Origin of the sequence: Parasphingorhabdus cellanae, assembly GCF_017498565.1 — a bacterium.
In the GTDB taxonomy this organism is placed as follows: Bacteria; Pseudomonadota; Alphaproteobacteria; order Sphingomonadales; family Sphingomonadaceae; genus Parasphingorhabdus; species Parasphingorhabdus cellanae.
The window spans coordinates 1,670,975-1,728,645 of the sequence record NZ_CP071794.1 but is presented as its reverse complement, the minus strand read 5'-3'; the positions used below and the strand labels follow the sequence as shown (position 1 = coordinate 1,728,645).

At 52.3% G+C, this 57,671-nt stretch carries 35 protein-coding genes, 1 tRNA gene and 3 pseudogenes (2 of these 39 running past the window's edge); 22 read left to right on the top strand and 17 right to left on the bottom strand.

Annotated elements, in window-relative coordinates; genetic code table 11:
- Positions 1–183, top strand: the final stretch of a protein-coding gene (locus J4G78_RS08275; protein ID WP_375140356.1) for an outer membrane protein assembly factor BamE. The gene continues 300 nt to the left of window position 1, outside the view; only the last 183 of its 483 coding nucleotides appear in the window; its start codon lies off the left edge, out of view; it ends in the stop codon at positions 181–183.
- A 34-nt stretch (positions 184–217) separates the two neighbouring features.
- Here J4G78_RS08275 and J4G78_RS08270 read toward each other — a convergent pair whose 3' ends face one another.
- Entirely contained in the window at positions 218–2,488 is a 2,271-nt protein-coding gene (locus J4G78_RS08270) for an NADP-dependent malic enzyme (RefSeq protein WP_243457276.1), read from the bottom strand.
- Between the two features lie 310 nt (positions 2,489–2,798).
- On the opposite strand from J4G78_RS08270, the gene mutS reads away from it, so the two are divergent.
- From mutS to J4G78_RS08235, 7 genes and pseudogenes are all read left to right on the top strand, one after another.
- Entirely contained in the window at positions 2,799–5,381 is a 2,583-nt protein-coding gene (mutS, locus tag J4G78_RS08265; RefSeq protein WP_207990546.1) for a DNA mismatch repair protein MutS, read from the top strand.
- Positions 5,382–5,960: a peroxiredoxin gene (locus J4G78_RS08260; protein ID WP_207990011.1), complete on the top strand. Its 579-nt coding sequence runs from the start codon at positions 5,382–5,384 to the stop codon at positions 5,958–5,960.
- A 42-nt stretch (positions 5,961–6,002) separates the two neighbouring features.
- A complete protein-coding gene (gene argB, locus J4G78_RS08255; RefSeq protein ID WP_207990009.1) occupies positions 6,003–6,932 on the top strand; it encodes an acetylglutamate kinase in 930 nt (309 codons plus the stop codon).
- A 108-nt stretch (positions 6,933–7,040) separates the two neighbouring features.
- The gene (locus J4G78_RS08250; protein WP_207990007.1) at positions 7,041–7,343 is read left to right on the top strand and encodes a YggT family protein; all 303 of its coding nucleotides are present in this window, start codon (positions 7,041–7,043) and stop codon (positions 7,341–7,343) included.
- 10 nt (positions 7,344–7,353) lie between these two features.
- Positions 7,354–8,255, top strand: a pseudogene (gene folD, locus J4G78_RS08245) (bifunctional methylenetetrahydrofolate dehydrogenase/methenyltetrahydrofolate cyclohydrolase FolD).
- A 3-nt stretch (positions 8,256–8,258) separates the two neighbouring features.
- Positions 8,259–8,978, top strand: a complete 720-nt coding sequence (locus tag J4G78_RS08240; RefSeq protein WP_207990005.1) for a hypothetical protein — start codon at positions 8,259–8,261, stop codon at positions 8,976–8,978.
- Positions 8,975–9,592 carry a MarC family protein gene (locus tag J4G78_RS08235; protein ID WP_207990003.1) on the top strand — a complete coding sequence of 206 codons (618 nt, stop codon included), beginning with the start codon at positions 8,975–8,977 and terminating at the stop codon, positions 9,590–9,592. Before J4G78_RS08240 ends, J4G78_RS08235 begins: the two co-directional genes overlap by 4 nt.
- Here the strand turns inward: J4G78_RS08235 and J4G78_RS08230 are convergent.
- The 3 genes from J4G78_RS08230 to J4G78_RS08220 are packed head-to-tail and all read right to left on the bottom strand — an operon-like array spanning position 9,589 to position 11,317.
- Complete coding sequence (locus tag J4G78_RS08230; protein WP_207990002.1) at positions 9,589–9,786, bottom strand: Trm112 family protein; 198 nt, start codon at positions 9,784–9,786, stop codon at positions 9,589–9,591. The two genes, J4G78_RS08235 and J4G78_RS08230, sit on opposite strands and share 4 nt — an antisense overlap.
- Entirely contained in the window at positions 9,783–10,403 is a 621-nt protein-coding gene (locus J4G78_RS08225; RefSeq protein WP_207990000.1) for an LON peptidase substrate-binding domain-containing protein, read from the bottom strand. Before J4G78_RS08225 ends, J4G78_RS08230 begins: the two co-directional genes overlap by 4 nt.
- Before the next feature lie 2 nt (positions 10,404–10,405).
- Positions 10,406–11,317, bottom strand: coding sequence for a tetratricopeptide repeat protein (locus J4G78_RS08220; RefSeq protein WP_207989998.1), 912 nt, complete (start codon positions 11,315–11,317; stop codon positions 10,406–10,408).
- Between the two features lie 245 nt (positions 11,318–11,562).
- Between J4G78_RS08220 and J4G78_RS08215 the strand changes: the two genes are divergently transcribed.
- The 7 genes and pseudogenes from J4G78_RS08215 to J4G78_RS08185 all read left to right on the top strand — a co-directional run bounded on the left by J4G78_RS08215 (position 11,563) and on the right by J4G78_RS08185 (position 34,554).
- Positions 11,563–11,637: transfer RNA gene (locus J4G78_RS08215), tRNA-Gly, on the top strand.
- A gap of 661 nt (positions 11,638–12,298) precedes the next feature.
- A pseudogene (locus tag J4G78_RS08210) lies at positions 12,299–14,479 on the top strand (type I secretion system permease/ATPase).
- Positions 14,476–15,933: an HlyD family type I secretion periplasmic adaptor subunit gene (locus J4G78_RS08205; protein WP_207989997.1), complete on the top strand. Its 1,458-nt coding sequence runs from the start codon at positions 14,476–14,478 to the stop codon at positions 15,931–15,933. The pseudogene J4G78_RS08210 and the gene J4G78_RS08205 overlap by 4 nt, the downstream one beginning before the upstream one ends.
- Before the next feature lie 188 nt (positions 15,934–16,121).
- Positions 16,122–16,565, top strand: coding sequence for an SEL1-like repeat protein (locus J4G78_RS08200; protein ID WP_207989995.1), 444 nt, complete (start codon positions 16,122–16,124; stop codon positions 16,563–16,565).
- Positions 16,562–17,203, top strand: coding sequence for a hypothetical protein (locus J4G78_RS08195; protein ID WP_207989994.1), 642 nt, complete (start codon positions 16,562–16,564; stop codon positions 17,201–17,203). The genes J4G78_RS08200 and J4G78_RS08195 overlap by 4 nt, the downstream gene beginning before the upstream one ends.
- A gap of 1,325 nt (positions 17,204–18,528) precedes the next feature.
- Positions 18,529–34,026, top strand: a complete 15,498-nt coding sequence (locus tag J4G78_RS18340; RefSeq protein WP_207989993.1) for a cadherin domain-containing protein — start codon at positions 18,529–18,531, stop codon at positions 34,024–34,026.
- A 15-nt stretch (positions 34,027–34,041) separates the two neighbouring features.
- A complete protein-coding gene (locus tag J4G78_RS08185) occupies positions 34,042–34,554 on the top strand; it encodes a toxin-activating lysine-acyltransferase (protein WP_207989991.1) in 513 nt (170 codons plus the stop codon).
- Positions 34,555–34,723: 169 nt separating this feature from the next.
- Here J4G78_RS08185 and J4G78_RS08180 read toward each other — a convergent pair whose 3' ends face one another.
- The 4 genes from J4G78_RS08180 to J4G78_RS18270 all read right to left on the bottom strand — a co-directional run bounded on the left by J4G78_RS08180 (position 34,724) and on the right by J4G78_RS18270 (position 38,397).
- Positions 34,724–35,953: a tyrosine-type recombinase/integrase gene (locus J4G78_RS08180; RefSeq protein ID WP_243457275.1), complete on the bottom strand. Its 1,230-nt coding sequence runs from the start codon at positions 35,951–35,953 to the stop codon at positions 34,724–34,726.
- Positions 35,954–37,124: 1,171 nt separating this feature from the next.
- Positions 37,125–37,550 carry a DUF2147 domain-containing protein gene (locus J4G78_RS08175; RefSeq protein ID WP_207989989.1) on the bottom strand — a complete coding sequence of 142 codons (426 nt, stop codon included), beginning with the start codon at positions 37,548–37,550 and terminating at the stop codon, positions 37,125–37,127.
- Positions 37,547–37,801 (bottom strand): metal-dependent hydrolase, encoded by a 255-nt coding sequence (locus tag J4G78_RS18275; protein WP_259371356.1) that lies wholly within the window; start codon positions 37,799–37,801, stop codon positions 37,547–37,549. The genes J4G78_RS08175 and J4G78_RS18275 overlap by 4 nt, the downstream gene beginning before the upstream one ends.
- Complete coding sequence (locus tag J4G78_RS18270) at positions 37,798–38,397, bottom strand: metal-dependent hydrolase (protein ID WP_259371355.1); 600 nt, start codon at positions 38,395–38,397, stop codon at positions 37,798–37,800. The genes J4G78_RS18275 and J4G78_RS18270 overlap by 4 nt, the downstream gene beginning before the upstream one ends.
- Positions 38,398–38,525: 128 nt before the next feature.
- Between J4G78_RS18270 and J4G78_RS08165 the strand changes: the two genes are divergently transcribed.
- Positions 38,526–39,125, top strand: coding sequence for a TetR family transcriptional regulator (locus tag J4G78_RS08165; RefSeq protein ID WP_207989987.1), 600 nt, complete (start codon positions 38,526–38,528; stop codon positions 39,123–39,125).
- A gap of 31 nt (positions 39,126–39,156) precedes the next feature.
- On the opposite strand, the gene J4G78_RS08160 is transcribed toward J4G78_RS08165, so the two are convergent.
- From J4G78_RS08160 to J4G78_RS08120, 9 genes and pseudogenes are all read right to left on the bottom strand, one after another.
- On the bottom strand, positions 39,157–41,772 hold the full coding sequence (locus tag J4G78_RS08160) for a TonB-dependent receptor (protein WP_207989986.1): 2,616 nt from the start codon (positions 41,770–41,772) through the stop codon (positions 39,157–39,159).
- A gap of 107 nt (positions 41,773–41,879) precedes the next feature.
- Positions 41,880–42,350: a PraA/PraB family alkane oxidation protein activator gene (locus J4G78_RS08155; protein ID WP_207989985.1), complete on the bottom strand. Its 471-nt coding sequence runs from the start codon at positions 42,348–42,350 to the stop codon at positions 41,880–41,882.
- Positions 42,351–42,690: 340 nt separating this feature from the next.
- The gene (locus J4G78_RS08150; protein ID WP_243457274.1) at positions 42,691–45,924 is read right to left on the bottom strand and encodes a TonB-dependent receptor; all 3,234 of its coding nucleotides are present in this window, start codon (positions 45,922–45,924) and stop codon (positions 42,691–42,693) included.
- A gap of 123 nt (positions 45,925–46,047) precedes the next feature.
- A complete protein-coding gene (locus J4G78_RS08145; protein WP_207989984.1) occupies positions 46,048–47,112 on the bottom strand; it encodes a FecR family protein in 1,065 nt (354 codons plus the stop codon).
- Positions 47,109–47,654 carry an RNA polymerase sigma factor gene (locus J4G78_RS08140; protein WP_207989983.1) on the bottom strand — a complete coding sequence of 182 codons (546 nt, stop codon included), beginning with the start codon at positions 47,652–47,654 and terminating at the stop codon, positions 47,109–47,111. The genes J4G78_RS08145 and J4G78_RS08140 overlap by 4 nt, the downstream gene beginning before the upstream one ends.
- Before the next feature lie 154 nt (positions 47,655–47,808).
- Positions 47,809–47,949 (bottom strand): annotated as a pseudogene (locus J4G78_RS18395) (hypothetical protein); the annotation flags it as partial.
- A 34-nt stretch (positions 47,950–47,983) separates the two neighbouring features.
- Positions 47,984–50,197: a TonB-dependent receptor domain-containing protein gene (locus tag J4G78_RS08130; RefSeq protein WP_207989980.1), complete on the bottom strand. Its 2,214-nt coding sequence runs from the start codon at positions 50,195–50,197 to the stop codon at positions 47,984–47,986.
- A gap of 108 nt (positions 50,198–50,305) precedes the next feature.
- On the bottom strand, positions 50,306–50,917 hold the full coding sequence (locus tag J4G78_RS08125) for a COG3904 family protein (RefSeq protein ID WP_207989978.1): 612 nt from the start codon (positions 50,915–50,917) through the stop codon (positions 50,306–50,308).
- Positions 50,918–51,171: 254 nt separating this feature from the next.
- Positions 51,172–51,462 (bottom strand): hypothetical protein, encoded by a 291-nt coding sequence (locus J4G78_RS08120; RefSeq protein ID WP_207989976.1) that lies wholly within the window; start codon positions 51,460–51,462, stop codon positions 51,172–51,174.
- A 196-nt stretch (positions 51,463–51,658) separates the two neighbouring features.
- Between J4G78_RS08120 and J4G78_RS08115 the strand changes: the two genes are divergently transcribed.
- The 6 genes from J4G78_RS08115 to J4G78_RS08090 all read left to right on the top strand — a co-directional run.
- Complete coding sequence (locus J4G78_RS08115) at positions 51,659–52,204, top strand: RNA polymerase sigma factor (RefSeq protein ID WP_207989974.1); 546 nt, start codon at positions 51,659–51,661, stop codon at positions 52,202–52,204.
- Positions 52,205–52,221: 17 nt separating this feature from the next.
- Positions 52,222–53,181 (top strand): FecR family protein, encoded by a 960-nt coding sequence (locus J4G78_RS08110; protein WP_207989972.1) that lies wholly within the window; start codon positions 52,222–52,224, stop codon positions 53,179–53,181.
- Positions 53,182–53,191: 10 nt separating this feature from the next.
- Positions 53,192–55,651 carry a TonB-dependent receptor gene (locus tag J4G78_RS08105; protein WP_207989970.1) on the top strand — a complete coding sequence of 820 codons (2,460 nt, stop codon included), beginning with the start codon at positions 53,192–53,194 and terminating at the stop codon, positions 55,649–55,651.
- 52 nt (positions 55,652–55,703) lie between these two features.
- Complete coding sequence (locus tag J4G78_RS08100) at positions 55,704–56,258, top strand: hypothetical protein (RefSeq protein ID WP_207989968.1); 555 nt, start codon at positions 55,704–55,706, stop codon at positions 56,256–56,258.
- Between the two features lie 165 nt (positions 56,259–56,423).
- A complete protein-coding gene (locus J4G78_RS08095) occupies positions 56,424–57,110 on the top strand; it encodes a response regulator (protein WP_207989966.1) in 687 nt (228 codons plus the stop codon).
- Positions 57,107–57,671, top strand: partial view of an ATP-binding protein gene (locus J4G78_RS08090; protein WP_207989964.1) — the start only. 629 nt of this gene lie beyond the right edge of the window; 565 of the gene's 1,194 nt are visible here — the first part of the coding sequence; the start codon lies at positions 57,107–57,109; its stop codon lies off the right edge, out of view. The genes J4G78_RS08095 and J4G78_RS08090 overlap by 4 nt, the downstream gene beginning before the upstream one ends.

Sequence of the window (57,671 nt, the reverse complement as noted above, 5' to 3'; positions counted from 1 at the left end):
GCAGGCAACGTAACAGCAGTTGAACGGACAGGTCTGGAGCTGGTTGCCAGTATCAGCCCGGAAGGCGATACAACCCCGACATTGGGCCGCGAACGGTCATTCTTTCAAGAGCTATTCGGCAATATCGGCGCAGTGGGCGCACCAGGCGCGCAAGGCCGCAGTAACGACCCCACGCGCCCATAACATTTATCAAAGCTGATGAGCATCAGCGGCGTCGCTATTTTGCGATCCCGCTTGCTGCCAAGACTGCCAGCGTCACTAACTCTGATGCCGTTGATGCCATAGTCGCAATCTGCACTGATTTCTCAAGACCGACCAACATCGGGCCGATCACAGCATCGCCGCCCAGTTCGCGCAGCAGTTTGGCCGACAGATTGGCTGATTGCAGGCCTGGCATTACCAATACATTGGCTGAACTGGAGAGCCGGTTAAACGGATAGTTCGCCATCAGTTTGGGATTGAGCGCGACATCGGGAGCCATTTCGCCTTCATATTCGAAATTAACCCGCCGGCTGTCCAATATCGCAACAGCTTCACGGATGCTTTCCAGCCAGCGGCCTGCCGGATTGCCAAAGGTCGAATAGCTGAGGAAGGCGACGCGCGGTTCATGGCCCATTTTGCGTGCCACTGCTGCGGTCTGTTCTGCTATATCGGCCAGTTCCTCTGCAGAAGGCCGCTCATTGACCGTCGTATCAGCCATGAACACTGTGTGGCTCTGCCCGACCATGACATGGATGCCCAACGGCGTCCGGCCTTTTTCAATGTCGATAACCTTGGCAATATCCCTGAACGTCTGCGCATAGGGGCGCGTAACGCCAGTAATCATGGCCTCGCCCTGATCCATCGCCAATAAAGCGGAGCCAAAGATATTACGGTCCTGATTGACCATGCGCTTGATATCGCGCTCCATATGGCCTTTCCGGTGCAGGCGATCGTAGAGCATGTTGACCATATCAGGCACTAGCGGGCTGTTGCGCGAATTGTGGATTTCAAAGCGATCAGGGTCGCTCACGCCAAGCTCTTTCAATTTGTCGCGCACACGATCATCGCGGCCGACGAGTACCGGCGTGCCATAGCCGCCATCTTGAAATTGGATTGCTGCACGCAGCACGACATCTTCTTCTGCCTCCGCAAAAATCACACGCTTGGGAGCGCTGCGAGAGGCCTCATAGGCCTGCGTCAATACAGATGTTGTCGGGTTGAGCCGCGCTTTCAGGCTTTGCCGGTAGGCATCCAGATCTTCGATAGGCTTTTGTGCGACGCCGCTGTCCATTGCCGCTTTGGCGACCGCAGCAGAGACTACATCCATCAAGCGCGGATCAAATGGCGCAGGGATGATATAATCTACGCCAAATGTCGGCGCTTGTCCGCCATAGGCAGCGGCCACTTCCTCTGGCACCTGTTCACGGGCCAATTCAGCAATCGCGTTGGCGGCCGCGACCTTCATTTCGTCATTGATGCGGGTTGCGCGGACATCCAGCGCGCCGCGGAAAATAAACGGAAAGCCGAGGACATTATTGACCTGATTGGGGTAATCAGAGCGTCCGGTGGCAACAATCGCATCCGGACGCGCTGCCTTGGCATCGGGCGGCGTAATTTCGGGATCAGGATTGGCCATCGCAAATATAATCGGCTGATCGGCCATATCCTTGACCATTTCCGGTTTCAGCGCGCCAGCGGCGGAAAGACCCAGAAATACATCGGCGCCTTTGAGCGCTTCGGTCAGGTCGCGCGCGTCTGTATCAATCGCATGCGCCGATTTCCATTGGTCAACATTATCGCGCCCGCGATAGATGACGCCGCTGCGGTCACACATGGTGAGATTGTCATGCGGCACGCCCATAGCCTTGATCAGCGCGGCACAGGCAATGGCCGCTGCGCCGGCACCATTGACTACAACCTTGATATCTTTGACTTCCCGCTTGGTGAGCAGGCAGGCGTTGATGATACCGGCGGCGGCAATAATTGCCGTGCCGTGCTGGTCATCATGGAAAACCGGAATATTCATCCGGTCGCGCAGGGTCTGCTCAATAATGAAGCAGGCAGGCGCACCAATATCTTCCAAATTGATGCCGCCAAAACTGGGTTCCATCAGTTCCACCGCATTGATGAACGCGTCTGTATCTTCCGTGTCGAGTTCCAGATCGATCGAATCGACATCGGCGAAACGTTTAAATAATACCGCTTTGCCTTCCATCACTGGCTTGGAAGCGAGAGCGCCCAAATTGCCGAGCCCTAAAATGGCCGTTCCGTTGGAGATGACGGCAACCAGGTTGCCCTTGGCCGTGTAATCATAAGCTGTTGACGGGTCTTCAGCGATGGCACGAACCGGCACCGCTACGCCGGGCGAATAAGCGAGGCTTAAATCGCGCTGGGTGGCCATGGGCTTGGATGCCACAATTTCGATTTTGCCAGGACGTCCGTGGGAGTGAAATAATAATGCTTCGCGCTCAGAAAACTCTACATTGCTATCATTCTTGTCGGCCAAATTGTCTCTCCGTAGTTCGGGTTTGGCGCTATCTGCCAAAACTCCCGCGTCCCGGACCCTGCCTACTCTGATTGTCATGGCTTGGGCAAGTGTTGCTTCATCTGCGGTTCATCTATTTGCAACAGGCAAGTTTCTGATACATGGCCTTTTCTGAGCGACTGGACTGGGCTATCGGATGGCCATGGCAGCCCAGACTCAACAAAAAGCAACTAAGCGAAAATCAGACAAGGCCAAGGCCAAGGCCAGCGCAAGTGCGTCCAAGTCATCGCCGAAACCCAAGTCTGCGCCGACTGATGTCAAACGTACGCCGATGATGGAGCAATATTTTGCGCTGAAAGAAAAGGCGCAGGATTGCCTGCTTTTCTATCGTATGGGTGACTTTTTCGAGCTGTTTTTCGAAGATGCCAAGCTGGCATCTGCTGCCCTTGATATTGCTTTGACCTCGCGCGGGAAAAATGCTGGCGAGCAAATCCCCATGTGCGGTGTGCCGGTCCATGCTGCCGAAAGCTATCTCGCGAAACTGATCCGCGCCGGTTTCAAAGTTGCGATTGCCGAACAGACCGAGACACCGGCGGAGGCTAAGGCACGCGGAGGCTATAAGGCTTTGGTTGCGCGCGATATCATTCGCTATGTTACTGCGGGAACGCTGACTGAAGATACGCTGCTCGACGCACGCTCAGACAATATGCTGGTTGCGGTATCAGAGGTACAGGGGCAGATCGGCATAGCCGCGAGCGATATTTCAACCGGTGATTTTGAACTGCTGCAGATTTCCGAAGATGCGCTTACCGCCGAATTGTCCCGAATCGCGCCCTCTGAAATAATTTGCAGCCCCTTGCTGGCGGCGCGTTTAGAGGCCGCTACCGAATGGCCGAAAGAAGATTTCGACAGCCAGAAAGCCGAGCGTAAGCTCAAAGGGTTATTCGGCGTTGCCACACTGGATGGTTTTGGAGATTTTTCCCGCGGCGAATTGGCGGCGGCAGGCGGTCTGATCGCCTATATTGAACATGCCGCGCAGGGGGACACACCTTTTCTCAAGCCTCCGGTGCAGCGCCATGCCGGGGAATATCTGCTGATCGACGGAGCCACACGGGCGAGCCTTGAGATTGAGAGGACCATGGCGGGTGAGCGCAAAGGGAGCTTGCTCGACAATATCGATCGAACCGTAACACCCGGCGGTGCCCGGCTTTTGGGCCGCGATCTAGCCGCACCGCTATTCGAAGAAGCCAAGATCAACCTGCGCCTTGGCGGCGTTCAATGGTTTCATGATGCGCCAGCCATTCGTGACGCTGTTCGTGACGCGTTGAAAGCGATGCCGGATATTAGCCGTGCTTTGGGCCGGATTTCGGCGGGACGTGGCAGTCCGCGTGACGTCGGCCAGATTCGCGATGGTCTTAGCGGGGCGCGATTGCTGCGCGAACAACTGGCGCTGGATATTGCGCTGCCCGATTTGATGAACACACTGCTCCCGGCGCTGGACGGTCACGCGGCGATGGTGGATTTGCTGGAACGCGCTCTGGTGGAAACACCGCCAACGGACATGACAAATGGCGGGTATATTGCTGCTGGCTACGACCCCGCACTAGATGAACTGCGCAGCGCCGGCTCCGATGGGCGCAAGGCGATTGCGACGTTGGAAGGGCGCTATCGCGAAGCAACCGGCATCAACACATTAAAAATCAAGCATAATGCTGTGCTGGGCTATTTTGTCGAAGTGCCTGCGCGCCATGGCGACAATTTGATGGCCGAGGATTCCGGTTTCACGCATCGTCAGACTCTGGCGGGTGTGGTACGGTTCAATTCGACCGAACTCCATGAAGAAGCTGTTCGCGTGACACAGGCTGGGGCGCATGCCCTGGCAGCAGAAGCGGCGCATTTCGAGGAGCTTGTCGACAAGCTATTGGATCGCCAGGACGCGATAGCGATTAGCGCCGATGCGCTGGCACGGATTGATGTCGCATCTGCTTTGGCTGAACGTGCTGTAGAGGGGCAATGGTGCCGCCCCGAATTTGCTGGCGGTAACATACTGGAGATCAACGCGGGCCGCCATCCGGTGGTTGAGGCAGCGCTGAGCGCTTCAGGCGATCCGTTTGTCGCCAATGATTGCGCATTGTCCGATCACGAACGGCTCTGGCTGGTATCCGGGCCGAATATGGGCGGTAAATCAACCTTCTTGCGGCAAAATGCATTGATTGTGATCCTTGCGCAGGCAGGGGGGTTCGTTCCTGCCGCTTCGGCAAAATTGAGTCTGGTGGATCGTCTGTTCAGCCGGGTGGGCGCTTCCGACAATCTCGCGCAGGGCCGCTCGACCTTCATGGTTGAAATGGTCGAAACCGCGACGATCTTGAGTCAGGCGACGGAGAAAAGCTTTGTCATTCTTGATGAAGTCGGGCGAGGCACGTCCACCTATGATGGTCTTGCACTGGCTTGGGCGGTGGTTGAAGCGGTGCATGAGACTAACCAATGCCGCTGTTTGTTCGCGACCCATTATCATGAGCTGACACGGCTGGCGGACCAGCTCGATGCGATGTCCCTCCATCACGTCAGGGCGCGTGAATGGAAAGGGGATCTCGTTCTCCTGCACGAACTGGCCAAAGGTCCGGCGGATCGCAGCTATGGTCTGGCCGTTGCTAAGCTGGCTGGCATTCCCAAACCGGTGTTGAAACGCGCCAAATCGGTGCTCGACAAGCTGGAAGCGGGCAAGGCGGAAACAGGCGGTTTGGCTGCCGGGCTCGGCGATCTGCCTTTATTCGCCGCAAGCCTTGCCGAAGAGGATGAGAAAACCGATATGCTGAGAGAGGCGCTGAGGGATTTGGATATTGATGCATTGAGTCCGCGTGACGCGCTTGACCAACTTTATGCACTCAAGTCCGTGCTGGAACAGGAAGAGTAGATGAATCGCTGGATTATAATTGTCATGTCTGCGCTGCTGCTTGCCGGCGGGGCCTATGTCTATAGCTCGCGTAGTGCCAATGCCGAACCTTTGGAAGTAGGCGCTGCCGCGCCTGATTTTGAAACTATGGGCGCGCTGGCTGGCAAGCCGTTTAAAGTCAGCCTTTCGGACAAGTTGAAAACAGGTCCGGTAGTGCTTTATTTCTTCCCTAAAGCCTTTACCGAAGGCTGCACTATCGAAGCCAATATGTTTGCTGAAGCGACCGCCGATTTCGAAGCCGCTGGTGCTACTGTAATCGGTATGTCAGGAGACAGCATGGACGAGTTGACCAAATTCTCTGTCGAGGAATGCCGAGATAAATTTGCCGTTGCTCGCGCTGATGATGATGTGATGGATGGTTATCAGGTGCGCATGGAGCCCACGCTCGCACTGACCAATCGGACCAGCTATGTGATTGATCAAGATAGCAAAATTGCTTTGGCACACAGTGCGCAGGACCCCAGGGGCCATGTCAAAATGACGCTGGAGAAGGTGAAACAATTGGCGCGCGCCAAAATCGCGGCTCCGCCTGAAAATTGATAAAGATGTTGCATTTGCCGTGAAGCTGGATTGAAAGACAGCATGACTGACCAACCAAATAATCACGCGCCCGATCCAGCGATGCTTGCCAAGGCGGAAACGCTTACCGAAGCCTTGCCTTATTTGCAGCGCTATGCGGGCAAGACCTTCGTCATCAAATATGGCGGCCATGCCATGGGTGATCCTGCACTGGCGCGCAATTTTGCCGAGGATGTGGTGCTGCTAAAAGCTGTCGGTATTAACCCCGTCGTCGTCCATGGCGGCGGTCCGCAAATTGGCGCGATGCTGGAGCGGGTCGGGGTTGAAAGCGAATTTGTCGATGGTCTGCGGGTCACGACCAAGGAAACCGCCGAGATTGCGGAAATGGTTCTGTCTGGCGCGATCAACAAGGAACTCGTTAGCTGGATAGAGCGAGCCGGGGGCAGTGCGATCGGGATTTCCGGCAAAGACGGGGGTTTTGTGAAAGCCTCCAAACTCAGGCGCACGGCACGCGATCCGGACAGCAATATCGAACGCATTATTGATCTGGGTTTTGTTGGCGAACCGAAACGGGTCGACCGCAGCGTGGTTGATACAATCTCTACGGCAGGGATGATTCCCGTCATTGCGCCCATTGGTGTGGGCGAAGATGGCCATACCTATAATATCAACGCAGATACAATGGCCGGCGCAGTTGCAGCAGCGCTGAGAGCATCACGTCTGTTTTTATTGACCGATGTGGCGGGGGTGCTGGACAAACAAGGTGCGCTGCTCACCGATTTGTTTCCAGGGGAAATCAAGCGACTCAGGGAAAATGGTACAATATCGGGCGGGATGATCCCGAAGCTGGAAACTTGTGTCAGCGCAGTGTTGAAAGGGGTCGATGCAGCCGTAGTGATGGATGGCCGCGTGCCACATGCGATGCTGCTGGAAATCTTTACCAGCAAGGGCGCGGGTACGTTGATCCGTGATGATTTCGAAGCGGTTGATTAATTGCCGAACTGTATTATATTGTTGATACACTAATTTTTGGCATAGATTGCTTGGCATTGCGTGCCACTATCGTTTAATGGCCATCACGAGAGAAAAAGGTTTCGGTCCATGTTTTTTGCCCTGTTTCAGATTATCGGCATATTGTTGAATGTCGCGATCACTGTCATCATCGTGCAAGCGATTATGAGTTGGCTGCTTGCGTTTAACGTTATCAATTTGCAAAACGATATAGCCCGGGCCATCTGGACGACGTTGGACGCCCTGACCGCGCCAATTTACCGGCCGATCCGGCGGATCATGCCAGACTTTGGCTCGATTGATCTGACGCCGATGGTGGTCATTATAGGTATCATTATATTGCAGGATGCAATCTTGCCTCCGCTCGGCGCTGCGCTGATCCCTGTTTTGTGAGCAATTGAATATGAGCAATGGCGGCGCGGCGATAATCGACGGGAAAGCTTTCGCTGCAGGACTGCGAGAACGGATAAAAGCTGCTGTCCCGAAATTTCATGAAAAAACAGGGCGCGCACCTGGTCTAGCCGTTGTTTTGGTCGGTGACGACCCTGCCAGCCAAGTCTATGTTGCGTCCAAGCACAAGGCCACAATAGCTGCTGGTATGGAAAGTTTTGAGCACCGACTGCCTGCTGATACCCGGCAAGAAAATTTGATTGCGCTGGTCGAAAAACTAAATGCAGACCAGGCTGTCGATGGAATACTGGTGCAGCTGCCCTTGCCGGATCATCTCGATGAAAAAGCCGTCGTTATGGCGATTGACCCGGACAAGGATGTTGATGGCTTGCACGTGATCAATGCCGGACGGCTGGCCAATGGCGAAGAGGCTCTAACGCCGTGCACGCCGCTTGGTAGCTTGATGCTGCTCAAGGATCAACTCGGTGATCTTTCGGGATTAAATGCTGTGGTCGTCGGGCGTTCGATCTTGGTCGGAAAGCCGATGGCGCAGTTGCTGCTGGCCGAAAACTGTACCGTTACCATGGCACATAGCCGGACTCGCGATCTGCCGGATGTGATACGCCGCGCGGACATTGTCGTCGCTGCCGTTGGCCGAGCGGAAATGGTCAAAGGGATTGGTTGAAAGAAGGCGCGGTTGTGATTGACGTCGGTATCAACCGGCTGGCTCCCGAAGCCGGCAAGGAAAAAGGCCGGTTGGTCGGCGATGTCGCGACAGCAGAAGCAATGAACCACGTCCGTGCAATTACTCCCGTGCCCGGGGGAGTTGGGCCGATGACTATTGCTGTGTTACTACGCAACACATTGGTCGCCGCATCTGCGCGTGCTGGCCTCGCTAAGCCTGAAGGACTCTAATCCATGAAAAAGTTATTTGCGGCATTGGGAATAGCTATATTGCTCACCAGCTGTGCCAGCAATGGCCGACCAAGCGATCGCGAACGTGTTCTTCGTGCCGTGGGTAAGCCGACGGCCAACCCCAGCGATATTGTCAAAGCCGAGCTTTCATTCGCGCGGCTGGCACGGGAAAAAGGGCAATGGACAGCCTTTCGTGAGACCGCTGCGCCCGATGCGATCATGTTTACGCCGGAACTGGTAAGCGCTCCAATATGGTTGAAAGGCAAGGTTGATCCAGCGCGGGCGACCGAATGGCAAGCCCACAAAATTTTCATGTCCTGCGACGGAAGCATGGGCGTCGCGACCGGCGCATGGCAAGGCGCTTCCGGCGGCACAGGTTATTTTACGACCATCTGGCAAAAACAGGATGCACAAAACCGGCGTCTGCGCGGCAAAGATGTTGAATGGAAATGGATATTTGATCACGGTGTGCCTTTGGACAAACCGCTGGCAGAACCTGATTTTGTTACTACCCGTGTGGCAACCTGTTCAAAGGGCGCATTGCCGATCGTACCCTTTGCGCCAAGTGGTGAGAAAAATAAGAGCGGATTTTCGACTGATCGCACGATGTTCTGGAGCGCTGAAAGTTCCGCCGATCAGTCGCGCTCGCTGTTGGTCCGGATGTGGAATGGCGTCGAATGGGAAGAAATCATTTTTGACAATGTTGCAGCGCCGACCCAATGACTGAACTGTTTGTTTCCGCCTTCATTACCTTTTTCGTAGTAATTGATCCCCCCGGCTGTTCTCCGATTTACGCCAGTCTAACGGGTGATGCATCCCCAAAACAGCGTCGAAATATGGCCATTCGCGCCGTTTGCGTTGCTGCTATCATATTGGCAGTTTTCGCCGCTTTTGGTGAGCAACTTCTTGGTGCTCTGGGCATCAGCCTGGACAGCTTTCGCATTGCTGGCGGCATCATGCTTTTTATCATCGCACTGGAAATGGTGTTTGAAAAGCGCACGCAACGACGGACAGATCGGGCGCAGGATATTATCGACAAACCAGAGATAGAAGACGTCTCTATTTTCCCTATGGCAATGCCGATGATTGCTGGTCCGGGTTCGATTGCTGCCGTCATGTTGCTGATGGCGCGTCATGAAGGCTTGGATAGCACATTGGTGATTCTCGGGGCGCTGGCGGCGGTATTGATGCTCACTTTGATTGGCTTGCTACTCGCAGGGCCAATGATGCGCATTCTGGGTCACAAGGTCGAACAGGTAATCACCCGGGTGCTAGGCGTTTTGCTGGGTGCGTTGGCGGTACAATTTGTCGTCGACGGGCTGCGAGCCAGCTTCTAAAGCTTTCGCGCTTCCTCTATCAGCATCACCGGTACGCCCTGCCTTATGGGATAAGCGACACCAGCGGCTTCGCTGATCAACTCTTGTGCATCTGCGTCATAGAGCAGCGGTTTCCGTGTCATCGGGCAAACCAAAATATCGAGTAATTTGGTATCAAATAACCCGATCGGCTCATCGCCTGTCTGTTTTTTCATTGCAATGTGACGCGACCTTCATCGCCATCCTGACGCCCGAAAAATTCGAGCAGCTGGATAATCAGCTCTGCACGGTTGGACAGACCATCGATTTCGAGCAGCGCCTGCTTTGAGGCTGCATCGAAAGGAGCAATCTGGGCAATGCCGTTGACAAAGGACATGTCATCTAACCGTCCGATACTGTCCCAATCGACTTGATAACCCTGAAGATCGGCAAATTTGCGAGATTCAATCTCAAGCGCCGCGCGTTCGGCGCTGGCCAGCACTTCATCCAGTTCCGCATTCTCTTCAATCTCTGCCCGTATCTGGCGAAAAGCGGTCGATGCATCAAGCTCCTCGATCATCCGGAATCGCGAAACGCCTTCCAGTACGATATTAAACCGCCCATCATCCATCGCTTCGATATCGACAATCTTGCCGACACAGCCAATATCGAACAATTCGGGTATGTCGCCATCTGTTTTTGGCTGGATCATCCCGATTTGTCGATCCCTTGCCATCGCGTCGTTGATCAGTGCGCGGTAACGCTCCTCAAAAATATGCAGTGGTAAATGCATGCCAGGGAAAAGCAGCGCCCCAGCCAGTGGAAAAATCGAGATGCGTTTGGTTTCAGTCATAGTTATCCGAACAATATTGCCGACAATTTGCGCCGGGTGGCCGAAACCCATTCATCTTCCAGCCCGACAACTTCAAATAGCGAAAGCAATTTCGCTCGCGCTACGCCGTCATTCCATTCCTTATCAGCTTCAATGATGGTCAGCAGATGGTCCGCTGCGCCATCATGATCGCCCGATGCAATCATCGCGCTGGCAAGATCAAAGCGCACTTGATGATCCTTCGGATTAGCAGAAACGGCAGCAACCAAGGCTTCGGTTTCGCTATCATCTGGTTTGTCTTTTGCCAAAGCCAAGGCAGAGCTAGCCCTTTCAATGGCGGGATCACTTGCCATGGCTTCAGGGATATCGGCCAAAGCAGCCTCTGCTTCAGGTAGATGATCGGCCAGGATCAAGGCGCGGATCAATCCACCAACGGCCTCTGCATTATCGGGGGCCATGTCAGCGATTTGCGCAAATATTCCAGCGGCTCGTTCACCATCGCCTTGACCAAGCACATCCTCACCCATCGCAAGCAGCGGAACGATATCCTGTTTGGGCTCCTCGCCGCCTTGACCAATAGGAAGCTTCTCCAGCAACTGATCGAGAATCTGGCCGAGCTGGCTTTCGGTGCGTGCCGAGGTCAGGTCAGCCACCGGCTTGCCTTGAAAAATTGCATAAACAGTTGGAATTGATTGTACCTGAAATTGCGATGCGATGAACTTATTCTCATCGACATTCACCTTCGCCAGCATCACGCCCTTATCCGCATAACTGGCAGCGACTTTTTCGAGCACGGGGGTCAGTGCCTTGCAAGGCCCACACCATTCAGCCCAAAAGTCCAGAATCACCAATTTGTTCATGCTGGGGGCGACCACAGCCTGTTGAAATTCTTCAACTGCTTTTTGTTCGTCCACTGTCAGTCCTGCTGTCGCCAATTGCTGCTCCTGTACTTATTGCCCCGAGTCCCATTTCACATTGGCTGTTTTGAAAAGGAATCGCGCAGTGTTTTCTTGTATATCCGAGCTTTATGTGGGGAGCGACCCGGCAAAGCCAAGCATATTTTTACTTTTCGCAGCCACGGATTGCAAAATGGGGCTTGCCGGACCCCATAACGCATGCTAACCGCGCGCCTCAACTGCTGATGACGACGATGTATAACCCAATGTCACAGCGGCGCCGAGCGGGCGTAGCTCAGGGGTAGAGCACAACCTTGCCAAGGTTGGGGTCGAGAGTTCGAATCTCTTCGCCCGCTCCAGTTTTTTCTAATAAAGTCAGATATTTATACCTTCCAATTTACTAGCTGCAAAAACTCTTTTGAAGTTAGTTGCTACAAGGTGTCCACCTGCTGGTAGTGCTGCGGCGTAACACTCAAACATTCGTAATAATGGGGTCAGAGGTTCGAGTCCTCTAGGCCCTAAAGTTGCATTCGAAATTTCATAACCCATGTTACGACCAAACTAACCGAGAGATATCGCATCCACCTCAGCGTGGCGCAGTCTCTGTAATGATTTCATGCCACATCGTTATCAAATCCGCGCCGGTTACTGCGTTTGGTGTACTGTCAAGTTTCCAGCTCGGCTGATACCTTCAACGGTCATCCGCTTCCCAATCAACTTTCGAACGCTGCCGTTTAGTCGACTCTAGTAGACAACAGAAAAGCTGACTTTCTAGTCTCACCCTGACTTAGGCTGAATATTTTGTGGATGGCCGCTCTTCGATGGTCCTGCAGAAGGGTTCTTTATCCCTTCAATCTATCACAATACCTAATTTCCATCCAAAATGGATGTAAATGCGTTCGTATGTAAAAAGAAACGAAGTAAATCTAAGTAGTTGATTGTCGCTGGCCAGATTAGCTAGCGAATCCGTATAATCGCTGATAGTTATTCTTCGCTTGAGTATAGCGGGGCAAATAAAAAATGTCAGTCGGGGCAGGTGAACACACCATAGATCAACCTATTGAACGGGCGGCACCGATTGATCCGGCGCTAGCTTGCTTCGTATTGCTCGCCAAATTTCTGGGAATGCCTGCTGATCCGCATCAGATCCATCATGATCGCGGTAAGGGCGATGAGCCTTACACGCTGGAGCATTTGTCGCGGATTGGCAAAAAGCTTGGCTTGATTGCTCGGCTGCGTGATGCCTCGCGCGACGAACTTTCGAAGATCCCGTTGCCGGCGATATTACGGACTTCTGAGGGCGGAGCTTTCATTCTACTGAAGATCGAAGAAGATATTGATAGTCCGCGCTATCTTATTCAGCGCGGCGATGCGGAACGTCCCGAAGTATTGTCGGTGGATGCCTTCGAAGAGGCCTATGCTGGACGTCTCTTGCTGCTGACATCTCGCGAACAGATTGCAGGCGACAAGCGTCCCTTCGATATTAGCTGGTTCATTCCTGCTCTGGTCAAATATCGCCGGGCCTTGCGAGATGTCTTGGTCGGCAGCTTTTTCCTGCAACTTATGGGACTGGCCTCGCCGATATTCTTCCAGCTGGTGATCGATAAAGTGCTGGTCCACCAGTCGCTGACGACTTTGGAAGTGCTGGCTTTCGGACTGGCCGTTGTCTTGATCTGGGAAACTTTTCTGTCAGCGCTCCGCAACTGGCTTTTTGCGCATACAACCAACCGGGTCGATGCGGAGCTATCCACCAATATGTTTCGCCACCTCGTCAATTTGCCGGTTAGTTATTTTGAAGCGCGGCGTGTGGGCGACAGCGTTGCGCGTGTGCGTGAACTGGAAACTATCCGCGAGTTTTTAACCAGCAATGCCGTGACCGTAGTGATTGATCTGTTCTTCACCATCGTCTTCTTTGTGGTCATGTACATCTACTCGCCCTTGCTGACGCTTATAGTGGCGCTCACAATTCCTATCTACATAGCGATTTCGCTGTTCATCACGCCGCCGCTGCGTGCACGTTTGGATGAGAAGTTTCGGCGAGGCGCTGAGAACCAAGCATTCTTAGTCGAGACCGTAACAGGCATCGGAACACTGAAGTCGATGGCGGTTGAACCGCAGATGCGAGACAAATGGGAAAAGCTATTTTCCGGTTATACACAAACGGGCTTCAAAGTTGCGATCCTGTCCAACTGGGGCAGCCATTTAATTCAAGTAGTGTCGAAACTGACTACCGTGGCGATCCTGTTCTTTGGCGCCAAAGCGGTTATCGCGGGTACACTGACCGTCGGTTCGCTTGTTGCTTTCAACATGCTGGCGGGTAGGGTTGCGCAGCCCATTTTGCGCTTGTCACAATTGTGGCAAGACTTTCAGCAGGTGCGCATCTCTGTTGACCGGCTCGGCGATGTCCTCAACGCCCCTGCAGAGCCAGAGCATAATCCCAATCGCGCGAGCCTGCCAGCCATCTCTGGCCGAGTGGAGTTTGACAAAGTGCGCTTTCGCTATCGGCCCGATGCGCCCGAGGCGTTGCGCGGCGTCAGTCTCGAGGTTAAAGCAGGCGAGATGCTCGGTATTGTCGGGCCATCCGGGTCCGGAAAATCCACGCTGACGAAGCTTGTCCAACGTCTTTACGTGCCGGAACAGGGCCGGGTGCTGATTGATGGCGTTGATCTCGCGCTGGTTGATCCAGCCTAGTTGCGCCGCCAAATCGGTGTGGTCTTGCAGGAGAATATCCTGTTCAATCGCACGGTTCGAGAAAATATCTCGCTGGCTGATCCTACGCGCCCAATGGAAGCCGTGATCGCGGCGGCAACGCTGGCCGGCGCGCATGAATTTATCCTGGAACTGCCCCATGGCTATGACACGGTCATTGAAGAACGTGGTGGCAATCTGTCTGGCGGCCAACGTCAAAGACTAGCGATAGCTAGAGCCCTGATTGGAGATCCGCGTGTCCTCATATTGGACGAAGCCACTAGTGCGCTGGATGCAGAGAGTGAAGAGATTATTCAGAATAATCTGGGCAAGATCGCGCAAGGTCGGACGACCATGATTATTGCCCACAGACTGTCCGCGGTACGTCAGTGCAATCGCATCGTGACCGTGGAAGCCGGGGACATTACCGAAATTGGCACCCATGACGAACTCATCAAAGCGGATGGCCGCTATGCCATGCTCTATAAGAAACAAATGGGTATCGGCGCATGAGCGAAGATCAATCCAGCCCAGAAGCTGCAGCTGTGAAAGACGGTTTTGTCGCGCGTCGCTTCCCTGGTCTAGCGCGCCATTGGATGATCTTGCAGGAAAGCTGGAAGCAGCAAAATGTCGCGGATGAAAATACCAAACCGCAAAGCGATCATGAGTTTTTACCGGCTGCCCTGGAGATTATGGAGAAGCCCGCCAGTCCCGGTTTGCGTTGGTTGATGCTGATCCTGTGCAGCCTATTTGCGATTGCCCTGCTCTGGTCGTTTATCGGCAAGGTCGATGTCGTTGCCACCGCCACCGGAAAAGTGGTGCCGTCGGCGAGCAGCAAGGTCATTCAACCAATAGAGATCGGATCCATCCGCAAGATCCATGTGAAAAATGGTCAGAAAGTAAAGCAGGGGCAATTGCTGGTTGAGCTGGACCCGACCATCAGCAATGCCGATGAAGCCCAAAGCACGCAGCAGCTGCTATCGGCCGATGTTGTACAGGCGCGTAACAATGCTTTGCTGGGTTACCTGCGCGGCGAGAAAGCGGCTTTCACAGCCCCTCCCGGAACGCCGCCGGTTGTTGCAGCAACGCAGGCGCAGTTTGTCCGGTCTTCGATTGCCGAATATGAAGCCGAGCGTGCTGGGTTGCGGCAGCAGCGCGCCGAGCGGCAGGCGGAGCTGGCCGGAGCGCAGGCTGAAATCGTAAAGCTGGAACAGACCCTCCCCTTGCTCGATCAGCAACTGGATGCCCGCAAGGAGCTTTATGAAAAAGGCTATTTCTCGCGGCTGCGTTTGCTGGAATTTGAGCAGCTACGCGTAGAGCATATCCAGAATATCGAAGTGCAGCGCGCCAATGCGGCACAAGCGCGGGCCTCCATCGGCAATCTCAATGCACAGATATCGCGGCTGCGTCAGGCCTTTGGCCGCGGCGCCGTATCGGAAATGGCGGAGGCCGAGGATCGTTCAGCCATGGCAGCCTCAGAGCTGCGCAAATCTGCCAAGCGCCGGGAGTTCCAGCAAATCCGTTCGCCCGTGGATGGCACGGTGCAACAGCTCACCCTGACCACCATTGGCGGCGTGGTACAGCCAGCGGAACCGATCATGGTAATCGTCCCTGATGACGCGGAGGTGCAGGTCAGCGCGCAGATCCTCAACAAGGATATCGGGTTTATCTATGAAGGGCAGCCGGTGCGGGTGAAGCTGGAAGCGTTTAACTTTACCGATTACGGCCTGATCGAGGGCGTGGTCGACAATATCAGCCGCGATGCGATCCAGGATGAAAATCTCGGCCTTGTCTATGATGCCCGGATCAAGCTCAACAAGCGCCACCTGATGATCAATGGCAAGAGCCAGGCCATTGGTCCGGGTTTACAGGTGCAAGCAGAGATCAAGACGGGCGAGCGGCGTATCATCCAATATCTCCTCTCCCCCCTTGCCAAGACTATGGATGAAGCAGGGCGAGAACGGTAAGTTAAGTATTGAGAGACCTGCTATTCTGGGGATTTGCAGTAAATAACCATAATGGATGTTTTGTTTTTTAGTCACATACTTGTAAATTCCTGTAAACTTGTTAGCCTTGCAAGTGGAGTCGCACAATTACCGACAATGATCGGGGTCTTAAAAACACTGTCTTCCTGTTTCAGGGAGAAAGGGGCTTTGTGTATCTGACGAGGGGCTATTCGAAATTTTGGCAACGTCTGATCGGCGGTGGGGCTTTATTGGGAGCAACGATCGCTCTTGCCAGCTGTGTTGCACCCTCCCGTTATATGGGCATAGATATTTCGCAACCTCATCCCGCTCTGGCCTCTCCCACTTCCTATTCCGAAATGTCCACCATCAGCTTGGCCCGCAAGGCGCAAGGCGGCGATAAGCATGCGCAGCTTGAACTCGGTATTCGCTTTGAAGAAGGGCGGGGTGTGGAACGGGATTTGGGTAAGGCGAAGAAGCTGTGCCGGTTGGCGGCGAGTGATAGTGGCGGTCGCATCTGGGTTTACTCGCCGCCGGTTGGTAATGGCACCAAGGGCCGGGTCATTCCTATGGATATTGGGCCGAAGCAGTTTGGGTTGGCGGTTGCGCGGGTGCGACTAGAGGCGGTGAAGTGAGGAAAGTTACTGGTCTTGCAGCAATGACTCTAATCACACTTATCGCCTGCGGTGGCTTTCGTGCTGTCACCACCTATGGAAATGTTAATGACGGTTCACCACCAGATATCGGTATATCACAAAATCTCCAAGAAGAAAAAAGTACAAAAATTCCTAAAATTCCCAAATACCTTATGGTGTGTGGAATAAAAAATGTCGATTACAAAAGAACGTATGATCCTTGGCAAGAAGATTATGAATGGAGAATAGGCTTACCGAAAGACCGGCCGCTTTCAGAAAAAATTTTATCCTGCCTGCGTCATAAAAATAACATTGCTGCGGAACAATATTTGTACAATTTGACACTACAGCGGGAAATAAAAACAGAAGTTTTGGTAATGGTGAGACTGGTTAGGTTGTCTATACTAGTAAAAAACGACGCCAATGGAAAATGCGGTGTGGTGTTTTCTGACCAGAAGCCAATGCCAGAAATTTGTAGTGAGATTTCCAGAGAATTTAAATTTTTACACTATGACAACGAGTTATGTAGGTCGAGCGACCGCACTGGTTTTTGCGACAAGGAAACCGGAGAGTTGATGAAGAAAGCATCAAATATTTCTATTATATTTGATCAATATAGACGAGGTAGATCAAAATGAGAAACTTGGGGACGTCGGCTGATTTTTCGAGGGCAGGTTTACGGCGAAGGTTTGTGACAACTCGCCGTCAGGTTCGAACCCTCAATTCTCCGTCTTCGCCTTTGAGTTATGTGTTTAACCGCGTCATACAGCCGATTCAAGTTGGGTGGGAAATTCAGGCGCAAACAACGTCATTTGGCACCAACGTACCCGCGACTGTAATAATCGGAGCAAGGGGGTTTACTGAAGACTTTCTCAGCCGATTAATCGTTACATACAATTCTTCGGAATGGAAAAAGGCTCTTAACGACATCAATACATTTGGTAGCGGGCAATTGCTCATAGTAACTGGCGATGTTCCGCCGCCTAACCTAAATGGAGTGTCCTACCACAACAGTTCCGTTGATCCTGCCGGTGCTCGACCTGCGATTCTGTTTTTTGGTAGCCAAGAGTATTTCTTAGCTCAGGCTCGTGATGATTTTCCGGGAGCGAGTTCAGATAAGCTGAATCAGATAGCGAGGGTAAACCAAGTACGAAACTTCGTCCATGAAGTTTTGCATTCGAGGTCGGCGCATATATGGCGAACGTTTGACCAAAACTACCGAAACCTCGATAGTTTTTTTGCAATTGGAGTGGGGCAAGAAGCGTGGCAAGCGGATCGAGTAGAACGAAATAGTTATTCGATTACTAGAGATTTCCTAAAACAGTATTTTCAAGACATTCCAGAAGCAATAATCAATGAGACTATAAACGAACATAGCTCTAGCCGCAATCCTCTAGCGGAGTCACACAGAGTTGCGGGGCTTCGGTTGTATATTGATTGGAAGAGTAGCGATCAGGGAGACCCTGTTCTGAGCGCGATTGACCGCGGCAAATTAGGTCGGTTGGTAGCAGAGTCATCAGGTATCTTATCGCTAAGGACAGGGACTGATGGCAGTCGCGCTAGTCATTACATAACTAAAGATGAAGGAACAGGATCTAGGCTAGACAGATCAGCAGATCGAATTTTTAATCGAGAAAAGGGCAGCAGCTATAGTCCTTTGGGAACCCGAGAGGATGGGTCTCTTGAACAGAATTCTGACGATAGCTCAGAAGAGGCTGCATCAGAACCTGAGCAAAATCGCATCAACGAAGGGATCCAAAACTTTGAATACTATCTTCAACAGGTAGAACAGGTAGAGACTTCTGGAGATTTTGGAAGAGTCTTTGGGCAACATCTTTCTAGATTAATTAAAACGGATGATCCTTTCTCTCCGGTTTTGATTGAAGGAGTAGGAAGCACAGTTTTTGAAAATTTTTTCGAGATCATTGCAAATGGAGGTGTAAAGAGAGCGCTTCCAGGTGATTTGGTAATTGATGTTTTCGACAATGTAGACGGCGAGCTGCTTGCTAACCTGAAAGCAGCGGGCATCGGAGCTGTTTCCTCGTTCATCACTGCGGAATTAGTTAGTGTTTTTGGCGTTAATGGTTTGGCTGGGGAAGTAGTAACTACCGGTGCGGGCACGGCGATTAGTCAAATTATCGGTAACATCGCCGATGCAAATGGTGCAATAGACGGCAATATTTTTAACGGTATCGATCCAACCCTTTTTGCAAACGCACTTGGATCATTTGTCGGGGCGAGATTGGCTCAGGAAGTTGTTTCATTTGAAACAATTGGTGGGCAAATAGGATCTGCTTTGGGTTCGGCTCTGGGCGTCATGGCCGCAGAAAAGTTTCTTACGATCGGGGGGGCTTTGGGAGGTCCGGTTGGCGCAGCTATAGGGGCTTTCGCAGGCTTCATAATCGGTGGGTTGATTGGCTCTCTTTTTGGCGGCACTCCGAGATCTGGTGCGGACGCCCAATGGGATGAAAGTGCCGGCCGTTTTATCGTTGCGAATGCCTATTCTCGGAAAGGTGGCTCGAAGGAAGCGGCAACATCCATTGCCACTAATGTGGCGGATACTTTAAACAACCTGATAGAATCAACGGGCGGCTATATCATACATGCCGAACAAATAACTGCCGGTAACTATGGGATGCGTAAGTCGAACTTTGTTTATCGACCGACATCTACGCGCGACAAAAACGCTATCACGTACAGTGTATCGTCAAAATCAGCCGACGCTTTTCAAAAGATAAGCAACTTTGGGATTTTCAATGCTATAACGGACACTGATTTTAAAATATTGTCAGGTAACAACTACATAAAAAGAGCGGTTTATAACACGATAAGTTCTTATAATAGTTTTGCTGATTTCGACACATTGTCGCTATTTGGTAATATAGAAGCTGCTCGAGCATACGCAGACTATGTGGAAAACCGTGAACTAATTTCAACAGCGATTTTGGAGCATCCCGATTCTCAATTGTCTGCAACTGTTTTGCTGACGTTAACTCGCGCATCTGAACTGGGGTTAACCAAAAGACATCAATCTGATTGGTTTGGAGGGTTTGGCTCATTGTTCGATGAGTTGGGAGCAAGTATTAGCGACGTTCAGTTTGTGGCGGAAACAGATCTGCTTTCTTCGAATTTAGTTCGAGTTATCGAACTTGGCGAGTATGCGTTATATGATACCATCGATATCGCTGGCCAAACCACCATCGAAGCTACATCCGGCGATGACACCATAACCCTCACCCACGTCTCCCACAATACCGACGGCTTCGCAGTCGCTGGCGGTGCGGGCTACATAGCCAACACCACTGGCCTTACGATTAACGGGGAAGTCTCGACTGGTGGTGATCTCTCCATCGATGTCGCGGCGACGATTGATGCTGGCGATGGCAATGACACGGTCCATGCCGGGGATCTTGGCAATAACGTGTTTGGCGGCGCGGGCGATGATATTCTTTATGGCGGTAAGCTGGATGACTGGCTGCTCGGCGGGGACGGCAATGATGTGCTGAACGCTGGCGGGGTTGGTTCTTACACGCTTGGCGGCAATGGCAATTATCTGAACGGCGGCGCGGGCGACGACATGTTGATCGGGCGTGAAGGCTCGGACTGGCTTGAGGGCGGTGACGGAACCGACGTGCTTGAAGGCGGCGATGGCGGTGATATCTTGGCAGGTGGCGCAGGCGCGGGAGACATATTGCGCGGTGGTCGCGGGGATGATCAGTATCTCTTCCGGCTCGGCGATGTCGGCTCGGCAGGTATTGGCGATACGACCTATGTGACGGCGGACCGGATTATCGACGAAAGCGGCCTGACGGTTGAGACTGTGGTGGCGCAGGCGTTTAATGGTCTTTCGGTCAGTGAGATTAATGGCAATATTGCAGATGCGCTGTCTGGCGACCTGTTCCGCTTTGGTAATGGGTTGAACAACTGGCGCGGCGGCGGTGCGCAGGTCACATCCAATGGCCGTGCAGCGGGCGGCGAAGACGTGCTGGTATTGGGTCAGGGCATTGGCGTTGATGATATCAAGCTGATTAAATCGGACGATGGCAAGGACCTGATCCTTGAGCTGGCCCCCGACGGCGTGTTTAATGGCGACCGCGTGGTGATGCAGGACTGGTTCAGCAGCTTCAACAAGGTCGAGACGCTGCGCTTTGCCGATGGCAATGAAATCCGGCTGGCCGATTTTGATACGTTCATTCTGGGCAGCGATGGGTCGGAGACGATTGTCGGTACAGCGGGCAATGACTTTGTCCATGCGGGATCGGGTGATGATCTGGTCTATCTGCTTTCCGGCAATGATTTTGGTAATGGCGGGCTGGGCAATGACTCGGTCTCTGGCGATAGCGGCAATGATATTGTCGTGGGTGGCAATGGCGACGACCTGCTGTTTGGCGGCTTTGGTCAGGATACGGTCAGTGGCGGCACCGGTAATGATCGGCTGACCGGTGATGAGGGCAATGACATATTGTCGGGCGGCGCTGGCGATGACGAGATTATTGGCGGCACCGGCGATGATGTGTTCCGTTTCCAGCGCGGCGATGGTCATGATACGCTGATTGATGCGTTGACTGATGAATGGGATGTGGTCTGGGTCTCTGGTCAGGGCGGCCAGAATGGATATGTTGTCGGGACCGACGGATCAATCACACATCCGACACATGGCACCATATTTGATGGTGAAAACTGGTCCGCAACCACGCGCTACGATATAGAAACCGGCACGCTTTATGCGCATCAGCCTGCCAATGAAGATTCGATTGTCACCAGTGCTGGCTCGGACATTCTGGAATTTGGTCTGGGTATCGACATTAACGATATCCAATTCACGGCGGCCAATGGTGGCAAGGATCTGGTCATTGGGATTGAGGCTTCTGGAGCCACAGTAAGTTCTTTTGAAAGCTTGAACGATCAGATCACGCTCAAGGAATGGGGGCCATCTGGCAATGCAGCCGCCAAAGGATCGATTGAGACCTTTGTGTTTTTCAACACGGGAGCGGTTGATGTTGCAAATACGGCTCTTCTTGGTGGAACGGATGGCAATGATGAGGGTTTGATCGGAAGCGCAGCTGTAGCCAACTGGATAACCGGTGGTGCTGGCGATGATTCGGTCACCGGCGGCGGACTTAACGACATTTTAAATGGTAATAGCGGGCAGGACAGGTTGGTCGGCCTTGTCGGATCAGATGTTCTGTTGGGCGGTGCTGGCAACGATATTCTGATCGGCGGTGCCGGTGGTACACGCGATGGTCAAACGACTGGCGATATTTTGATCGGCGGACTTGGCTTGGATACGGCAAGCTACGAAACAGCGACCGCTGGCGTAACGGTATCATTGGCTCAGGATGTGACGGCGACGGGCGATGCGTCTGGAGATATTTTTGACAGTGTGGAAAATCTTACAGGATCAGATTTTGCAGATATTCTGATCGGTGATGCCGGAGAGAATGAGTTATCTGGCGGCCAAGGCAACGACACCTTGAAAGGAGCATCGGGAGACGATCTCTATATATTTGGTCGCGGTGACGGGAACGATACGATCGACGACAATCTCGTTGCTTCCGAAAATATCATTGTTGATGATAATGGAAACCTGCAGCCTCCATATGTTGCCAGCTTCGATCTGGTCGATGCCGAGCCTGGGTCCTACCGTTTTGACCACATCATCACCAACTCGGATACCGGTGAAATTGTCTATAGATATGAGTATGGCGGCTACGGCATTCGCGGTGTTGCTGCCCCGGCGACTTTTAATCCTGCTGGCTGGGTTGATGGAATCACGGTCACGGGCAACAAGGCTGCTGAAATAGCAACTTTTGCAGATGCTGGCGATGATACGATTTTATTCGCGGACTATACCGGCGATGCTGGTGTTGTTGGTGACGCTGCAATCGGCCTTGCTGATCTGGACTTTGCATTTAGTGGCGACGATCTCGTAATATCTTTAATTGGCAGTTCGACAGATAAAGTTCGGATCAAAAATTTCCGTATCGGTGCCGCAGTCAATATCAATCAGGCAGTGGAAACTATCCAATTCTCGGATGGCTCTTCCTTTGATCTGGCCGGACTGAAATTTAATGGATCTGGCGCCTTGTGGCTAACCAGTAACGATACCGAAGCGGCTCCTGTGGATACTCTTTTGATCGGTTCTTCAGGCTCTAATGGATTGACTGGCGGGTACGGTAACGACACCCTTTCTGGACTCGATGGGAACGATACGCTGCTTGGCGGAGGCGGTGATGATCTTTTGTCTGGTGGGCTAGGTGCTGATATCATAACGGGCGGCGCTGGCGTTGATACAGTCACTTACGCAAGTTCAAATGCTGCTATCAATATTGATCTTGGTTCGAATGGTGCATCGGCGGTGATCGCAGGGAGTGAATCCAGTGGTGATGTGCTGACCGGAATAGAAAATGCCCTTGGTTCGCACTATGCAGATACGATTGTCGGCAGTGCCGATGATAATATACTCAAAGGCAATAGAGGAAGCGATGTACTCACCGGCTTAGCTGGCGCGGATGTTTTAATCGGCGATGATGGCAATGACACGCTGGATGGGGGTATTGGTGAAGATAATCTGGATGGTGGTGACGGAAACGATCTGATCCGGGGCGGCGACGATAAAGACATTCTCACAGGTGGTGCTGGTAGCGATATTTTACTCGGTGGTGATGGCACCGGTGAAGACGATCAGTTGATTGGCGGTTCTGGTATTGACCGGCTTGATGGCGGCGCAGGTAATGACGTTTTGCTTGGCGGCGATGGAGACGATAATTCAGTAACAAATATCTCGGCTGGTGCCGGTGCGCAAACGACATTGGCAGCTGGACTCTATGGCGGCGATGGAGATGATATCTTAGATGGCGGCGCTGGAGATGATACTTTGGACGGCGGTTCGGGAGCCGATAGTTATCTTTTCGGACCAAATAGCGGCGACGATGTCGTTACGACTGGAGGCGGAAATGATGATCTGATTTTCGATGGAATCGCCGCGGACCAACTATGGTTTAGTGAGGTAGCGAGTGCCACGCCCGGCAATTTCGATTTGGTCATATCAGCCATCGGTTTTGATACGACTGTGCGGGTCAAGGATTGGCGTCAGGCAAACGGAGCATTGGACAATCAGGCCCGCCGAATAATTACATCTGATAAATCGCTCGCGCGCAGTGATGTGGCCAGCCTGACAGCGACTATGACTGCTGAAAGTGTTGCGGTGCCCTTGACTTGGCCTACGGATCCTAGCTCTCTATTCACCGAAACGTTCAACGCGGTCTGGCAGGAAAATACGACCTATGAAGACCGCGCTGTGATTGTTGGCAGCACAGGCAGTGATGTGATTAATGTCGATCCGGCATTGATCGGCGGTATTCGTTATGAGGCTTTGGGTGGTAACGACACAGTCAATGCAGGTGATAGTGCAGATATTTTGATCGGCGGGACTGGTTCGGACAGTTTAAATGGTGGTGCCGGCGATGATCGATTCCTGTTTGCGGATGAATCGGGCTATGACGCTATTGATGGTGGCGAGGGTGTCGACACGCTTGTCGCTACGGAAGGCAATGCCAAAATCTATTTGTCCTCTCTTGCAAATGTGGAGCGGATTTCGAGCGGAGGCTTTTCCGGCGTAAGTATCTTTGTGAGTTCGGGATCGATCCTGGATCTGGCTTTGGTAACAATCGAAGGCAAAGTTGATATTGTTGGTGCTGCTGGCAGTGAAGATATAACTGGGACCGCTGGCAATGACTTCATTTATGGTGCGGCAGGCGATGATGTAATCAAAGGCGGCTTGGGCGACGATCTGCTTCGCGGTGGGACTGGCAATGATGATCTGGATGGTGGTGAAGGCAACGACACATACGATGGCTCGGACGAACTCGGCTCAGAAAGCGCTATTGATATAAGCAGTGCCTCGGGGTCCCATTCCATACTGACATTAGAACTTACAGGCTCGGGCGGTTTCGGGGGCTTTCAATTTGTTACAAAAACCGTCGCAGTTTTGCAGAATATCGAAAATGTTATTGGGACAGCACGTAAGGATGCGATCAAAGGTTCGGATCAGGCCAACGTGTTAGATGGCTCCGGCGGGGTTGATTTCATTGATGCAGGAGCAGGGGACGACATATTAATCGGTGGCGCTGGTTCCACTACTAGCAATAGCGGTGATACTCTTAAAGGGGGCTCCGGCAATGACACAGCAAGCTATGTTACAATGACCACAGCGTTTGCTGCAGCCACCGCTGATGCTGCCACTGGTATTCTCATCAATGGTGTGCGTGCAAATCTTGCTCTTAATAGTTCGGTTGATGGAACATCGGAGCCGACCGCTAAGGCATCACAGGGTGATGCAGATGGCGACTGGTATCATCAGATCGAGAATTTGACTGGGTCGAAATTCAACGATCTGTTGACGGGTGATGCCAATAACAACGTACTGACTGGCGGCGGCGGAGATGACGCACTTTATGGCGGTACAGGATTTGATACAGTAGTCTTTTCCGGAAATCGGGCCGATTATTCCATCAACACAGGCGCGATCACAACTGTAACGGATTTGAGGCCCGAAAGCGCCAGTCTGGTAACCGACGGCACGGACAAGCTGCAGAATATCGAATCCATTCGCTTTGCTGACATGACGATTAGCCTTGGCATTGACCCCAATAATCCACCGATATTGGGCGATCCTCAGATGGTCGATCAAGTTTGGGAAGATGGCGCTCTTGCAAGCTACACCATCCCTGAGACGGCCTTTATCGATCTTGATCTTGGTGATCCCCTCGTTTTCGTAGCTTCTCTGGTAGATGATAGCGCTATTCCGGCCTGGCTTGATTTCAATGCTACAACTCGTACGTTCAGTGGCACACCGCCTTTGGCAGACGCGGGTTCGGTATTTGAGATCAAGGTAGCAGCATCGGACCAAGGTTATTCGATTTCCGATAGTTTCCTGATCACTATTACCGAAGCATTGGGTGCTAATGTCGTTGGCACTGCAAGTGACGATATTCTCAATGGCACTTTTCGGAAAGAAATAATCGACGGTAACGCGGGTTCGGATCTGGTTGATTATTCAGCCTCCTTGACTGCGGTTACATTTGACCTTCGCGCTGGAAGCGGCAGCGGCGGTGATGCCGAAGGCGACACGCTGGTCGCGATTGAAGGAGCTATTGGTTCGGCATTTGATGATAATATTACAGGCTCAGATGGAGGTGATGATCTGCTTGGTGGAGACGGGGCAGACCTTATCGCTGGCGGAGCTGGCGATGATATGATCAAAGGCCAAAACGGTGCGGACACATTACTTGGCGGTTCAGGTAATGATACGATTTACGCCAATGCCAATGTCGATGGATCGCTGGAAGACGTAATTGATGGCGGCGATGGTATCGACCATTTACTGTTGGTCGACAGCAACAATGGGGCGACTATTGACCTTTCAACTAACGGCAGCCCTGTGTCTATCGAGCATGTGGTTGGCTCCAATTTTAACGATAACATCATCGGGAATGGTTATTCCAATATCCTCAACGGTGGTCTGGGCGACGATGTCATTTCCGGAGGCCTTGGTAATGACCAGCTGAATGGTGGTGCCGATAACGATGTGTTGCGCGGTGGTCGTGGCAATGATTCATTATATGGAGATGCGGGCAATGATCGCCTGATAGGCGGTGAAGGCGCAGATCAGCTTTATGGAGGCGCAGGAATGGACACGATAGATTATCGCGCATCGCTGGGCGGTATAACTATCAACCTCGACAGCAGTCTGGCGAGCGGCGGTGATGCTGAAGGGGATGTTATCGCCAGTGGTACCATTGAAAATATTGATGGATCTGACTTTGCCGATGTCTTAACCGGTTCCGCCACCGCAAATATACTTCAGGGCTTCGGCGGTGATGACACCTTCTCCGGTGGAGCTGGCAATGATGTGCTCGACGGCGGTGACGGTGTGGATACGATTGTTTATTCCGGTAATCAGTCAGATTATAATATCGATTTTACCAATGGCACGATTACCGACACCAATTTATCCGATGGTGATGATGGTGAGGATAGTTATTTCAATATCGAATTCGTGCAATTTGCCGACGGCGGTCCGGTAAGTCTAACAAATCAGGCACCGTTCACTGGTTCTCCTGGACTGGTCAACCAATCACAAGTCGATAACGCCAATTTCACTTATGTGATCCCGGCCACGGCTTTTGTTGATGCTGATGGAGATCAATCGGACGCTTATGATGGTTTGTCTTTCACTGCAACATTGGCAAATGGCGATCCGTTGCCTGCATGGCTGACATTTGATCCGGCCATCAAGGCTTTCGGATATATTAGCGAAACTGCAGCTATTGGTGCGAACGTAGATATTCGCGTAACGGCTTTTGACGGACAGTCGTCGATCTCGGCGAACTTTATGATTTCGATTGTCGAGGGGTTGGGGGCGACGATCACTGGCACAGTGGCTGGCGAGACCATCAACGGTACGTTCCGCGCAGAAGCGATCAATGCGCTTGGCGGAGATGATGTAATCATCGGTTCTCTCGGAGCCGATATGATCGACGGCGGCGATGGTACAGATATTGTCGACTATCTGAATTCTGCCGTCGGCGTCACCGTTGGTCTCAACGGAAGTGTTGGAAGTGGTGGTCAAGCAGAGGGCGATACGCTTGTTAGCGTCGAACAACTGCATGGTTCGCAATTTGCCGATAGCCTAGCCGGTTCTGCAGCAGCCGACGTCCTGGATGGCCGCGCTGGGAATGATATAATCAGTGGCGGCGGCGGAAATGATACAATTTCTGGTGGCGATGGTGATGACGGCCTATATGGCGGCGCGGGAAATGACAGCCTGCTTGGCGGCGCAGGGGCCGATTTTTTCGATGGGGGTATCGGATCCGATTGGGTTAGTTATCATTATTCCGGCCTTACAGAAGGAGCATCACCGATTGTTCAAGGCGTTACGGCGGACCTAGCCAATTCAACAGCGAATACCGGTGTTGCCGCAGGCGATACCTATATCGGTATAGAAAATCTTTACGGCACAGTATTTGCTGACAGTCTGTATGGCGATGCCTTGAGCAATGCGCTTACAGGAGATGACGGAGATGATATTATCTCGGGTCGCGGCGGCAACGACTATATCACCGCTGGTGACGGGGATGATGTTCTGGACGGAGGCACGGGCACGGACACGATCCTGGGCGGTCTTGGAAATGACTTGATCCATGCACTGATTGTCGGTGAAGATACAATTGATGGCGGCGCTGGAATCGATACCGTCAGTTTTGCAGCTACTTCAACAGCGTTATCAATTGATATCGACAATCCGGCGCATAAACTCACTAGCATTGAAAATATTACTGGCGGCGCTGGCAATGATGACGTGCTGGGTAATGCGGCGGCAAACCAGATTGATGGCGGTGCAGGCAATGATCTAATTGAGGGCGCCGCCGGTGCCGATACCCTGATCGGTGGAGATGGCATCGATACGCTGACCTATGCTGGTTCGGCGGCCGGAAACGCTTTCATGTCTGGCCTGATTGGCGGATCTTCGGTTAATGGTGTTGTCATCGCATCTGATATCGATCGGACTCTAGATGGTGTCGATGTCGACATTCAAAGCAACAGCGCAACCGGTGCAGATGCAACTGGTGATATAATCTCCGGCTTCGAAATGTTGGTTGGCTCAAATCATTCGGATCGTTTACGTGGGACTGACGGGAATAGTGACGTTCGTGGTGGTGCAGGCAATGATGTTATCTATGGCGGTGCCGGCGACGATATGCTGTATGGCGGATCCGGAGATGATTTCATCTTTGGTCAGGCCGGGGTTGATATTATCTATGGTGACGATGGAGATGATCGCCTTTTCGGTGATGGCGATAGCGACAGTCTCCATGGCGGCGCTGGTAACGACATTCTGGATGCGGGCGATGCTGGCGACATGCTGGATGGTGGAGCCGGAGACGACATATTGATTGGCGGCGCTGGTGATGACCAGTATTTCCTCACCAAAACCAGCGGCTCAGATATTATCTATAATTATGATTCCAGTGCAGCGCTGAGTGTCAACCTGCAGGATGTTGTTCAATATTCTGCAGATATCACCAAATCCGATATCTGGTTCACCAAGGAAGCGGGGACGAAAGACCTGCGAGTCAAGGTTTTAGGTGAGCCATCTCAAATCGTTATCAAAGACTGGTTCACCAACACCACGGCTGGTGATTTTACCAATGCGGGCGCGCAATTCGTGTTGCGGATGTTTATTGCCGGTGAAGCCACTGCGACCACCGTGGACAGTCTGTCGCAATTACTCACGATGATGGCGGCCATCCCAGAGCCGACTAGCTTGGCGGATCTAACACCTGCACAACAAGATGCTATTAACAACGCTTGGATTCTCAATACGCCTCCCACCATTTCGGCTGACGCCACGAACCCGACTGTGCTTGATGAAGATGGCACGGCGGTTCTCTATTTTGATGTCGAGGATAGCGGTCAGACGCCACTCGCATCGATACAGGTTCTGCCAGGGCAAAGCGGCGCGGTCGAAATTGTGTCGATTGAGGCCGTAGCAGGTGCCGGCAACGAGGGGCGCCGTAAAGTGACGGTACGCGGGCTTCCTAACGCCAATGGCGCCGGATCGATCATGCTCACGGCCTCGGACAGTATATTCGATTCTACCCCTCTTACTGTGCCGCTAACTGTCAATGCAGTTGCCGATGGCGTCGCCATTGGTGCTCTGAACGGTGTTAGCGGTAATGCCGACACAGTGATCAGTCTGCCGACTATTTTTGCGGCGCTGATTGATAATGACGGCTCTGAAGTTGTTGATTATCTGAACATCGAAGGTGTTCCCGCAGGCGCGATATTGTCTGACGGCACCAACAGCTTTACTGCAACCGGCGGTTCAACATCGGTCGATATCAAAACGTGGGACCTTGCGGCGCTCAGCATAACGCCGCCAACAGGTAGCGCCACGGACTTCTCCTTGACGGTAAGCAGTCGTTCAAGAGAAACGAGCAATGGGGCTGTATCAACCAACAGCGCCCAGACAATCGCGGTCAGTGTGAATGGTGCGCCTACAGCCATCGGTGTTGCGACTGCGGCCTTTGATGAAAATGCTGTGGGTATTGCGTCTGGCGGGACGTTAGTAGCTACGCTATTCGCAACCGATCCCGACGGAACAGCGGGTCTAAGCTACGCCATCGCTGGCGGTGCACAGGCATCCAAATTCCGCGTGGAAGGTAATCTTCTATATCTCGCTGCCGGACAATCGCTCGACTATGAAGCCGGCGATGCGCTCGTCAATCTTCGCGTTACTGATAGTGATGGCTTAAGCTTTGTCCTTAACAATGTCGCTATCCGCCCGGTAGATTTGAATGAAGCACCGACCACCCCGAGTTCGACTAGTTCTACGGTGGTATTTAACGAAAATCAGACTGGCGATACGGGTGTGCGTTTCTCGGCCAGTGATCCCGATGGCGACACGGTTACCTACGTCTTCTCGGCAACCGGAACGGCTACCAATGGCAAATACTCAATCCAGAATGGCAACCAGCTTTGGGTGTCCACAGCACTGAACTATGAAGCCGATTCTCATGGTTCCTTCGGCATTGTTGCTAAAGCAAATGGCCAGACCTCAGCGGCGATTACGCAAAACGTAACAATCCAGAATATCAACGAGGCACCATTGTTAACCGGCAGTACGACCGCAAGCGTTGCGGAAGGGGCTGCTGGCGGAACAATATTGAAGACGCTGATATCGACTGACCCCGATCAGAATGGGATTGCATTTGGTGAAGCGGGTCATGTCTATTCCATCGCGGCCGGTGACACGAGCCGGTTCGAGATTGTCGGCAACCAGTTGCGGGTCAAGTCCGGTGTGGTGTTCAATTATGAAGCCGTCACGAGCTATAACCTGACGCTGAGGGTCCGGGACAATAATGGCAATAGCGGTGCACTCTTGGACGATCAGGCGTTCACGGTGAATATCACCAACGTCAATGAGACGCCTTACGGACTCACTGATATTAACGGCACAGCAGGTTCCGGTGCCAGCGGTATCGTCGGGGCGGTTAGCGATGGTGCAGGGGGCGGGACGACGGTCGGTATCACGGCAAGGGCGACCGACCCCGACGGAAATCCTCTGTCCTATTCCATCGTTGGCGGCAATGTCGGAAACTGGTTTACGATCAACACCTCGACGGGTGTTGTTTCCGTCGCTTCCGGCAAAACGGTGCAGTATGAATCCTTGACCAATGGCCAAGTGACTTTGAACATCCGGGCATCCGATGGTTCTTTGACCACCACCAACAACAATCTTACCATCCGTGTGACCGATATTAACGAAACGCCGACTTTCACGTCCGCAGCCTCGGCATTGATAAGCGAAACCGCCGTAGGCGGCAGCTTTGTTCATACGATCACGACCGGCGATCCGGACAAGGATGCAGCGCTCTTCGGAGAGGCCGGGCATGTCCTGTCGATCGTCGGCGGCAGCAGCACCTTCCAGATTGTCGGCAATCAGTTGCGGACCAAAGCGGGCGTGGTATTGGATTATGACAATCCGGCCAATCGAACGCATAATCTTACTTTGCAGGTCCGGGATAATAATGGCGCGTCAGGTTACAAATACGCCAACCAAGCCTTCACCGTGAATGTCACCAACGTCAATGAAAAGCCAAGTACACCCAACGCTTTCAGTGCCAGTGTTTATGAGAATAATAGCGGCGCATTGCTGACATTCGGCGGATCGGTTGATCCGGAAGAACAGGGGATCACTTACAGCTTTGCATCGGGGGGTAATCCGGGCGGGCTATTCAGCATTAACGGTTCCGGGCAACTGGTCCTGAATTCGGCACTAAACTATGAAAGCAGGCCATCGGCCTTTGCGGCGGGCTATGCCGATGTCAAAGTGGTTGCGACAACGGCGAGTGGGCCGGTATCGAGTGTAAGGACCGGGCGGATTACTTTGCTAAATGTGAACGAGCGTCCCAGCACCCCATCCCAACCGGGCAATGCGAGTATCAATGAAAACACTACCGGCTACGCTGGCATTACCTTCACCGGCGCGACGGATCCGGACGGCGATGCCGTAACTTACGTGTTTGCCAATAGCAGCACGGTATCCGGCAAATTCTCGATTATCGGTGGTAACAAGCTGTATGTGAACTCGGCATTCAACTATGAAACAACACCGAACGCCGCAGTGCCCACGGTCTATGCCTATGCCAATGGTCAGCGCAGCGCGAACGGCCGGTCGTTGACACTGAATGTTGGTAATTTGAACGATAGCCCCACCAACCTTGCGGCGCCAACTGCGATCAGTGTTACTGAAAATATACTGTTGGGAACCACGATTACTTCGCCCGGGCAGATTCAAGCAACGGATGCCGATGGATTACCGATCACCTATTCCATTGTATCGGGTAATACTAACAATGCTTTTAAAATCGATCCGTCCACGGGCGTTCTCAGTGTCTTAAACGACATCGACTATGAATCGCCCAACTGGCTTGCTGACGGAAGCGGTAAATACGCAATTCTCGATATAGTAGCTGACGATCTTGGCGGGGGCGCGGGAGTATCATCGCCGATAAAGTCGATCCGTGTCAATATTGGAAACATTGTGAAATATGTAATTAACAATGGTTCATGGGATGCGTCAAAATATGAGATTAAGACTCTTTATACGCGTACTGGATCTGGAGAATTAAGATTTGGAGACCAGTGGTATAATGAAGTTTGGATGGAGGAAATAGCGACAGGAAAGATTATATCATATTTAGGCCAATCCTCACAATGGCAAGGCTCATTTTCTAGACCTTTCCCAAATGGAGCGACTAGTCTTGCTGGCGGCTATACACAGTCTGGCATATGGCCAGCGCCATTTTCATCATATTCGCTCTATTCAAATGATGAGCACAATCAAAACACTTTGGCAGGTATTCCTATTGGGTCTGCATTTCTACCTGTTGTTTTTGATTTGGACGGAGATGGTTTTGACCTGATCTCGCCGATTTCCAGCCCAGTTTCGACTACGGCACTGAACAATTTGTCTATTGAGGAAGGCATCGGTTGGCTAGCGCCAACCGATGCCTTTCTGGCGCTCGACCGAAATGGCGATGGTAGTGTTCGTGATCTCGGTGAAATTAGTTTCATCGAGGATTTGGCTGGCGCAAAAACCGACTTAGAGGGACTCAGGGCGTTTGACACCAACGGCAACTTACAGTTGGATAGTGGCGATGCTCTATTTGACAAATTCTTAGTGTGGCGGGATTTAGATCAAAATGGAATCGGTGATGCTGGCGAATTGCTAACACTTTTTGAAGCGGGAATCGTTTCGATATCACTTGTTCGGGAAAACGAAGTGAATAGATCCGGTTCGATAGTATCGAACCACGTTTCCGCCACGGCTGTTTTTACAAAGAGTGATGGCAGCACTGGTAAAGTGGGCGATGTTAGCCTTGGGCGATTACCGTTTGAGGAAGCAGCAACAACTGATGGTCCTCGTTACAAATGGGATGCTGAAGCTGGCAAGATGGTGATGATTTTTGAAGGTGAGAGCACAGGAAAAACTACATTTACATCGACAAATAACACGACTTTGCACATCACCTCATTTGCCATCGATGCCGATGGAAATGGCGTTATCGACCCAACAACCGAAACGATGACATTCGCGCAGGCTCTCAACGCCTTTGACAGTGATGGCGATGGCCAGTTCTCATCAGGCGATGAGCATTATTATGATCTGCGCATCTGGGCCGATGCCAATGACAATGGCCGTACCGAAGTGACGGAATTATTCGGCCTCAATCAGGAGCTTCCGGCTATTAAGGCCACTGATGAAACTCCAGTTGAGGACGTCACAACGCCGACTATATCCGAACCTATTGCAAATACTCCGGACTTGCCACAAGAGCCGGTGGTGCCGGGGCTTCCTGATAAACCGGTTACCAGAGCACCCGATGGTTTCCCCAGGGATGTGATTGAAACGGGTGCGCTAGGCGCTAAGTCCGAAGCCGATATGTTGCGTGAAGCCTATTCTAGAATGCCCGAACTGACGGCCTTGCAAGCAGGTTTGCGCCGGGAAGGATCATTTTTTAGGCCGATCAATATTCCCGATGATGATAACATCTTTGACTATTTTGAAAAAGCAGACGCAACGAGTGATGTCGCAGCCATAGCGTCAATCGATGATGAAACCGCTAAGGCGCGTCAGCAGCTGTTCGACAAAGTAAAAATCGATAATGATACTGTCTCTGGAAAAACTGTGGAGCGTATATCTAGTGGGCAATCCGCAGTGACCGATACGCTGGCTGCGGGATATCAAGCAGTCCCGAAAGTGGTGGACATCGATCTGTATAGGATAGCCCGAATGACTCAGGATATGAACGTGTTCGGCGCTTCATCAGCGGCTGAATCCATCAAAAGGCGCCAGAGCTCTATTGCTCCGGTGGATTATTTCGCAGGCTAATGGTAGCAACTCACAATGACACAAGATGAACCAAAAACAACCGCGCCAACAGTCAGTCATTTGCTCGGTGAAATGACATGGCTGATGACTCAATCCCCGCTGCACAAAGCGATGCAGATCGGTGATTTGGAATGGCTTGCCATGCCTGCGTTGATCAATCAGCAATTTTATCTGTTCAGAGATGGTGATCAGCCTGTCGGTCTGGCGCTGTGGGCGAAATGCAATGAAACGGCCGAGAAGAAGCTGGAAGGCGGCATGATTGAAGCTGAGAACCGGTTGACGCTGGAAGAATGGACAAGCGGAGACAGGGTCTGGTTGGTGGATCTGATCGCGCCTTTCGCGACCAACCAGAATAAACAGCGTGAAGTAATGATTGCCGATTTGATTTCTGGACCGCTGAAAGGCCAGGCATTTAATTTTCATCAGACCGATCCTTCAACCGGTGAGCGCAAGGTTCAGACTATTGATGCAGATGCTGGTGATAAGCTCAAGGCCGTAATTGAGGCTGCTGGAGCGACGAAGCAATAGAGCCTGTTTGCATTCCGCGCTTTTCTTGATGTCTTTCGTGGACGCTAATGATTGGATACTGGCGGCAAAAGCCGGCATTTTACATTAGACCAATGCCTTTCAGTGCGCCGTTGTAACACCGCGCGCATTTATTTCACCGATCCCGCCGTTGCCTCTGCCATGATATTGCTCACACGATCAGGCGCTTTGCGAGATGGATCATGGTCGATATGCGCAAGATCGCGGTTGATCGCGGGTTGGCATGACCAAGGATGGCATCGGTAAGCGCCATAGCTTCTCCGGATGATATGGCAAGCGAGGCGAGGGTATGTCGAAGAGTGTGCGGCGTGACCCCGGGTAGGTCAGCTGTATCGATAATCTTCTTCCAAATTCCCTTCATTCCCTGGAAGTGGCCGCCCCCATAATCGGCCGGAAAGACAAACTCGGAGTTTTCTGTCTGCTCAATGCCCTGAAGCAGAGCTAGTGCCGCTGCCCCAAGCGGTCGGATTGACTTGCCAGTCTTTGTATCTTCGAGCACCAGCAGACCTCTTTCAAAGTCGATCTCGCTCCATTTGAGTTCTGCAATCTCCTGACGGCGACATCCGGTCAATGCCCATAACCGTACGATATCGATACCTTTCCGGTTAGCTCCTTGGGCTTCGAGTGTATCGCAAGCCGCTCCCAAACGGCCTCCCTCTTCTTTGGTGAGATAACGATTATTCTGATTGTCCGTTTTGCGGACCGCGGCATGTTCACATGGATTGCTATCTACAATGCCGCGCCTCTGTGCAAAGCTGAACACTGCAGACAAATCGCGAAACACTTTTCGGGCTGCCCCTTCTCCTCCGCGAACGATCACTCGCCTGCGCGGCCCCAATTTCTGATCACCGGTTGTTTTGCCGGCTGCCACATCACGCACGAAATTCTCGATATGGCCTGACAGTATTTCAGAAGCGCGGCGTTTCCCCAACAATGGAACGACATGATGACGGAGCCTCGCCAATGTGTACCGTTTGGTGAGTTCCTTCATCGGTTCGCCTTGGCGCTTACCGCGCTGAATGTAGCAACCTTCTGATTCATAAATATCCACAAGCTCGCTGATATTAAGTGCAAGCCGTTTTGCATTGCGCTCTGCGGCTGGGTCTTCGCCAAGCAATACCTGAGCAAGAAGCGCCCGCGCTTTCTTTCTTGCCTGATCCAATGTGATTATATTGGCACGGCCAACAGTTACAAAACGCCTTGGCGCTGAGCGATCTCCTCCATCGGCGCGATAACGCACAATATACGTCTTGAGGCCCGACACAGTGATCCGAACGCCAAAACCTGGCAAGTTAGCATCCCAGAGTTCATAACGTTTTTCGCGCGGTTGTGCATCCGCAAAGATCTTCTTGCTCAACACGGTTTTTGATAATTTTCCCATATGGGCCTCCAATCCGAAAGGTGGTCACATGGCGGCCACCCAGAATGGAAAATCTAGCGAACTATGGAAGAAGTACAGCGTAGAAATTGGAAAAATACTATAATTAAAACAATGTGCTATATCGTATTCTAAAGTAGGATAGCGTAGGTAAGTGCTACCGTTACAGTAGCTTTGCCAAGGTTGGGGTCGAGAGTTCGAATCTCTTCGCCCGCTCCATTTTTTCCATATAGAATTATAGCGTTAGATGCTTAGAAGCACTCGGTTTTTGCTTACATTGAGTTTTGACCATCGGATGTAAGTATTATGTAGGCACTCAGATGCATTGAATAGCCAAATTTGGCGTAGTTTCGCATTCACCTTGTCGAACAGATGTTAGCGCCCGCCGTGATCGCAATTGACGACGATTAATCTTGTTTCAGATATGGTCTCGAAAGATCACTGCATGGAGGTTTCGACCATGCCGAAGAGGCACGTTGACTAAGGAACCAGAGACTTGCTTCTTGCGACATGACTGGCAAAGACCAGTCAGGTTGGCGAAGTGAATCCCAAACGGGATTGAGGCATCGCCTGAATTTTCAAAAACCCCCTCAGACCGCCCGTGCTGAAAGCTCAAAATAAAGGTTGCGTCAATTCCACGTTCAAGCGCGATTTACACGAAGCCTTACACAATATATCCGGAAAATGGCCGATTTCCGGAGATTGGGAATTCACTCGAAAATCTAGGTGCAGGAATGCTAGGATTGTATCGGTAGCCGCGCTCGACTCAAAACCGCATTCTGACTAGGAATCGAGCTGACAGGAAGCCTATTCTAAAACGAACATGTAGTTGCGCATATGTCTGTCAGACGTTTTTGAATGGTAGGTATCCTTAGAAAGGCTGAGTTGGGGGCTACAATTCCTATGATATTTGGAAAGCGATCTTTGGTTATCGATTTGCTCTCAAGTTGAAATTCCGGAGAAGCCGACAGTTTAGCGTGTTTCACGCAATGGCGGCATCAACCCAATGTCAGTCATTTGCAGTTCAATAGCAGTTGCGGGAAAGTCGACCATTGTGAAGTTTCGATCTTGGCCAACAATTCGCCGATAGGCACACATATAGAGCGGTGCCAGGCAAGCCTTCATCCCTTTTTTTGATGCCAATCGCCATGGTTGGCCGTTTTTTGGCTTGTTATCAATGGCGACGCGTCCAAACCTGAGTTTGACAGAGAAACCGCGCGATGCATCCGCGCACCTCGAGCGTATTCGCATCGCGCAAACGCAATCGCCCACGCGATGCTCTATCACCCGTGTCGGGATCATAGAGCGGTCCGCCTGACCACTCGCCCGCACCGCCGGTAAAGTTCTTCAGTACGATTAGCCCGCGAACCGGACGGTTACGCAAAGCCGGATCCGGATTGTTGCTGTCGGTTTGCCGAGGATTTTTGCGCAGGATTGCCGCGTCTGCAATTCGCCCGCATAAGGCTTGATCGCATGGAAATATCTCAACCACGCCGCCCTTTTTTTCGGTTTTCCAGAAGCCTTTCGGATCAAGCGTATCACCTGCAATAGCAGGGGCGTACAGGGCAGCAGCAAAAGTGACCGCAGCGAGCAATTTCATGCGGGAACCGGCTGGTTTAATTGATCTTCCGCTTGCGACAGCAAATTGCGATCATCATGATCCCATGGGTGGAAGCCGGGTTTGAAATATCGCAAATAATCAGGCAACGCGCGGCGCGATAGACTGCCAGCCCCGAACAAATATTGCCAGGTGCGAAGTCGCAAACGCCACCCTTTCAACCCATCATGCTGATACAAATCCTGCATGTTGCCGCGCATGACACGGATCAAGATCGCTGTGGACACGATCATTGCCAATATCCGCAACGCGTAGCGTCGGGGCGGGACATGTGCTTGGTAACAGAAAGAAACGTATCGAACGTAACTGACTTATGTTCGATCTCCTCCATCGCATGCCATGACCACAATTTCACCGTTTCCTTCGGCGCGCCGGCAAGGTCGCTAGCCCCGCTCTTCAAAAATTGATGCGCCAGAATAGCTGTAAAATGTTCCAAAGCGCATGTGGCCGCTAACTGCCGGACCGGAGAGCGTTGGCGCACCGCTCTCAAAACATGGCCGGTGCGTGCTTCCAATATGTCTACCGGATAGCCGTGATCGGAAGCCAGTTTGTTAAATGTGACATGCTCTCGACTGTGAACCGCTTCCTGAGCGATAAAAGCTGCGATCTGCTGCTGTAGTTCGGGTCCGACGGCGCCGCGATAATGTCTCACACTATCCATGAAAAACTTCTCGCCTTTCGGGAATGTACAGGAAAGTGCGTTGAAAAACGCAGTCGCTACCGGGTCTCCATTTAACCACCATCGGTCAGGCATGCCGCCGTCCTGATGGAAACGTAAATTGCGTGGATTGATCTTAAGATCGGCCGGGGTGGGGGTAATATCGACCATGGAATAACTCCTATATTGACATTAATGTCTATATTCATGATATGAACATTAATGTCAATATGAAAATTGCCGACTTTAAGATGTTATCCTTGACACCTCTATCGTCTCTCCGCACGTCTGATGAAATTATGACTTCAGACATTGCCCCGAAGCGCAGAAAGCGCACCGCCACCGAAGCCAGGGAGGAAGCTCTTGCCGCAGCACGGCACCTGCTGCTGACCGCCGGACCGTCTGCGGTAACTCTGGCCGCCGTCGGCAAGGTCATCGGCATGAGCCACACGAATGTCATCCATCATTTCGGGTCCGCATCTGGATTGCAGTCGGCTTTGATGGGACGATTGGTCGCAGATTTGAAGCTGACGCTGACCGAGGCGGTCGCGCGCATTGGGGTTGATGCGGCAACGCCGGCGCGCTTGACCGACACTGTGTTCGATGCCTTTGACGAAGGCGGAGCCGGCCGTCTGGCTGCGTGGATTATGCTGTCTCACAAGGACGTGGACTTAGAGCCGGTACGCGCGGCACTAAACGATCTTATCGCCGCTATCGAGCAGGCTGCACCTTATCAGGATGTGGGCGGCACGGGACGCATTGGCAAAGCGGTAATGCTTGTAACGCTCAGCGCGTTCGGTGATGCGTTGATCGGGCAACCGCTGCGGGAAATGCTTGACGAAGGCGAGGAAGCCCCGCGCGAATTGGTATCGAAGGCACTTGCCGCCATTCTTGTGTAGACGCCGAAAAGCTGGCCGCCATATGCGCAGTTTAAAATCGCTTGCGGACAGTCAATCGCGCTGTTCTGCCCAATGGATCGATCTCGTCGCGACTATAGCCGGGCGGGACGCTGCCATCGTCATCGGTTACACGCCGATATCCATTGAAGAGATTCTGGATATCGAGCGAGAGCTTCAAATCATTCAACCACGAAGTTTTGGCAGCGCCTTGAAATATATGTTCAGGTTCCAGGAAAAACGAGAAATTGAAAAGCGCTGGTGGCTTGAGATGAAAATCACTGTCACTCGCTATGTTTCTTATGCGTGAAGTGCTGCTCCAGCTGCCATTTAAACTGGTGCCAATCCCTTTCTTACCAAGGGTAATTTGCCACGAAAGAAAGTGACGGGACTGGCCGCCGTCCTCGCTGAGTTGGTCAATAGCGGGGATGCCGGGCCGCGTCAGCAATTCGTCCTTCAGGCGCCAGCGATGATTGAGCGATACACTGAATTGCAAAGGATTGACGGTGGGTGTTGGTGGTTTTGTGGTGTTTCCAGAATAGCGTTGGCGCGGCAGGCGCAGCGCTATGCCGGAGGTGAGTTCGGCGCTGGCCATCTCGGTGATGTTGATGGCACGCTTGTCAATCGCAATGAGCCTTCCGTTTGCGTCGCGCGTCACTCTTTCGGGGAAGGCCGCCTCGATAGCGGGCGTTAATTCCGGGAAGGCTGTGACACCGCCTTTCGCGATTTGACGGTGATAGCCAACACTCAAGGAAAGTGTTTGATCGCCCAGGGGGGCAATTCTTGTCGTCAGGGACAGGCTTTGTCGGCTGCCGCGCCTCAGATCCGGATTTCCGCCGCTGGTCTGGATGATATCCACGGTTTCCTGCCGCGCAAAATCAAAGATACGGTTGACCGTCTTGATGATCGGCCCGTCGAGTTGGTAAAATGACGGCGCTGTTTCGGTATGATCGAACGACCCGCGCAAATCCAGAAGCGGAAATGGCGACCAGTTCACACTGCCGCCATATTTTTTTTGCAGCCCGCTCTTTGATAGCGCGTCGGCACCGAGCGATAGATCGAGGGAAAGGTCGCCCATAGGGCCATCCGCCCCGTCCTTGCGCTGAGATAGCGGCACGCGGAACGACATCTGCCCGTTTGCGCGCCCGCTGGTCTGGTTGCTGACGGCAATCAGATCGCCGCGCGCATCGCTTTGCCGGTTTTCGGATTGATCGCGATTGACATCCAGTGAATAGGTCGAGGTTAACGGGCCTGCTGGCAGATCAACGATGGTTTTGCTGAGGTTGAGGCGCGCACTGATATTTTCGCTGCGCGAGCGACTGCGGCTGGCCAGCAGCAAATCATCGTCTAACGGGCCATAGGGATTAAACTCGGGATCGCCTGCATCGACCATTTGTTGAATGCGGGCGACATCGATGCCGTTTTCCAGCAAGCTATCATTCCAGCTCCGGGTGTAACCGGCGGAGAAATTGGTGCTCCACCCACCGATCCTGCCCGACAGATTGAACGCCGCGCCCAGCGTTTCCGATTCATTGTCATTGCGCAGCGCCCGGCTGTGCGCGAAGGGACGGGATAGGGAGACGTCATCGGTAAAAGGCGACCAGGGGCTGCCAGCAGGCAGGGCGATTGTCGCCATCGGCAATCCGCGCAACCCCTTGCTGCTGTTGCTGCTGGCGTTGATGTTCAATGATGCTGAAAATTCACCCAGTGGACGTGTGACCCCGGCGTTGAAAGACATGCTGCGCCGCGCCGATCGCAGGGTTTCGAAGGCGTTGGGATTGACGCTGTGCAGGTTATTCGCGGTGGCGGCGAAGTCCGCGATTGATGGCACGCCTAATAGCGCCGCTGGCGGGATAGCGGCGATGGTCACGGTTTCAGCGGCGGCGCGGCTGAGCGCAGGGTCTATCTCTTCTCCGGCGCGGCTGGCGATGAAGCCGACGCTATCAAAAGAGCCTGCGCGGGGCGGGATATCGCGATCACTTTTCAGCAGGGCACTTTGCCGTTCGATCCGGGCCTGCACGTTCCAGCGCGTGGACAGGTTGATCGCCACCCGTCCGACCGACAGGGAGCCGCCATATTGACCGCCAGCGGTCGCCCATGACAGGCCCGCATCGGCGTTCACACTGGCGAATTTTTGTTTCAGCACCAGATTCACGACGCGCTTGTCCGACGGATAGCCATATACCGCCGCCGCTTCGGGTTTTAAGATTGCCAGCTGGTTGAGCGCTTCCGCAGGATAGGACAGTATCGACAGGTCGCCGTCGGCTGGTCGGCCATTGATGAGAAGGGCGGGTTTTTCCGCGCCATTGCCGATGAAGGGCGTCAGGCGGGTGATCAGTTCCTGGATGCTGTCGGTGCCCTGGGCGGCGATGTCGTCTTCGTCAAACGCGCTTTCCGCCGCAACCTGGGCCTCGCCATAGCGCCGCGCGGTTACGACGATTTCATCTGTATAGACGGGGGCGCTGGTTGGTTCGGTATTTTGCAAACCCGCCGAAGACGTAGGGGCCGTCGCGGTGGTTTGCGCTGCGGCGATATGGGGCATAGTGATCACATAGAGCGCCGCTAATGCTGCAATTCCAGTGAACGCGCGCATGGCCAGATCAGCCTGAACTATATGGCCAGTGATGGCCGGAGGGGAGCGATCTGTCATGGGTTGGTCCGCCATGCCGGTGATATGGTGGATAAATAAATCCGGTGGGAACGGATGCCCCGACCGGGGCATCCGCAAAACCGCCTTCGATGCGGTCCTGACGATCGTCAGGGCACTGCGACGATATCGGGCGTATTGAGTGACGCCACCACGCTGCAATTAGGGGCAATGGTTGAATTGAAGTTGATATTGCCACTGGTATCGGCCGTGAATGGACGGTTGGTTTCATTACAGACCTCTATACCGCTTACAAGAACCCGTATCCGCGCCACCGTGCCGCTCACCGTTGTCGGATTGACCGTACTGTCGATTGTGAACGTGCTTGGATCGACAGTAATAAACGGACAAAGACCTAGTCCAGTATTCGTGCCTCCGGTAATGGTCCCACTAGTGCCATTGCCGCTGTTGCCGGTCAGCGTCAGGGTGCAGTTTTGCGTTGGCAGACCGGCTTTATTAAGAGACGCCTGACCCGTCGCTGTAAAGTTGGTGTTTGTCGGTGAGACCGACTGGGCCATGGCGGGGGTCACCATTAACGATGACGCCAATGCGCCAAGACAGATTAAGGACAGTTTTTTCATCATATTTCTCCTGAATATGGCCTATTGCGGCCGTTTCACAAATGATTGCAAAATGGATTGCCGTTCGCAATCAATACTCGCCCGAATAGCGAGCGTTATCCGATAGTTGCTATTGTTTTTTCAAGAATCGGTGCAATCATTATTGTAACTATACTATGAAGAGTCAAGTAGAAATATAATAAAATCAAATACTTAATCAAACAGATAATAAAAATGCGCCCTATGAATCAATATTATAGGTTAATTTTATATTTAATCATGTAATTCTAAATATTTATATTGACCTCCTATATTCTTTAAATGAACAATATTTCGGAATAGGAAAACAGATATCCATATTTCAAAAGCTCTTCTTGATGTTGAACCCGAAGATGCGCGGATCGAGCGTGAACACATTAGTCGTCAAGCCCGTGTCGTCACTGTTGACAAAAGCGTCGGTGATCGGCGTTTTGTCGAACACATTTTTCACGTAAAACTGAAAGGTGAGCCCGTCGTCGGGTCGGTCCAAGGTGAGCGATAGATTGGTATTGTCCCAGGATTTCAGGCGATCGATCTCACTATTATACACCCGCGCCCAACTCTTCGCTTGCCGGTAATAATCCCCGCGCAGGGTCAAGGCCCAATCATCAAACGGGATGGTATATTGCGCGCCAATGTTGACCGTCCAATGCGGCGCGTTGGGCAGCTCGTTGCCGCCCAGATCCGCATAGAAACCGCGCCCCTGATTGGGCGCATCGACTGCCGGATCATGGATAACACCAAAGAACAGCGCACCCAAGCTGCCTTCCCTAAAGTCACCGGCAAAGCTGCCGCCGCATAACCCGTTGAGGTAAGCCAAACTGTTTAGGTCATTAAAAAGCGGATTGCTGATAATAGCTTCGACTTTGGATGTGGGAGCAATGCAGTTGGACGCCAATTGGATCCATGGCTTGACGACCGTCCAGTCGGGATTGCCCTGGGTGCGGTTGAACACGTCGATGGATTGTTCTCCATCGCCGATGCGGGTGCCGAGATAGCCGAGATTGGCGTTGACCCGAAATTGCGGGGTCGGTTGCCAGGCCAGTTCGAGTTCAGCGCCCCAGATATTGGCATCGTAATTTTCGTTCAGCGCGATGCGATCAACGATTTGCGATACCTGATAGTCCTTGTAGTTATAGAAAAAGGCGTTGGCATTAAGTGTCAGTCGGCCACCAGCAAATGTATTTTTCATACCGATTTCAAACGCGTTGACGCTTTCGGGACGGTATGTTGTCGGCTGCGGAAAAAATTGCAAAAATTCGGGATTGCCGTCGATGCCGGGTGGGTTGGCGCCGCCGCCTTTATAGCCGCGGGAATAGGAAGCATAGACCAGCGTATCGTCGGTGAAATTAAGCTGCGGCTTCCAGTCGACCACAAACCGGCCTGTCAGCCGGTTCCATTTCTGCACGATATCGTCCGATTCGGGATAGCCGATGCTAACAAAGCCGTTACCGCCGAATCCCGGCGATAGCAGCAATTGCGAGTTCACGGGGGTCGCAACCTTTTTGTCGAGCGTAAAGCGCAGCCCGCCGGTAATTTTCAGCGTCTCGGTGGCTTCCCAGTATAATTCACCGAAACCTGCATAGGAATCGGTGGTCGCGAGATTGCGGCTGCGAAAATAATTATGGCCTTGACCATCAATCGATTTTAACGGATTGGGATCGGTATAGGGACAAACGTTTGCGAGCACCGAGCAGTCAATTAAAACGCCGCCATAGGTGCCACCGGCAAATGATTGCGCAATCGCGGAAAACAGATTGTTGAAGACATAATAATCTTCATCAATCTCGAAATGGAGATAATTGGCGCCCAGGCTGAAATTGACCGGGCCGCTAAATGCTGATTGCAAACGAAATTCCTGATACCATTGGTCGCTGTTTGACATATTCATATCGACACCCAGGATGGCGCGCGACGGCCCCAGTTGCGGGTCATTATAGACACCGCCGGGAGCTAAACCAGGAGTAGGATTGGGCTGGTCAAAACCATTCTCCAACCCCGCAGAGTCGTTAAAGACCGGTCCCGAATTGAAGCGGTTATAGTCCTGTGTCGAAAAATAGAAATCCTTGGTATAAGCAGTCTGCGAGAAGATTGTCAGATCGGGCGTGATATCGAATTCGGCATTGAGCTGATAGACATCATTTTTCGCCCGGAAGGTTGGATCATAGGCGGTCGCGATTTCGCGCAGATCGCGTGATTGCTTCACATTCGCATAGGGGTCTTTGGTCTGGCTGATCAAAGTGATCAGATTCTCAAATGTATTTGCCGCGTTCGGAGGGTAACCGAGTTGAATGATCTGGGCACCCGCCAACACGTAAGGCAGCGAAAAACCATTGGGCGTGCCGAAAGCGGCGTCATCATACAGCGAACCTGGCAGACAGCCCTGGCTCAACATACCGCGCGTGAGCGGCATGTCGCTGATATCCTTGGCCCCAACACTGGTCGGCCCCGGGTCGGTATGGCAGAGCTGTTTGCCGGTGCGGGAGCGGTCGTCATCCTCGCTGAAACGTTCCCAGATGGCGTTAACCCGGAACCGGTCGCTCGGCTCCCACGCCGCGCTGATCCGGGTGGAATATAGATCGCGGCCGTTAACCTGTTTGTCGGTGATACTGTTATAATCAAAGCCGCTCCGCTTGGTCAGCGCGCCAGCAGCGCGCAGCGCGAATGTATCGCTCACCGGGATATTGACCATCGCGCTGATCCGGCGGGTATCGTAATTGCCCACTTCGCCTTTCAGCCAGCCGTCAAATTCCACAAATTGCGGTTTGTTGGTGATCATGTTGACCACGCCGCCGGTCGCGTTGCGGCCATAGAGCGTCCCCTGTGGGCCGCGCAATACCTCGACCCGCTCGACATCGAAATATTCCTGCTCGAACAGCCGGTTGCGCAACATCGGCGTGTTGTTAAAACTGATCGCAACAGCCGGGTCCGATGTCACCGACAGCGCCTTGGTACCAATGCCCCGGATCGAGAAATTATAGGTCGAGAAATTGTTTTTCGAAAAACTGATATTGGGTATCGCGCGGACCAGTTCCGACCCGCCCTCGATCTTGTACCCGTCAAGCTCCTCCGCCGAGAAAGCGGACACGGAAATCGGCACTTCCTGAATATTCTGTTCGATCTTCTGCGCGGTGACAATGATGAGGTTGGTGTCATCTGTCTGATTACCGGTGCTTCCCGCCACTCCGGAACTCACGTCCTGCGCCAGCGAAGATGTGGCGGCGCTGGCATAGGTTTGCCCCACCAATATCGTGCCGTTTCGATCCACCCGATAGACAACGCCAGAACCCGACAACAAGCGCTTGATTGCCGCAAGAGGCGTATAGCTTCCTTTTATCGTTGTGCTCTTTTTCCCAGCCACGCTGGTTTCGGCAAAATAGACTTCCTTGCCGCTCTGCATGCCAAATTCGGTCAGCGCTTTGCCAAGATCCTGCGCGGCGATGTTAAAGCTGATTTTTTGTTCTGTATGCGCCTGTGCCGCCGCGGGCATGACGGCAATCGCCGCGCAGCTCGCCAGTGCGAGTGATTTGAACGACACAAATTTAATGAATGACATATCCTCGTCCCCCTCCTTGGGCTTATTGTTTGAGGCACAGTTAAACCTGCGCCTTCAATAAGGTAGACGTTGGATATTCTGATATGCTCACCGGTCCGGCAAAATATATTAAAGCGTCACTGCCTATCTGCGCCAGACGAGGGTGAGTTCATGCTCCCCGCTGCGTTCGGCTCTGAGCGGGTGCATGGCTTCCAGTGCATCGATGAAACTGGAGGTGCGGCCGGTATTGAATACGCCATTGACTTTCATTGTCCTCAGCGCGGGATCATTAGCCAGTTTCAGCTTTTGTGTGCTGTAACGGTTCAGTTCATCGACAACCTGATCCAGCGGCTTTTGCCGGAAGACCAGCCTGCCTTCCGCCCAGCCGGTGGTGGCCACCACATCCGTCTTGCGCGCAAGTGTTCCCCTTCGTCCACGAATGGTTAGCTGTTCACCGGGCGCCAACGTGACTGCCTGTTTTGCTGTGGGCGGTGCAGCGGTTTCCGGACTGGGTGTGCTGACCTTGTTGACGATGACTTTGCCTTCAATCAACGTCACCTGCACGCTTTTATCGCCTTTCAGCCGAACATCAAAACTGGTGCCCAGTGCAACAATCCGTTCGGTACCGGCGATCACCACAAACGGCCGGTTCGCATCCTCGACCACCTCGAACAAAGCCTGACCCTTCATCAGGGTGACACCGCGCTGGTGGTCGGCCATATCGACTTCAATACGCGAATCCGTGTTCAGCGTGACCTTGCTGCCATCAGCCAATGTAATCGTGGATTGTTCACCAATCTCGGTTTGGTAGGCTTCCGGTGCGGCGGTAATTTGCTGTATATTTGCTGGTCCATTAGCGTCTGGCAGCCGGGTCCAGAATGCCGTTATGACCACCACCGCCAGAAGCGAAGCGGCGAGGGCGCTGGCGGCGATTTGCCAACTGCGTTTGCGATAAAAACGCGGTTCGGTTTCTTGCAAAGCGGTTTGTGCCATAGCCTGTAACCGAGGGTCCATGGCATGGCGATCGACAACGGCATTGCCGCGCGCCATCCGTTCATAGGCTTCATGATGGGAAGGGTGCTGTTGTCTCCAGCTCTCAAACGCATGGCGGTCTTCGGGAGTGCAGTCAGGTGAGGTCAAACGAACGGTCCAAAACGCAGCAACATCTTCTGTTGTTTCCATCTCATCCTGTTCTTGCATATCGCTCATTTCGGGTCACCAAATAGACGTGCAATATATAGTGTTGCCTTCATCAGATGTTTTTCAATACCGCTGACGGAAATACCCATGCGCTCGGCTGCCGTTTTGCGCTTCATCCCTTCGACACGGCAAAGCAGATAGGCCTGCCGGGTTCGCGGTGGTAATTGTTGCAATGCCTCCATCAATCTTTCAATCTCTTGCTTACCTTCTAAGACGCGCGCTGGCGAAAAAGCCTCACCAGCGTGCATTTCCTCGTCATATTCAATATGGTCATTATGATTCCGGCGCTGACGATAGCGCAAATGGTCATTCCACACGCTCGACGCTGTTTGCATAAGATAAGCTTCAGGGTTTTCTATTACGCGCTCTACCGAGCGTTTTGCGAGACGAATGAAGACTTCTTGAACCAAATCCTGCACGGTTGCATCCTGACACCCGCGCTTGGCGAAATAGCGCGTGAGCGCTGTATCATAAAGGCGGGCAAACTTGGCTAGCTGGTCCGGATCAACCGGCAGCGCAGATGCATCTGCTTTTTTATGTGATTGGTCCATGGGCGACCGTCCTCTCCGGGCAAACAGGTGCTGCATGCAAGAAAGAGAAAGAATTTGCAAATATCAGAGCATCGGAATTGCGGCTTGATCAGCAAATCCATTCGTGATGTTCTGTCTTTATGGGCTCGTTGGGCGTCGGCTCGTCCTGCTGCTTTCACTCCGGATTTATGATCAGTATTAGTGGTTCTTCACCGGTGCGTTCAATGGGTCGTGAACGGTGAATGGCGAGGGTATCCTGTGACCAGAGGCGTTCATGAAACAGAGCAACATCACCCGTCTGCATCTGCTGGACATTGTGCGGATCGCCGCAATCGCAATCGGCTGCGCCCTCAAAACTGTGTCCGAAGTCCGAACGCTATATTCCGGCCACGCAATGGCGATTGCTTCTTCACAAAGGACGTATGCACGAAAGCCAGTTCGTTGGTCAGGTTCGTGCCGCGCAGATACAGTTCGACGGAACGGGCGGCGCCAAGGTCGAACTTGTAGGCCAGCGTTGCATTCAGCATGTTGTAGCCGGGCGTGCGTGTTTCATATGAGGCGAAGCGATTCTGGGCGAAAGTGTGGTAATATTCGAACTCGGTCGATACCGGCCCGCTGTCCCAGTTATAGCGCGCACCCAGGCGGCCCGGCGGGATACGCGGCAGGTTGTCGTCCTCGTTCGGCATATCGGCGCGGACATAGTCGCCGAACACCGTCAGCCGCGATTGCGGATTGAACTGGTGCGTGACGAACCCGTCGACGCCCATCAGCTTGGCATTCGCCGTGTCATAGAGGACGAATTGCAGATTGCGCGCGGCGTCCCTGTCGATGGGGCGGGAGTAGATGTAATCCTCGATATCCTGATAGAAGGCGCCGATCTCGAACGTGGTCGCACCGCCCGTCTTGCGCAGCGTGAGATTGGCCGAATGGGTGAGTTCGGTCACTTCGGGCCGGTTTTCCTGCCGCTGGTCGTTCAGGAATATCCATCTGTATTTGCGATGGACTAGGCCGAGTTCATAGCTGTTGGTGGCCAAATTGTTCCCGCTTGCGAAGATTTCCCGCACGCTGGGGGAACGCTCCGACCGCGCCAGATTGAGCCCGATCGAATATTCGTCGGTCAGATTGGCGACGGCGCCGAACGACATCGAGAACGGATCATGCACGATGTCCGAAAGCCAGGGGTAGCGGTACCCGTGCTCCCATTCACGCCATTCCTTGCGCGCTCCGATCTCGACGTCGACAGGCCCGAACGTGGCGCGTTCGACCAGGAAGATCGCGTAAGCATTGCCTTTGAAGGTATAAAAGGGGACTTCTCTTTTTCTGATGTGGTTCTTCACATTGTTGATGCCGGTGAAGGTGGTGTTCGTATATTGCCCGCCAAGAGTTCCGGTGAAGCCCAGGAACGGGCTGTGGGTGATCTCCACGCGCGCATCGTAGGCTTCGTGCGCGTAACGAGCGGGAATGATCGGACCATCGACCTCATCATGCCGGTAATCGGTGTAGGACAGGCGCAGCCGGAGATGCTCCATGTAGCGCAGGGGCTTGTCGAAATCCGCGCGCACATCGACGCGCTCGTTCCGCAACCGGATGAACGCGGTGTGGCTGTCGTCCTGGCCGGCGAACGGATCGATCAGCCGCCCGTGCGGCACGCAGTGCAGATAGTTGCCATGCTGATGGCATACCCCGTTTTTGTGGCTGTGCCCGGGCAGGCCATATTTGCTGTCCTGGCGCGTATAGGAGGCGCCGATATAGCCGTTGGAGGTAACCCATGAGAGGCCGACGGCGGCGCTTTGCGCCTCGGCGAAGGAATCGCGCAACCTGTCGGTGCCGAACGCCTTCGGTACATTGTAATCGTCGCTCTCGCGGGCCGCGCTCTCGACATGAAATGCGATTGGGCCGAGCGCGGCTGTCACGCGCCCTGCAACGGTTCTTTCATTGTCACCAGTACCATAGCGCACTTCGGCCCCGCCACTGATACCGCCCGCGGGTAATTGCTTCGGCACCTTGCTGTCGATCAGGTTGACCGCGCCGTTGACGGCGCTGCCGCCATAAATGATCGCCGCCGGACCGCGCAGCACCTCGATCGCATCGAGCAGCAACGGTTCGGTCGCCACCATATGATCGGGCGAGACGACCGAGGCATCGAACAGATTGGCGCCGTCGGACAGGATTTCGATACGCGGCAGCGTCTGCCCGCGGATGACCGGGCGCGAGGCGCCGCCGCCGAAATTATCGAGATGGATGCCGGGAAGGCCGCTCAACGTCTCCCCGAGTGTGGCCCTGCGCCTGTGGACCAATTCGTCGCCGGACAGGACGGTTACGGGCTGCGCGATCTTGATGGCAGGGCGGACAAGCGCATCGGCGTTTACAATAATATCGGTGCGATGTGGCTTACGTATTGCCTTATAGCTGTCAGACCGCTTACGGAAATTCTCATCTGCAGATGCATCACCTGTTTTTGAGGCTTCGGAAGAAGCGTCGGTCTCAGCGGCCTTCGCTGCGCTGATTCCCGGATCACATAGTGAAAACGCGGTGGCGGACAAAAATGCAATGCGAAAGTTCATACTTAACTCCAAACAATACTAAGCAGGCTGCCAAGCCATTATAAAATGATATGATATATCACAACATAAATATGATGATTGGTTTCAATCAAGGTCTTTTTGTAACGATCATCTGTGTTCACAGATTGCCGCAGACCCTAGCGATAGAGCGGAACTTGTGGAGATTTTGAACTCCGCCACCTCACTATCCGACATCCAGTGCATGTTGTCTGCTGGGGCAGCCTCAAGCGTGAACCAGTAGAAGTTTTGATCAATCCCGATGTCATCATAATATGCAAGGTACGGATCATGTTCTGGATCGGTGCGCGGCAAGTCAGTAGCGACATAGTCTTCAGTGGCCCAAGTATGGACGCCAACGCAGGCGCCAGCCTCAAGAATGCGCTGGACGCCCGCTAAAAACAAATCTGTGCCACCTGAAGCGACGAGACCATCCGACGGAACGATTGTTACAAAACCTAATTCTCTAACAACTCGGCTGAATTCAATATTTGCTTCATCGTCCACCGAACCGCCGACATTCTTCAATACCAACGTTCTAATATTCGGGTTTTTCTTCAAAACATTCTCGAAGGCATTCAAACTATTGCTGTCAACCTCGCCGATTGCCGTGATGCGATCGCGTTCCACAGAAAATTGCATAGGTGTATGGTGAAGTTGGTGTCCACAGCCGGCGAGGACGGTCAGGGAAATCAAAATTACGAGTTTAGTTAGTTTCAACATCTAATCCTAACGTTACGTGTTTGCTCAGGCTCAAAATAAATATGCCCTATTTGAAGCTAGGCTTTTTCTTGATCGTCATTCTTCGGCTACAATTCAGCCTATTTTCAATAAACTAGCACAGAGACTTTGGAGCAATGTGCCATAGACAAGTTTAGTCATATTGCAGAAAACCGGCCGTGGGCTTGATCCAATTGGGTGCAACAAATCAATGCCTGCACCTCTGTTAAAAGGATGCCGGTACGGCCAAAAAGTAACTAAAAGGACTTAAGTTGCACTATTGATCGCCGGAAGAACAATTGAGAGAACTGCCGACTTTTGACGGGGGCTTCAGCCGCCTTGGTTTCCAAGTGATGGTGGCGGTTAATGGATTGTGGCGTCTCGCTTGCTCTTGAAGCACTTCTTTCGATATTCTTGCTATCATACAATCGAGCAATATCTCCGCTGGCAGGCTGAATATTTCCAACTCCTGGAGCCGCAAGTGCTACAAGAACAGTTGCGACTACCGCAGAAATAGGCAGATCAATGGGATATAACGTTCGTTTCATTTCTATTCACCTGATGTAAATTAGCGACCCGTAAAAATTGGGCCTTCAATATAACGACGGCGACAAATATTTTGATCCGCACTTCGAGATGGCCAAATAGATTGAGTTTAGATATGCTATATCATCACGGATGGGTGATGGACCAATTACAATATGGCGAGAGACTGCCGGCTCTTCCGATATAAAAAGGTGTTTAATGGCGATGAATAAAAGGGGTGACAGCGATATAGCTTGCGTCCTCTTGGCTAAACGCGCCGTGATAAAAGGATTTTTAAGCTCCCGCCTGGGCAATGCTGCGGACGCAGAAGATGTTCTTCAAGATCTTTGGTTAAAAATTGACAGGTTAGAAATTGGACCCGTCGATGATCCTTTATCTTATCTGTTTCGAATGGCGCAAAATGCAGCCTATGATCGACGCCGCTCTGCCGAGCGTCGGTCTAATCGGGAACAGCAATGGGTTGAGACACAATCCAGTAAGGCTGGCACTGAATATATTGACGATTCTCCCGATGTATTAAAGCAGATGGTGAGTCGCGAAAGACTTGCAGAAGTTGAGCAGGTTCTGAACGCTTTACCGGAGAGAACATCCTATATTTTTCGGGCGTTTCGAGTGGAAGGTCGAGCGCAACGGGATATCGCTGCAGAATTAGAGATCAGTGTCAGCGCAGTGGAAAAACATCTTCGAAAAGCTTATCGCGCAATTATTGATTTCAGAAAGGGTGTGGATTCTGACGACGGATAACGTCGTATTGATAGGACATGAATAATAAACTCATCTTGAAGGGCGGCGAACCGCAACTGCTCGACGAAGCAATTGAATGGCATGTTCGCGTTAATGACCCTCACGCTTCGTCATCGGATTGGACAGCATTCGGTCAATGGCTGGACCAAGGCGAGGCGCACAGGCTGGCCTATGATGAGGTTTGTGAAAACGACCTCGGGCTTGATGGATTACAAGAAAATCCTGCCGATGATGAACCCGATGAGATACCGTCAGTTCCCGTGCCAGCAAATGACAATAGGAAATGGCAGCTCGGCTTCGGATTGGTCGCCTCATTGTTTATGGCATTTTTATTCTGGCCATCGAGCGGTAATCCTGAACTGGATATCTTCCAAACAGCGCCCGGTGAAAAGCGTGTTATCGTTCTTGGTCCGGAAACACGGATCGAAATGAACGGCGACACCGTTGTTGCAACAAACCCTGCCAACCCGCGCTTCGCCCGACTGGACCGGGGCGAGGCAGTCTTTTTTGTGAAGCACGATGAATCTAAGCCTTTTGTTGTTGAAAGTGGATCATTTACTTTGCGGGACGAAGGCACGATTTTTAATGTCAGAAATGTGGAAAAGCTGTTTAGTGTATCGGTGTCGGAAGGATCTGTTCGCTTCAATCCGGAAGAAGAACAGCAACTCGTAAAGGCAGGGCAATCGCTAACCTTAACGGAAGGAAAGAATCCGGTACTGCGGACTATTGATCTGGAATCAGTAGCAGGCTGGCGCGAGGGACGGCTGCATTATGATAACGCTCCTCTGAGCGCTATTGCCGCTGATCTGGGGCGACTGAGTGGCAAAACAATAAGCGTTGCGGATTCAATTGCCGGCCAGCGCTTCACTGGTGTGATATTGGTCGATGAAGAGTCTGAAGCAATGGCTCAAAAATTGGAGCAGTTGCTCGGTATACAGACTAAAGATACCGGCGAGGGTTGGCATTTTGCTCCTTAAGAAGTTGTCGATGAGACTTCGTTTATTAATGATCGCGACTCTTTTTGGGTTATGTGTAAGCACGCCAGCGGCAGCCTCGCCACGCTATGACATTAATATTCCGGCAACCAAAGTAGACAGAGCATTAAACCAATTCTCTCGACAAACGGGTGTTTCTCTGGGCGGCATCAACGTAAAATCCGCCACCGTAAAAACCTCACCGGTGCGCGGCAGATATACATTACGTCAAGGCTTGCGGAGGTTGTTACGCGGAACGAATCTTAGCTTCAAAATTATCGACAGACATACTGTTCGTATTTTTAACAAACCCGCTCGTCGCAACAGGCCGAAAGCAAAACCAGAGCGTGTGCAGGCACCAAAGGCTAATCGACCTGTCACTCCGCCTGTGACTGAAACGATAGTTGTAACCGCATCGAAACAAGGCACCATGCTTACCGATTATCCTGGCTCGGTTACAGTGATATCTCCGGAAGCAAATGTGTCGTCAGCATCGGCGAAAGGTATAGACGCTATTATCCGACAATTGCCTTCGTCGGCTGAGACAAATCTGGGCTCTGGTCGCAACAAAATATTCCTGCGCGGTATCGCAGACAGCAGTTTCAACGGCCCATCACAGTCCACGCTGGCCATGTATCTCGGGGATACCAGGCTTGCTTTCAATTCACCCAGTCCAGATCTCAGACTCTATGATGTGAAGCGAGTTGAAATCCTGGAAGGGCCGCAAGGCACGCTTTATGGTGCCGGCTCGTTAGGCGGCGCGATCAGGACGATCGCTGAAAAACCGGATATAAGTGCTTTATATGGTAGTGGGTGGGCGCAAATTTCTTTGACGAAAGATGGCCAACCCAGCGCTGCTTTAGCAGCAATGATCAACATGCCTATCAATGACGATCTGGCGATACGGGCGTTGGGATATGTTCAGAGTGACGGTGGCTATATCGACGATGCGCATCGAAAGTTGAAAGATATCAACAAAGACCGGATCAAGGGAGGAAGAGCGTCTCTTCTGTTCAAGCCTGGTGACAGTTGGTCCATCGAAGCTAGCGCAGCCTTGCAGACAATTCACACATTTGATGGTCAATTTGCAGAGTTGGGCGAGCGCGCATTGACAAGGCGTTCGGCCATCGCGCAGCCTTTCGAATCTGAATTTGCCGCCTATTCGATGGCCATTAAGAAGGAGTGGAACAATCTGAACCTGGTATCGGCAACGGGTCTGGTCAACAATCGCTTGCTCACGCGATATGATGCGACTGCATTGCTGCAATTTGATCCTTCCGTCCCCGACACGCCGTTGGCGTTTGACGAGCGGCGAAAAATACGGTTGATCAGTCACGAGACCCGACTTTCTGGTAGCGGAAGCAATAATCGGTCTTGGGTGGCCGGGATCAGCCTGATTGATAACGAAGATCAATTAACAAGCAGTCTTGGCCTCCCAAATTCGCCCAACCAATTTTCCGATGTATTGGGTAGAACCAGAGAAGCTGCCATTTTCGGCGAACTCAGTCATCCCCTTACCAGTACCATCACAGGAACGGTGGGCGCGCGCGTTGTCTATACAAGATTTGATGTCAACAATATCACGCAGGGGGGGATTGCACTTGATCTGGATCGGGAGGATGTCAGGTATTTACCTACCATTGCACTAGGTTGGAGGCCCGATCGGAGAAGTTTGATATATGCACGTTATCAAAAAGGATATCGCCCGGGCGGCTTTAGCATCGACGAAGATTTCCTTAATGATGTGGATAGCTCGGGTGCCAGAAACATAGAAGAAGCTGTGAACAGCGAACTGATATCAATCGACGACCTTGTTGGCGGGATTGAGATTTTCCGGTCAGATAGCATCGACACAGTTGAAGCCGGAGTCCGGTCGAAGATAGGACATTCGGACCAGGTCATTGCGAGCGCCAGTATTTTTTACTCCAGATGGAAGAATATACAGGCTGATATCGTGGATCTATTTGGGTTTTCCGAAACAGCCAATATCGGTGATGGCACAATTTATGGAATTACCATGGGGTTGGAATGGCAGCTGACACCATCATTGACTGTAACCGGCAAGTTTTTCCTTAATGACAGTGAGGTCACCAACGCAGAAACAAAATTCTTGAAAAGCGAAGGCGGTCGGCTTCCCAATATCGCAAATGTGGGCGCAAATGCCGGTTTTCTTATTACAGAGCCCGTATCCGACGCCCTTGAGGTGATTGTTCACTCCCAACTCCGTTATGTTGGCGCTTCGCAGCTTGGAATCAGTCCGTTCTTTCCGTTGGAGCAGGGGGACTATATAACGGCTGGATTGGGTACCGCACTGCGCTCAGAAAAATGGACTATATTTGCAGATGTCACAAACTTGTTTAACAGCCAAGCGAACAGTTTTTCCCTAGGCAATCCGTTCACTGTTACCAATCGTCAACAGGTTACGCCGATACGGCCATTGACCGTCACAATCGGTTTTAAAGCAGACTTTTAAATTATATTCTTAGTCTGATGCGGATGCCCCGACAGGGCGACGTTGTCTTAGTATGATAGCGAATAGATTCAACTTTGACGTGACAACTTCAAACCGAAACTATTCGCGTCACAACTTGCAGCTCGCAAACATCCCCGATGTAAGCCCGCGTCTCGAGGATGAAGCGAGCGCCTTGCTTGACCAGGTTTCGGGATTTACAGGGTCAAGCTGGGTCGCAAAGCCAGTGGTGTCGGATTATTGGAATTCGGCACCACTGGTAATTTCCCTCTCTTTTAAAATAGCTACTATTTCTGACCCGGCACTTGTCTCGCCTCAACAAGAAATCGCGCGACATATCGGCACTATCGGCGGCAGCACCCCCTATTCCAAAGCCAAGAAAAGAAAGAACCGCGCTATGCCACATAGCAGGTCAGTGGAGGGCCGTTTCCGGCAAACAGCTGAAGCATCGATCGCTGAGTTGGAATTAGCAAGCCAGCACAGTCAATCGCAACTGACTTCTGTAGGTGCCGAAAAAATGACGTCACTAGAACATATTAAAATAGACCCTTGCCGCTGTTCCTACTGGCTCGCAAGGTTGATCATCTGGGGTGGCCGTCATTCTCGGTGAAATCAGATGATAAGCATCTCATATACAGCGACATTTATAGGCCCTTCCATTGCGGATCATCGCCTCGGTCCGTCCAAATTTCTACGAACTTTTGGTAAAACTCCCACAATTATTTCGCAATCGGTTCGCGCGACCGGTGATCCACAAATTTAAGCAAGGTAAAAAATGGAAAACTCATTAATCTTGGTGGCCGAAGATGAGCGCGAGATTTCGGCTATTCTTGTCTCCTATCTCGAACGCGAGGGATATCGCACTGTGACCGCAGCCGATGGAGATATTACGTTGACTCATCATTTGTCACTCAAGCCCGATCTGGTTCTGCTCGACGTCCAGATGCCAAAACGCGATGGCATATCTGTATTGACGGAAATGAGAAAACATAGTGACACACCCGTCATCATGGCCACCGCGCGGGCAGAGGATCTCGATAAATTACTGGCGCTCGAATTGGGTGCTGATGACTATGTCGTCAAACCGTTTAATCCAATGGAAGTGGTCGCTCGGGTTAAGGCGGTATTACGGCGAACAAACAACAATCATGAAGCTTCGTTGATCCGCTTTGGTGATATTGAAATTGACAAAAGCAGCTATGGCGCGGCCATATTACAGGAAGACGAACGGTCATCGCTTGATCTGACATTAACCGAATATCGCCTGCTTGCTCATCTGGCATCGAAGCAAAAGGTCTTCTCTCGCGCAGAGTTGGTGGATGCCTGTCTGCCAGAGGGTGACGCTTTGGAACGTACGGTCGATAGTCATATCAGCAATTTACGGCACAAACTCGACAAGGCTGGTGCTCAAACCATATGTACTGTCGTTCGAGGCGTTGGATACAGATTGATTGCCGGGTGAGGGCCAGAAGCGCATCTTTCTATCGCCCATTCTGGTCGAAACATTGGCCGTTATCGCGGCAGCTCGCATCGGTGCTCGCCGTTTGCCTGCTCGTGAATGCGGCACTCATCATAGGAGCGGTTGAGTTTATTGAGCCTTTTGTGGAACGTCAAATTCTTCATGAATTATCGCCATCCGCGGCACGCGCATATCATGCTTTTAATAGCGACCAAGTCCCGGCGCGAGATGATATTGCCGCGTTGATTGTCGAATCCAAAGCATTACGGGAAAGTCAAAATAGTCCGGATGCACAAGTGAATTTGTGGATATTGATTTGTGTATTGACCGGGTCAGGAGTGACATTCGCGCTCAGCTACACCCTTCTCGGGCGACTGGGGCATGGGTATATCAATGTAGCGCGTGCCGCACAGTCCGTCACGGCAGGCGATCTGTCGGCCCGGGCACGCCCACTGGTCCTGGCGTCGCAAGAAGAAGTCAAACTGGCCGGAGATTTTAATCATATGGCGGCGTCGCTACAACGCGCTGAACGGGAATTGGCCGACGGAACGGCTGCTATAGCGC

Coding starts and splice junctions, on each gene's coding strand:
- mutS (WP_207990546.1), top strand. CDS start 2,799: ATGATGGAGCAATATTTTGCGCTGAAAGAAAAGGCGCAGGATTGCCTG.
- J4G78_RS08260 (WP_207990011.1), top strand. CDS start 5,382: ATGAATCGCTGGATTATAATTGTCATGTCTGCGCTGCTGCTTGCCGGC.
- argB (WP_207990009.1), top strand. CDS start 6,003: ATGACTGACCAACCAAATAATCACGCGCCCGATCCAGCGATGCTTGCC.
- J4G78_RS08250 (WP_207990007.1), top strand. CDS start 7,041: ATGTTTTTTGCCCTGTTTCAGATTATCGGCATATTGTTGAATGTCGCG.
- J4G78_RS08240 (WP_207990005.1), top strand. CDS start 8,259: ATGAAAAAGTTATTTGCGGCATTGGGAATAGCTATATTGCTCACCAGC.
- J4G78_RS08235 (WP_207990003.1), top strand. CDS start 8,975: ATGACTGAACTGTTTGTTTCCGCCTTCATTACCTTTTTCGTAGTAATT.
- J4G78_RS08230 (WP_207990002.1), bottom strand. CDS start 9,786: ATGAAAAAACAGACAGGCGATGAGCCGATCGGGTTATTTGATACCAAA.
- J4G78_RS08225 (WP_207990000.1), bottom strand. CDS start 10,403: ATGACTGAAACCAAACGCATCTCGATTTTTCCACTGGCTGGGGCGCTG.
- J4G78_RS08205 (WP_207989997.1), top strand. CDS start 14,476: ATGAGCGAAGATCAATCCAGCCCAGAAGCTGCAGCTGTGAAAGACGGT.
- J4G78_RS08185 (WP_207989991.1), top strand. CDS start 34,042: ATGACACAAGATGAACCAAAAACAACCGCGCCAACAGTCAGTCATTTG.
- J4G78_RS08180 (WP_243457275.1), bottom strand. CDS start 35,953: ATGGGAAAATTATCAAAAACCGTGTTGAGCAAGAAGATCTTTGCGGAT.
- J4G78_RS08175 (WP_207989989.1), bottom strand. CDS start 37,550: ATGAAATTGCTCGCTGCGGTCACTTTTGCTGCTGCCCTGTACGCCCCT.
- J4G78_RS18275 (WP_259371356.1), bottom strand. CDS start 37,801: ATGATCGTGTCCACAGCGATCTTGATCCGTGTCATGCGCGGCAACATG.
- J4G78_RS18270 (WP_259371355.1), bottom strand. CDS start 38,397: ATGGTCGATATTACCCCCACCCCGGCCGATCTTAAGATCAATCCACGC.
- J4G78_RS08165 (WP_207989987.1), top strand. CDS start 38,526: ATGACTTCAGACATTGCCCCGAAGCGCAGAAAGCGCACCGCCACCGAA.
- J4G78_RS08160 (WP_207989986.1), bottom strand. CDS start 41,772: ATGACAGATCGCTCCCCTCCGGCCATCACTGGCCATATAGTTCAGGCT.
- J4G78_RS08155 (WP_207989985.1), bottom strand. CDS start 42,350: ATGAAAAAACTGTCCTTAATCTGTCTTGGCGCATTGGCGTCATCGTTA.
- J4G78_RS08150 (WP_243457274.1), bottom strand. CDS start 45,924: ATGTCATTCATTAAATTTGTGTCGTTCAAATCACTCGCACTGGCGAGC.
- J4G78_RS08145 (WP_207989984.1), bottom strand. CDS start 47,112: ATGAGCGATATGCAAGAACAGGATGAGATGGAAACAACAGAAGATGTT.
- J4G78_RS08140 (WP_207989983.1), bottom strand. CDS start 47,654: ATGGACCAATCACATAAAAAAGCAGATGCATCTGCGCTGCCGGTTGAT.
- J4G78_RS08130 (WP_207989980.1), bottom strand. CDS start 50,197: ATGAACTTTCGCATTGCATTTTTGTCCGCCACCGCGTTTTCACTATGT.
- J4G78_RS08125 (WP_207989978.1), bottom strand. CDS start 50,917: ATGTTGAAACTAACTAAACTCGTAATTTTGATTTCCCTGACCGTCCTC.
- J4G78_RS08120 (WP_207989976.1), bottom strand. CDS start 51,462: ATGAAACGAACGTTATATCCCATTGATCTGCCTATTTCTGCGGTAGTC.
- J4G78_RS08115 (WP_207989974.1), top strand. CDS start 51,659: ATGGCGATGAATAAAAGGGGTGACAGCGATATAGCTTGCGTCCTCTTG.
- J4G78_RS08110 (WP_207989972.1), top strand. CDS start 52,222: ATGAATAATAAACTCATCTTGAAGGGCGGCGAACCGCAACTGCTCGAC.
- J4G78_RS08105 (WP_207989970.1), top strand. CDS start 53,192: ATGAGACTTCGTTTATTAATGATCGCGACTCTTTTTGGGTTATGTGTA.
- J4G78_RS08100 (WP_207989968.1), top strand. CDS start 55,704: ATGATAGCGAATAGATTCAACTTTGACGTGACAACTTCAAACCGAAAC.
- J4G78_RS08095 (WP_207989966.1), top strand. CDS start 56,424: ATGGAAAACTCATTAATCTTGGTGGCCGAAGATGAGCGCGAGATTTCG.